The sequence below is a fragment of the Umezawaea sp. genome (assembly GCF_036375055.1).
Taxonomy (GTDB): Bacteria; Actinomycetota; Actinomycetes; order Mycobacteriales; family Pseudonocardiaceae; genus Umezawaea.
This window is the reverse complement of the sequence record NZ_DASUSQ010000017.1, coordinates 1-57251: the sequence shown is the minus strand read 5'-3', so window position 1 is coordinate 57251 and position 57251 is coordinate 1. Positions and strand designations below refer to the sequence as shown.

Annotated in this window: 53 protein-coding genes, 1 tRNA gene and 1 pseudogene (1 of these 55 running past the window's edge); 35 read left to right on the top strand and 20 right to left on the bottom strand. The window is 71.5% G+C overall.

The features are described 5' to 3' along the window. The 3 genes from VFZ92_RS05985 to VFZ92_RS05975 all read left to right on the top strand — a co-directional run. Positions 1-1065: the 3' portion of a beta-1,3-glucanase family protein gene (locus VFZ92_RS05985; RefSeq protein WP_330874771.1), read on the top strand. Its footprint begins 525 nt before the window's first position; only the last 1065 of its 1590 coding nucleotides appear in the window; its start codon lies beyond the left edge, outside the window; its stop codon occupies positions 1063-1065. 134 nt (positions 1066-1199) lie between these two features. Further along, positions 1200-1703, top strand: coding sequence for a SigE family RNA polymerase sigma factor (locus tag VFZ92_RS05980; protein WP_330874770.1), 504 nt, complete (start codon positions 1200-1202; stop codon positions 1701-1703). Then, positions 1700-2698, top strand: a complete 999-nt coding sequence (locus VFZ92_RS05975; RefSeq protein WP_330874769.1) for an LCP family protein — start codon at positions 1700-1702, stop codon at positions 2696-2698. The genes VFZ92_RS05980 and VFZ92_RS05975 overlap by 4 nt, the downstream gene beginning before the upstream one ends. 41 nt (positions 2699-2739) lie before the next feature. Here VFZ92_RS05975 and VFZ92_RS05970 read toward each other — a convergent pair whose 3' ends face one another. After that, positions 2740-3318, bottom strand: coding sequence for a helix-turn-helix domain-containing protein (locus VFZ92_RS05970; RefSeq protein WP_330874768.1), 579 nt, complete (start codon positions 3316-3318; stop codon positions 2740-2742). Positions 3319-3433: 115 nt separating this feature from the next. Between VFZ92_RS05970 and VFZ92_RS05965 the strand changes: the two genes are divergently transcribed. Further along, a complete protein-coding gene (locus tag VFZ92_RS05965; RefSeq protein WP_330874767.1) occupies positions 3434-4327 on the top strand; it encodes an alpha/beta hydrolase in 894 nt (297 codons plus the stop codon). Between the two features lies 1 nt (position 4328). Here the strand turns inward: VFZ92_RS05965 and VFZ92_RS05960 are convergent, their stop codons facing one another. After that, positions 4329-4700 carry an STAS domain-containing protein gene (locus VFZ92_RS05960; RefSeq protein ID WP_330874766.1) on the bottom strand — a complete coding sequence of 124 codons (372 nt, stop codon included), beginning with the start codon at positions 4698-4700 and terminating at the stop codon, positions 4329-4331. Between the two features lie 170 nt (positions 4701-4870). Here VFZ92_RS05960 and VFZ92_RS05955 point away from each other — a divergent pair, with 170 nt between their 5' ends. Then, positions 4871-6697 carry a SpoIIE family protein phosphatase gene (locus tag VFZ92_RS05955; RefSeq protein ID WP_330874765.1) on the top strand — a complete coding sequence of 609 codons (1827 nt, stop codon included), beginning with the start codon at positions 4871-4873 and terminating at the stop codon, positions 6695-6697. A gap of 25 nt (positions 6698-6722) precedes the next feature. Here VFZ92_RS05955 and VFZ92_RS05950 read toward each other — a convergent pair whose 3' ends face one another. Further along, complete coding sequence (locus tag VFZ92_RS05950) at positions 6723-7718, bottom strand: LacI family DNA-binding transcriptional regulator (RefSeq protein WP_330874764.1); 996 nt, start codon at positions 7716-7718, stop codon at positions 6723-6725. A 432-nt stretch (positions 7719-8150) separates the two neighbouring features. On the opposite strand from VFZ92_RS05950, the gene VFZ92_RS05945 reads away from it, so the two are divergent. From VFZ92_RS05945 to VFZ92_RS05935, 3 genes are read left to right on the top strand one after another with little or no spacing between them, the layout of a single operon-like run. Next, positions 8151-10328, top strand: coding sequence for a pectinesterase family protein (locus VFZ92_RS05945; protein ID WP_330874763.1), 2178 nt, complete (start codon positions 8151-8153; stop codon positions 10326-10328). Continuing rightward, positions 10325-11245 carry a sugar ABC transporter permease gene (locus VFZ92_RS05940; RefSeq protein WP_330874762.1) on the top strand — a complete coding sequence of 307 codons (921 nt, stop codon included), beginning with the start codon at positions 10325-10327 and terminating at the stop codon, positions 11243-11245. The genes VFZ92_RS05945 and VFZ92_RS05940 overlap by 4 nt, the downstream gene beginning before the upstream one ends. Further along, positions 11242-12126, top strand: coding sequence for a carbohydrate ABC transporter permease (locus VFZ92_RS05935; protein WP_330874761.1), 885 nt, complete (start codon positions 11242-11244; stop codon positions 12124-12126). The genes VFZ92_RS05940 and VFZ92_RS05935 overlap by 4 nt, the downstream gene beginning before the upstream one ends. A 35-nt stretch (positions 12127-12161) precedes the next feature. On the opposite strand, the gene VFZ92_RS05930 is transcribed toward VFZ92_RS05935, so the two are convergent. Beyond that, positions 12162-13178 carry an RNA-guided endonuclease TnpB family protein gene (locus VFZ92_RS05930; RefSeq protein WP_330874760.1) on the bottom strand — a complete coding sequence of 339 codons (1017 nt, stop codon included), beginning with the start codon at positions 13176-13178 and terminating at the stop codon, positions 12162-12164. 134 nt (positions 13179-13312) lie between these two features. Between VFZ92_RS05930 and VFZ92_RS05925 the strand changes: the two genes are divergently transcribed. The 6 genes from VFZ92_RS05925 (at position 13313) to VFZ92_RS05900 (ending at position 21211) form a co-directional block, all read left to right on the top strand. Further along, positions 13313-14608, top strand: a complete 1296-nt coding sequence (locus tag VFZ92_RS05925) for a sugar ABC transporter substrate-binding protein (RefSeq protein ID WP_330874759.1) — start codon at positions 13313-13315, stop codon at positions 14606-14608. Then, a complete protein-coding gene (locus tag VFZ92_RS05920; protein ID WP_330874758.1) occupies positions 14605-15756 on the top strand; it encodes an enolase C-terminal domain-like protein in 1152 nt (383 codons plus the stop codon). The genes VFZ92_RS05925 and VFZ92_RS05920 overlap by 4 nt, the downstream gene beginning before the upstream one ends. A gap of 145 nt (positions 15757-15901) precedes the next feature. Beyond that, complete coding sequence (locus tag VFZ92_RS05915) at positions 15902-16852, top strand: pectate lyase family protein (protein WP_330874757.1); 951 nt, start codon at positions 15902-15904, stop codon at positions 16850-16852. Between the two features lie 303 nt (positions 16853-17155). Next, positions 17156-18283 (top strand): hypothetical protein, encoded by a 1128-nt coding sequence (locus VFZ92_RS05910; protein ID WP_330874756.1) that lies wholly within the window; start codon positions 17156-17158, stop codon positions 18281-18283. A gap of 151 nt (positions 18284-18434) precedes the next feature. Beyond that, positions 18435-19880 (top strand): family 43 glycosylhydrolase, encoded by a 1446-nt coding sequence (locus tag VFZ92_RS05905; RefSeq protein WP_330874755.1) that lies wholly within the window; start codon positions 18435-18437, stop codon positions 19878-19880. A 5-nt stretch (positions 19881-19885) separates the two neighbouring features. After that, on the top strand, positions 19886-21211 hold the full coding sequence (locus VFZ92_RS05900) for a glycoside hydrolase family 43 protein (RefSeq protein ID WP_330874754.1): 1326 nt from the start codon (positions 19886-19888) through the stop codon (positions 21209-21211). A 1-nt stretch (position 21212) separates the two neighbouring features. Here the strand turns inward: VFZ92_RS05900 and VFZ92_RS42405 are convergent, their stop codons facing one another. Both VFZ92_RS42405 and VFZ92_RS05895 read right to left on the bottom strand, forming a co-directional pair. Next, positions 21213-21377 carry a jacalin-like lectin gene (locus VFZ92_RS42405; RefSeq protein WP_414719825.1) on the bottom strand — a complete coding sequence of 55 codons (165 nt, stop codon included), beginning with the start codon at positions 21375-21377 and terminating at the stop codon, positions 21213-21215. Continuing rightward, positions 21313-21876, bottom strand: a complete 564-nt coding sequence (locus tag VFZ92_RS05895) for a hypothetical protein (protein ID WP_330874753.1) — start codon at positions 21874-21876, stop codon at positions 21313-21315. The genes VFZ92_RS42405 and VFZ92_RS05895 overlap by 65 nt, the downstream gene beginning before the upstream one ends. 14 nt (positions 21877-21890) lie before the next feature. Between VFZ92_RS05895 and VFZ92_RS05890 the strand changes: the two genes are divergently transcribed. Further along, a complete protein-coding gene (locus VFZ92_RS05890) occupies positions 21891-22352 on the top strand; it encodes a hypothetical protein (protein WP_330874752.1) in 462 nt (153 codons plus the stop codon). Between the two features lie 146 nt (positions 22353-22498). Here VFZ92_RS05890 and yjfF read toward each other — a convergent pair whose 3' ends face one another. The 5 genes from yjfF to VFZ92_RS05865 all read right to left on the bottom strand — a co-directional run bounded on the left by yjfF (position 22499) and on the right by VFZ92_RS05865 (position 27798). Beyond that, entirely contained in the window at positions 22499-23476 is a 978-nt protein-coding gene (gene yjfF, locus VFZ92_RS05885; RefSeq protein WP_330874751.1) for a galactofuranose ABC transporter, permease protein YjfF, read from the bottom strand. Continuing rightward, positions 23473-24507, bottom strand: a complete 1035-nt coding sequence (locus VFZ92_RS05880) for an ABC transporter permease (RefSeq protein ID WP_330874750.1) — start codon at positions 24505-24507, stop codon at positions 23473-23475. The genes yjfF and VFZ92_RS05880 overlap by 4 nt, the downstream gene beginning before the upstream one ends. Then, the gene (locus VFZ92_RS05875; RefSeq protein WP_330874749.1) at positions 24504-26015 is read right to left on the bottom strand and encodes a sugar ABC transporter ATP-binding protein; all 1512 of its coding nucleotides are present in this window, start codon (positions 26013-26015) and stop codon (positions 24504-24506) included. The genes VFZ92_RS05880 and VFZ92_RS05875 overlap by 4 nt, the downstream gene beginning before the upstream one ends. A gap of 24 nt (positions 26016-26039) precedes the next feature. Continuing rightward, positions 26040-27038: an ABC transporter substrate-binding protein gene (locus tag VFZ92_RS05870; protein ID WP_414719823.1), complete on the bottom strand. Its 999-nt coding sequence runs from the start codon at positions 27036-27038 to the stop codon at positions 26040-26042. 607 nt (positions 27039-27645) lie between these two features. Continuing rightward, positions 27646-27798 carry a hypothetical protein gene (locus tag VFZ92_RS05865; RefSeq protein ID WP_330874747.1) on the bottom strand — a complete coding sequence of 51 codons (153 nt, stop codon included), beginning with the start codon at positions 27796-27798 and terminating at the stop codon, positions 27646-27648. 264 nt (positions 27799-28062) lie between these two features. Between VFZ92_RS05865 and VFZ92_RS05860 the strand changes: the two genes are divergently transcribed. Continuing rightward, positions 28063-29055, top strand: a complete 993-nt coding sequence (locus tag VFZ92_RS05860) for a zinc-binding metallopeptidase family protein (RefSeq protein WP_330874746.1) — start codon at positions 28063-28065, stop codon at positions 29053-29055. 30 nt (positions 29056-29085) lie between these two features. Next, entirely contained in the window at positions 29086-30042 is a 957-nt protein-coding gene (locus tag VFZ92_RS05855) for a cysteine synthase family protein (RefSeq protein ID WP_330874745.1), read from the top strand. Here VFZ92_RS05855 and VFZ92_RS05850 read toward each other — a convergent pair. Further along, a pseudogene (locus VFZ92_RS05850) lies at positions 30017-30793 on the bottom strand (AMP-binding protein); the annotation flags it as partial. The gene VFZ92_RS05855 and the pseudogene VFZ92_RS05850 overlap by 26 nt on opposite strands. 11 nt (positions 30794-30804) lie before the next feature. Continuing rightward, positions 30805-31626, bottom strand: a complete 822-nt coding sequence (locus VFZ92_RS05845; protein WP_330874744.1) for an alpha/beta hydrolase — start codon at positions 31624-31626, stop codon at positions 30805-30807. Between the two features lie 75 nt (positions 31627-31701). On the opposite strand from VFZ92_RS05845, the gene VFZ92_RS05840 reads away from it, so the two are divergent. The 7 genes from VFZ92_RS05840 to VFZ92_RS05810 all read left to right on the top strand — a co-directional run bounded on the left by VFZ92_RS05840 (position 31702) and on the right by VFZ92_RS05810 (position 38359). After that, entirely contained in the window at positions 31702-32754 is a 1053-nt protein-coding gene (locus VFZ92_RS05840) for a sigma-70 family RNA polymerase sigma factor (RefSeq protein WP_330874743.1), read from the top strand. Positions 32755-33036: 282 nt separating this feature from the next. Further along, complete coding sequence (urtA, locus tag VFZ92_RS05835) at positions 33037-34296, top strand: urea ABC transporter substrate-binding protein (RefSeq protein WP_330874742.1); 1260 nt, start codon at positions 33037-33039, stop codon at positions 34294-34296. Positions 34297-34323: 27 nt separating this feature from the next. Further along, positions 34324-35208, top strand: a complete 885-nt coding sequence (urtB, locus tag VFZ92_RS05830; protein WP_330874741.1) for an urea ABC transporter permease subunit UrtB — start codon at positions 34324-34326, stop codon at positions 35206-35208. Further along, entirely contained in the window at positions 35205-36239 is a 1035-nt protein-coding gene (gene urtC, locus VFZ92_RS05825) for an urea ABC transporter permease subunit UrtC (protein ID WP_330874740.1), read from the top strand. Before urtB ends, urtC begins: the two co-directional genes overlap by 4 nt. Next, positions 36236-36979, top strand: a complete 744-nt coding sequence (gene urtD, locus VFZ92_RS05820) for an urea ABC transporter ATP-binding protein UrtD (RefSeq protein WP_330874739.1) — start codon at positions 36236-36238, stop codon at positions 36977-36979. The genes urtC and urtD overlap by 4 nt, the downstream gene beginning before the upstream one ends. After that, complete coding sequence (gene urtE / locus VFZ92_RS05815; RefSeq protein ID WP_330874738.1) at positions 36976-37671, top strand: urea ABC transporter ATP-binding subunit UrtE; 696 nt, start codon at positions 36976-36978, stop codon at positions 37669-37671. Before urtD ends, urtE begins: the two co-directional genes overlap by 4 nt. A gap of 10 nt (positions 37672-37681) precedes the next feature. Continuing rightward, positions 37682-38359 carry a GntR family transcriptional regulator gene (locus VFZ92_RS05810; RefSeq protein WP_330874737.1) on the top strand — a complete coding sequence of 226 codons (678 nt, stop codon included), beginning with the start codon at positions 37682-37684 and terminating at the stop codon, positions 38357-38359. 359 nt (positions 38360-38718) lie between these two features. Here VFZ92_RS05810 and ppk2 read toward each other — a convergent pair whose 3' ends face one another. Beyond that, positions 38719-39669, bottom strand: a complete 951-nt coding sequence (gene ppk2, locus VFZ92_RS05805) for a polyphosphate kinase 2 (protein WP_330874736.1) — start codon at positions 39667-39669, stop codon at positions 38719-38721. Positions 39670-39758: 89 nt separating this feature from the next. On the opposite strand from ppk2, the gene VFZ92_RS05800 reads away from it, so the two are divergent. Together VFZ92_RS05800 and VFZ92_RS05795 are read left to right on the top strand one after the other, a co-directional pair. After that, positions 39759-40046 carry a hypothetical protein gene (locus VFZ92_RS05800; RefSeq protein ID WP_330874735.1) on the top strand — a complete coding sequence of 96 codons (288 nt, stop codon included), beginning with the start codon at positions 39759-39761 and terminating at the stop codon, positions 40044-40046. Positions 40047-40123: 77 nt separating this feature from the next. Beyond that, positions 40124-41644, top strand: a complete 1521-nt coding sequence (locus tag VFZ92_RS05795; RefSeq protein ID WP_330874734.1) for an alpha/beta hydrolase — start codon at positions 40124-40126, stop codon at positions 41642-41644. Between the two features lie 100 nt (positions 41645-41744). Here VFZ92_RS05795 and VFZ92_RS05790 read toward each other — a convergent pair whose 3' ends face one another. Beyond that, on the bottom strand, positions 41745-41906 hold the full coding sequence (locus VFZ92_RS05790) for a hypothetical protein (RefSeq protein WP_330874733.1): 162 nt from the start codon (positions 41904-41906) through the stop codon (positions 41745-41747). A gap of 343 nt (positions 41907-42249) precedes the next feature. Between VFZ92_RS05790 and VFZ92_RS05785 the strand changes: the two genes are divergently transcribed. Both VFZ92_RS05785 and VFZ92_RS05780 read left to right on the top strand, forming a co-directional pair. Next, positions 42250-42663: a cysteine/serine endopeptidase inhibitor gene (locus VFZ92_RS05785; RefSeq protein WP_330874732.1), complete on the top strand. Its 414-nt coding sequence runs from the start codon at positions 42250-42252 to the stop codon at positions 42661-42663. Between the two features lie 35 nt (positions 42664-42698). Further along, positions 42699-43445, top strand: a complete 747-nt coding sequence (locus VFZ92_RS05780) for a thaumatin family protein (protein WP_330874731.1) — start codon at positions 42699-42701, stop codon at positions 43443-43445. Between the two features lie 58 nt (positions 43446-43503). Here VFZ92_RS05780 and VFZ92_RS05775 read toward each other — a convergent pair whose 3' ends face one another. Continuing rightward, positions 43504-46716: a LamG-like jellyroll fold domain-containing protein gene (locus tag VFZ92_RS05775; protein ID WP_330874730.1), complete on the bottom strand. Its 3213-nt coding sequence runs from the start codon at positions 46714-46716 to the stop codon at positions 43504-43506. A gap of 203 nt (positions 46717-46919) precedes the next feature. On the opposite strand from VFZ92_RS05775, the gene VFZ92_RS05770 reads away from it, so the two are divergent. Next, positions 46920-46991 (top strand) — tRNA-Cys (locus tag VFZ92_RS05770). A 46-nt stretch (positions 46992-47037) separates the two neighbouring features. Here VFZ92_RS05770 and VFZ92_RS05765 read toward each other — a convergent pair. Together VFZ92_RS05765 and VFZ92_RS05760 are read right to left on the bottom strand one after the other, a co-directional pair. Then, positions 47038-49101, bottom strand: coding sequence for a putative bifunctional diguanylate cyclase/phosphodiesterase (locus VFZ92_RS05765; protein ID WP_330874729.1), 2064 nt, complete (start codon positions 49099-49101; stop codon positions 47038-47040). A gap of 128 nt (positions 49102-49229) precedes the next feature. Beyond that, positions 49230-50000 carry an SAM-dependent methyltransferase gene (locus VFZ92_RS05760; protein ID WP_414719822.1) on the bottom strand — a complete coding sequence of 257 codons (771 nt, stop codon included), beginning with the start codon at positions 49998-50000 and terminating at the stop codon, positions 49230-49232. Between the two features lie 220 nt (positions 50001-50220). On the opposite strand from VFZ92_RS05760, the gene VFZ92_RS05755 reads away from it, so the two are divergent. Beyond that, positions 50221-51540 (top strand): cytochrome P450, encoded by a 1320-nt coding sequence (locus tag VFZ92_RS05755; RefSeq protein WP_330874727.1) that lies wholly within the window; start codon positions 50221-50223, stop codon positions 51538-51540. Between the two features lie 16 nt (positions 51541-51556). Next, the gene (locus VFZ92_RS05750; RefSeq protein WP_330874726.1) at positions 51557-52573 is read left to right on the top strand and encodes an alpha/beta hydrolase; all 1017 of its coding nucleotides are present in this window, start codon (positions 51557-51559) and stop codon (positions 52571-52573) included. Positions 52574-52613: 40 nt separating this feature from the next. Here VFZ92_RS05750 and VFZ92_RS05745 read toward each other — a convergent pair whose 3' ends face one another. After that, positions 52614-53402 (bottom strand): DUF1684 domain-containing protein, encoded by a 789-nt coding sequence (locus tag VFZ92_RS05745; RefSeq protein ID WP_330874817.1) that lies wholly within the window; start codon positions 53400-53402, stop codon positions 52614-52616. Between the two features lie 228 nt (positions 53403-53630). Here VFZ92_RS05745 and VFZ92_RS05740 point away from each other — a divergent pair, with 228 nt between their 5' ends. The 4 genes from VFZ92_RS05740 (at position 53631) to VFZ92_RS05725 (ending at position 56448) form a co-directional block, all read left to right on the top strand. Next, a complete protein-coding gene (locus VFZ92_RS05740) occupies positions 53631-53774 on the top strand; it encodes a hypothetical protein (RefSeq protein WP_330874725.1) in 144 nt (47 codons plus the stop codon). Then, the gene (locus VFZ92_RS05735) at positions 53774-54877 is read left to right on the top strand and encodes a YeiH family protein (protein ID WP_330874724.1); all 1104 of its coding nucleotides are present in this window, start codon (positions 53774-53776) and stop codon (positions 54875-54877) included. Before VFZ92_RS05740 ends, VFZ92_RS05735 begins: the two co-directional genes overlap by 1 nt. A 105-nt stretch (positions 54878-54982) precedes the next feature. Next, entirely contained in the window at positions 54983-55432 is a 450-nt protein-coding gene (locus VFZ92_RS05730) for a hypothetical protein (protein WP_330874723.1), read from the top strand. Beyond that, positions 55429-56448, top strand: coding sequence for an FUSC family protein (locus VFZ92_RS05725; RefSeq protein WP_330874722.1), 1020 nt, complete (start codon positions 55429-55431; stop codon positions 56446-56448). Before VFZ92_RS05730 ends, VFZ92_RS05725 begins: the two co-directional genes overlap by 4 nt. A 6-nt stretch (positions 56449-56454) precedes the next feature. Here VFZ92_RS05725 and VFZ92_RS05720 read toward each other — a convergent pair whose 3' ends face one another. Next, positions 56455-56868, bottom strand: coding sequence for an ATP-binding protein (locus VFZ92_RS05720; protein ID WP_330874721.1), 414 nt, complete (start codon positions 56866-56868; stop codon positions 56455-56457). Positions 56869-57251 lie beyond the last annotated feature (383 nt).

The following is a 57251-nucleotide window of genomic DNA, read 5'->3' as shown; positions in this document are numbered from 1 at the left end:
GGTGCCAACGGTGCCACCAAGCGGACCGGCGACCTGGTCGGCAACGGCCGCGACACCGTGATCAACGCCGTCCGCAACCAGGCGGGCTTCGGCAACTCGGTCGTGACGAGGTCCGACGGGACCGTGCTGCGCGTGCTCGCCCCGAGCAAGGCGGCGGGCGCCGGGCTGATGGACGCCAACTACCTCCAGCCCTACATCGACCAGGCCTGGGGCGCGTACTCGGGCAAGACGCTCACCGTCGTGCCGTTCGGCGACCAGCCGAACATCAAGTTCTTCGGCCGCACGTCCGGCACCACGATGAACTTCACCAACACCTCGGGCCAGCAGGTGGCGTCGTTCCAGAAGCCCACCACGGCCCACGTGTGGGGCTGCGACGGCAACCTGCACGCGCCCAACGACCAGGTGGTCGGCCCGATCGCCCGCACCCTGTGCGCGGCGCTGCACCGCTCCACCCTGGGCCGGATCGACACCCAGCCCGGCGGCGGCCCCGGCGACTTCTACCAGGGTTCGCTGACCGACCACTACTCGCGGATCATCCACCAGAACATGGTGGACGGCAAGGCCTACGGGTTCGCGTTCGACGACGTGCAGGCCCAGGAGTCCCTGGTCCACGACGGCGACCCGCGCGCGGCGGGCATCGTGCTCACCCCGTTCGGCGCGGGCGGCGGGGGTCCGCAGCCGACCGGCAACAGCATCGTCAGCAACTGGCACGGCAAGTGCGTCGACGTGCCGAACTGGAACTTCAACGACGGCCAGCGCCTCATCGTGTGGGACTGCACGGGTGGCACGAACCAGAGGTGGCAGTTCGTCGACGGCACCGTGCGCACGGAGAACAACAAGTGCATGGACGTGGCGTGGGGCGCGGTCACCAACGGCGCCGCCGTGCAGATCGCCACGTGCAGCGGCAACGCCGCCCAGCAGTGGGTGCTCAGCGGAGCGGGCGACCTGGTGAACCCGCAGTCGAACAAGTGCCTCGACATCGCCGAGTGGAACCCGAACAACGACGCCGTCCTGCACATCTGGGACTGCGTCGGCGGCGCCAACCAGAAGTGGCACCGCGGCTGACAGGATGAGGGGGTCGGGCCACCGGCCCCCTCACCCAGCCTGGTGACGCACGTCACCGCGAGGTGGTTCAACGTTGCGACCCGGTCGAGGAGTTTCCCGACCGCAACGCAACCACCTCGACAGAAGGGGACGACGTGCGGGACGGCTACGACCAGTTCGTCGCCGATCGTCTAGATCGGCTCTTGCGCTACGCCACCGCCCTCACCTGCGACAAGCACCTCGCGCAGGACATCGTGCAGGACGTGCTGGTGCGCGCCCGGTCCCGGTGGGGCCGCATCGGCGTGCTGGACGCGCCGTACCTCTACGTGCGGCGGATGGTGACCAACGAGTACCTGTCCTGGCGCCGCCGCCGCGCGCGCCGCGACGTGTCCACCACGCACGCCACCCTCGACGAGCTGTCGCCCGCCGTGCCCGATCCGGCTGTGCGGCACGCCGAGCGGGACGCCATGCGCGCGCGGATCGCCGTCCTCCCGCACAAGCAGCGGGCGGCGCTCGTCCTGCGCTACTACGAGGACGCCACGACCACCGAGATCGGCCAGGTCCTCGGCTGCACCGAGGGCACCGTGCGCAGCCACCTCTCCCGCGCCCTGCACACGCTGCGCGTCAACGAGACCAGCCCGTCGGAGGTGCTGCGATGACCGAGCAGGAAGCCCTCATCCGCGAGGCCATCGCCGCCGAGGCCGCCGAGGCGGTCGATTCGCGGGCCGTGCGGGCCGCGCTGAGCGCCAGGCAGTCCCGCCGCCGCCCGCTGGCCCTGCTGTCCGCGACCGTGCTCACGGCCGCCGCCGTCGCCACGGCGGTGGTCCTGGCGCCGTCCTCCCCCACCCGCACCGAGAAGCTGGAGGCCGCGGCGCCCATCGAGCCCAGGACCGTGCTGCTGGCGGGCCTGGACGACACCGGCCGCACCGACTCGGTGGTGCTCGCCCGCGTCGGCCTGGACGGGTCGGTCGACGCGGTCTCGCTCCCCCGCGACTCGTGGGTCGACATCCCCGGCCGGGGCGCGGGCAAGCTGAACTCCGCCTACGTCGCGGGTGAGGTGGGCGAGCCCCAGGACCTCGTGCGGACGGTCGAGGCCGTGACGGGCGCGCACGTGGACCACTACGCGACCGTCGACCTGGCGGCCGTGGCCGCGGTCAGCACGGTCGTGGGTGGCGTCGAGGTCTGCCTCACGGCCGCCGCGTCGGACGACCTCTCCGGGGCGAACCTGCCCGCGGGCCGGTCGACCGTGTCCGGTGACCAGGCGCTCGCGTTCCTGCGCCAGCGCCACGGCCTGCCGAACGGCGACCTGGACCGGGTGGTCCGGCAGCAGGTGTTCCTGCGGTCGCTGACCGCCAAGCTCCTCGACCCGGCCGTCCTGCGCGACCCGGACAGGGTCGCCGCGGTGCTCGACGCGCTCGGGACCGGCGTCCGCACCGACCCGGCCTGGAACCTGCTCGCGTTCGTGTCGACCCTGACCCCGAACGCGGGCATCACCACGGCCACCGTGCCGCACGGGCCCGCTACCGACGTCGGGAACGTTGTCGCGCTCCCCCTGGACCCGGCAGCGGTGCGCGCGTTCGTCGCCGGGTTCCTGTCCGACGCACCCCACGCGCCGGACCAGCCCGGCCCGCCGTCCGACGGCTGCGTGAACTAGCCGGGTGGCCGCGGGGTGGCCCGACCACCCCGCGGCCCCGGTCAGCCGGTCCGGATCCCCGCGCACACCACCCGCAGGTACAGCTCCGCCGACGTGGACGGGTCATCGTCGCCGATGGTCGCCGCGTACCCGACCCCGCACATCAGCCTGCGCAGGTCGCAGGCGTCGAGGTCGGCGCGCACCACGCCCGCCGCGCGCGCCGCCACCAGCAGGGCCGTGGTGATCGACTCCAGCTCGGCCTTGGCCGCCGCGATCTCCGGGTGGGTGTCGAAGGTGGCCGCGAGGACCTCTCGGACCTCGGCGTGCTCGACCTCCAGCCGCACCTGCTCGCGCAGCACCGATTCGATGGCGGTCCACGGGTCGGGCTCGGTGGTGGCGAGCCGAGCCGCGTCGAGCAGGCCCTGGAACCGCAGGACCGCCAGGGCCTCGACGAGGGCCTGGCTGGTGGCGAAGTGGCGGTACACGGTGCCCACGCCGACGCCCGCCCGGCGGGCGAGGTCGTTGAGCTGCAACGGGACCCCGTTCTCGACGAGCATCAGCCTGGCCTCGTCGAGCAGGCGGGCGCGGATGCGCAGCGAGTCCGCCCTGCGCGGCGGTTCGGACACTCGACCGGACGTCACGCGCCCACGCTACCGGGAGCGGATACCTCAACCTAAAGGATGAACTATCCGTTTCCGTGCTACGGTTCGGCCCAGCAGCGGATGAAGTATCCGCTCGAACCGGACAGGAGACCCCGTGCCCCACGACGTGACCGGCGTGCCCCACCTCCCCGAGGGCTTCACCGAGCGGTTCCGCAGCGAGTTCGTCGCGGTCGACGGCACCACCCTGCACGCGGTCGTCGGCGGCGACGGCCCGCCGCTGCTCCTGCTGCCGGGCTGGCCCCAGTTCTGGTACGGCTTCCGGCTGGTCATGCCCGCGCTGGCCGACCGCTTCACGGTGATCGCCGCCGACCCGCGCGGCACCGGCGCCTCGGACAAGCCCGCGACCGGGTACGACGCCGCCACGCTGGCCTCGGACGCGGCGGCGCTGATGACCGCGCTGGGGCACGAGCGGTTCGCGGTCGTCGGGTACGACGTGGGCATGATGATCGGCTACGTGCTGGCCGCCGACCACCCCGAGCGGGTCACGTCGCTGGCCGTCGCCGAGGCGATCCTGCCCGGCGTCACTCCGTCACCGCCGCTGCTGATGGACCCGGCGACCAACGAGCACCTCTGGCACTTCGCGTTCAACCGGCTCGCGGAGGTCAACGAGCGGATGGTCGCGGGCCGCGAGGAGGTCTACTTCGGACACCAGTTCGCGTCCAAGGCGGCCTCACCGGAGGCGATCCCCCAGGAGGCCGTGGACGTCTACGTGGACGTGCTGCGCGACCCGGCCGCGCTGCGCGCGAGCTTCGAGTTCTACCGCAGCGAGCGGAGCGGCCCCCAGGTCGTCGAGAGGACCCGGCGGGCGAGGCTCGCGGTGCCGGTGCTCGCGATCGGCGGTGAACACGCGTCCGCGGAGGAGGTCGAGCGGACCATGCGGGCCGTGGCCGACGACGTGACCGGGGTGGTGCTGCCCGGCGCGGGGCACTACGTGCCGGAGGAGGCTCCCGACGCGCTGCTCGACGCGCTCCTGGAGTTCCTGCGGTGACTCAGCTCGCGGTGAGCGCCCCAGCGGTGTCGGGGTAGAGCTTGAGCACCTTGTCCAGCGTCGTGAGGTAGAGCGGACCCGCCACGGCGCGGGCGGGAGCCACCGTGCGCAGCTCGACGCCCTCCAGCTCACCGCGGCCGTGGAACTCGACCAGGATGGCGAGCCCGACGGAGCCGAAGAACTCCACCCCGGTGAGGTCGAGCACGACCGAGGCCTTCTTCGCGGCGAACGCCTGCTCCAGCCAGCCGCGCAGCCTGGGCGCGGTGGCGACGTCCACCTCACCCTTCACGGTCACCAGCACGGCCTCGTCGCGGACCTCCTGGCTGCCGGTGATCGTCTCGTTCTCGGCCGTTCCAGCCTGTTCGGTCCCCATTCCCCGAACCTAGTACCGGTCTGGCCCGCTCGCACGCCGTGCGCCACCGCGCGTGGCGGGACTCACCGCCGGTCCGGGCCAGCGATGGGCACCGGGAGTGCGGGCTCCCCCACCGAACTATCGTGGAACCCGCACCGGGCGCGCCGGCGCCGGGTGAGCAGGAGGGTCACGTGGGGGATCGGTCCGGCCAGCCGCCACCGGACGCCGCGACGGCCGCGCTGCGGGACCCGGAGCGCCTCAGGGCGTTGCACGACACCGGTCTGTCGACGACCTCGGACTCGGTGATGGAGCGGTTCGCCGCCATGGTCCGGGTGCAGCTCCGGGTGCCGGTGGCGCTCGTGTCGCTGGTCGAGCGGGACCGGCAGGTCCTCCCCGGCCTCGCGGGTCTGGCCGAGCCGTGGGCCACGGCGCGCGAGACCCCGCTGTCGCACTCGTTCTGCAGGCACGTCGTCGCCGACGGACAACCGCTCGTGATAGCCGACGCGCGCGCGTCGGAGCGGGTGCGCGACAACCCCGCCGTGCAGGACCTGGGAGTCGTCGCCTACGCGGGGATGCCGCTGACCTCGCTCGACGGCGACGTGCTCGGCTCGCTGTGCGCGATCGACACCGAGCCCAGGGAGTGGACCGACGACGAGCTGGCCACGCTCGCGGACCTCGCCGCGATGTGCACGACCGAGCTGCGGCTGCGGCTCGCGACCCGCCACCACACGCGGGAGCGCGACCGCACCCTCGAACTGTCGGCCATGCTCGACGTCGCGCACGACCGCAACCAGATCCTGCTCACCGCCGCGCAGTCGCTGGCCAGCGCGCGGACGCTGGAGCAGATCCGGCACCAGGTCAGCGACCTCGTGTCCGGTGACAGCGCCCCGACCTACGTCGGCCTGGTGATCACCGAGCGGCACGGCGGGCTGCGGCGGGTCGCCGACCCCCGGCTGCCCCTCGACCTCGCCGTCGGCGAGTACGAGAGCTACGGGCTGGACGCCCCGCTGGTCACGGCCAAGGCGGTGCGGGAGCGCAGGCTCGTCTGCTACTCCGACCCGGACGCGCTCGCGGAGGACTTCCCGCCCGAGACCGTCGACCTCTACCGCAGGATGGGCCTGCACGCCACGGCCTGCGCCCCGCTGGTGGGGATGCGCGAGGTGGTGGGCGCGCTGGTGTTCGGCTGGGACGGACCGCACCCGCTCGACGCGGGCGAGCGCGAGGTGATCACGACGATCGCCGCCTACACGGGCCAGGCGCTCGAACGCGTGCGCCTCATCGAGCGCCGCGTCGGCGTGGCCCGCGAACTCCAGGAGGCGATGCTCTCGCCGCTGCCCGAGGTGCCGGGGCTGACGACGGCCGCGGCCTACCTGCCGTCCGATGTGGACGAAGCCGTCGGCGGCGACTGGTACGACGCGATCCCGCTGCCCGGCGGCAGGACGGTCGCGGTCACGGTCGGCGACATCACCGGCCACGACGTGCACGCGTCGACGTTGATGGGCCAGGTGCGCAGCATGCTCCGCCAGGCGGCGTGGTGCCTGCCCGTCGCCGGTCCCGCCAAGGCGGTGGAGGCGCTGGAGTCGGCGCTCGCGGGCATCCCGGTGCCCGCCCACGGCACCCTGGTGCACGTCCACCTCACCCCGCACGCCGACGGCTCCGGCCGGTGGACGATGGACTACAGCAACGCGGGCCACCCGGAGCCGGTCCTGGTCCGCCCGGACGGCACCGTGGACCTGCTGCGCGGCCACGACATGCTGTTCGGCTTCCCCGACTTCCGGTCGGGGCCGCGCGCGGACCACCGGGTGGTGCTGGAGCCGGGCAGCACCGTCCTGCTGCACACCGACGGGCTCGTGGAACGGCGCGACCTCGACTACGACGACTCGGTCGCGGACCTGTGCGCCCTGCTCGCGACCCTCGCGGGCAAACCTCCGCGCGCCGTCGTGGACACCGTCATCGCCGAACTCGTGCCGCCCGGCCAGGCCGACGACGACGTGGCGGTGCTCGCGATCGGCGTGTGACGTCGGACCGATCGGTCCGAGGGCGCTACGGGGCGAGCGGTCCGCGTTCGGCGCTGGCCCGGTCGGTCAGCCTCGGCGGCAGCAGGGTGAGCGCGGGCACCGGTTCCCCGTCGAGCTTGCGGCGCAGCAGCGCCACCGCCTCGTGCCCGAGTTCGTCCGCCGGGATGTTGACCGACGTCAGCGGAGGGCTGGTCCGCTCGGCGACGTCGTCCGGGCACAGCGCGACCACGGCGACGTCCTCGGGGATGCGGCGGCCGAGCGAGCGCAGGGACTCGACCACCAGAGGCAGCGCGGTCTCGTTGTGCACCACCAGACCCGTGACCGACGGGTGGTCGCGGAGCAGCTCGGTGACGAACCGCCGCACGGACGGGGCGTCGTGCTCGACCGGTGACGTGGTGATCGCGATGCCGCGCCGCATGGCCGCCGCGCTGAAGCCCGCCGTCGTGCGGTGGGCGAACCCGGTGTCCCTGCGGTAGACCGATCTGGGCGCGCCCAGCAGCGCGAGGTTGCGGTGGCCGAGGTCAGCGAGGTGGTCGACGCCCAGCGCGCCCGCCGCCGCGAAGTCCAGGTCCACGCAGGTGAGTCCGGTGGCGTCGGCGGGCACGCCGATGAGGACGGTGGGCCTGGCGAGTTCGAGCAGCACCGGCACGCGGTCGTCGTGCATCTCGACGTCCATCACGATCAGCCCGTCGACCCGGCCGCTGTCGGCGATCCGCCGCACCCCGTCGGCGCCCTCGTCGGCCGTCAGCAGCAGCACGTCCTGCCCGTGCCGCCGCGCGGCGCTGGCGACCGCGATGACGAACTGCGTCACCACGGGCATGTTCATGCCGTCCCGCAGCGGGAGGACCATCGCCAGCACGCCCGCCGCCGCACCGGTCGGGGTGCGGGTGGGCGTCGAGGAGCGGTACCCGAGCAGCCGGACGCTGGCGCGCACCCGTTCCTTGGTCGCGGCCGAGATCGACCGCCTGCCCGTGAGGACGTAGGACACGGTGCTCGGCGCGACGCCGGCATGTCGCGCCACATCGGCGATCGTGACCACGCGCGCCCCTCGCTACCGGTGAGTACCCAGTGATTGGTCTACCGAAGGCTACGGCTCGACCCGGCACGACCGTAAGCCCCCATTGGGAAGCGGCGGCACGCCCACGAGACGGTTTCACCCTGACGGACGCCCGGCCCCGCGGGCGGAACCGACCCGCTGAACGCGTTCGACGGACTTCGATTCGAATGGCGTCGAATGAATTGTCGAAAAATCGAATACCTCTGAATCGAGACTCAATTCATTGACGCAAAGCACACGCATTCGTAATATTCGTTTCACCAGTCTGGACGGCGTTCATATCCATGAATCAACCCCGGTCCGAACAACTCAGGAATGAGTTGTCCAGACCTCTGTCACGACCAGGAAAGGCACACCGCCATGCGGTTGAGGAGATGTGCGCTCGTGTTGTCCACGATGAGCGCGTTAGCGGTGGCCGTGCCCGCCGCGAACGCGTCGGGACCCGACCTCGGCAGGCAGGTGCTGCCCGCCGGGGACGGCTGGGCGTCCAGCGGGACGGGCACCACCGGCGGCTCGGCGGCGACGGCGGAGCACGTGCACACCGTCCGGAACCGGGCCGAACTCGTCGCCGCGCTGGCCGACACCGAGCCGAAGATCGTCTACGTCGCCGGGGTGGTCGACGCCGACACCGCCGCCGACGGCACTCCCCTGACCTGCGAGGACCACGCGGTCGACGGCTACACGCGGGAGGCCTACCTGGCGGCGTACGACCCGGCCGTCTGGGGTCGCGACCAGGACCCGTCCGGGCCGCTGGAGGACGCCCGCGCCGCGTCGGCGGCCAAGCAGGGCGCCACGATCGGCCTGACCGTCACCTCGAACACCACGATCGTCGGACTGGGCGGGGGCGCCGGGATCACCGGCGGCAGCCTGCGCGTCCACGGCGCGGACAACGTGATCATCCGCAACCTGACCTTCCGCGACACCGCCGACTGCTTCCCCCGGTGGGACCCGAACGACAACTCCCCCGGCGAGGCCCCCGGCAACTGGAACTCGCTGTACGACTCGGTGTCGCTGCAACGGGCCACGCACGTGTGGGTCGACGGCAACACCTTCACCGACCAGCCGAACCCGGACAGCGCGGCACCGGTCCACTTCGGACGCCCCTACCAGGTCCACGACGGCCAGCTCGACATCACCACCGGCTCCGACCTGGTCACCGCGTCGCGCAACCTCTTCACCGACCACGCCAAGACGATGCTCATCGGGTCCTCGAACACCTCGACCACCGACCCCGGCAAGCTGCGCGTGTCGGTGCACCACAACGTCTTCCGCGACGTCGGCGAACGCGCGCCCAGGGTGCGGTTCGGCCAGGTCCACGTCTACAACAACCTCTACGAGCCGCGCGAGCACCACGTCTACAGCTGGGGCGTCGGCGTGAACTCCGCGCTGTACGCGCAGAACAACCACTTCCGGTTCCGCGGCGGGGCGAGGCCCGAGCGGGCCGTGCACAACTGGGGCGGCACCGCGATGACCGAGCGCGGGACGCTCGTCGACGGCAGGCCGACCAGCCTCCTGGCCGCGTTCAACGCCGCGAACCCGACCGCCGCGCTGGGCACCGACGCGGGCTGGACGCCCGCGCTGGACCGGGGGCTGGAACCCGCGCACCGGATCGCCCACCTCCGGGCGGGTGCCCGGCCCCCCGGTGTCTCGGTCGAGGGCGTCGGCTCCTTCGCGACCGTGCAGTCGGCGATCGACGCCGCCCCCGCCGGGGCGGTGATCACCCTCCAGCCGGGCGTCTACCGCGAGGTGATCACCGTGCCCGCGAGCAAGAAGGGCCTCGTGCTGCGCGGCTCCACCGGCCGGGCGTCCGACGTGGTCATCGACTACGACAACGCGAGCGGCACCAGGAAGCCGGACGGCAGCACCTACGGCACGACCGGCAGCGCCACGGCGACGCTGGCGGCCACCGACTTCACCGCCCGCGACCTGACGTTCCGCAACTCGTTCGACCGCGCGAAGCACCCGGAGATCACCGCCACGCAGGCCGTCGCGGTGAAGGCCACCGGCGACCGGATGCTGTTCGACCGCGTGACCTTCCTCGGCCACCAGGACACCCTCTACGCCGACACCCCGGCCGTCGGCACGCGGGCGCGGCAGTACTACCGGAACTGCTCGATCAGCGGCGACGTGGACTTCCTGTTCGGCCGCGCGACCGCCGTCTTCGACCGCGCCACCATCACCGCGCTGGACCGGGGCGGCGACCCGAACGGCTACCTCACCGCCGCCAGCACCCGCCGCGACAACCCGTTCGGCTTCCTCATCGTCGACAGCACGGTGGTGAGCACCGCGAAGTCCCGCACCTACTACCTGGGCAGGCCGTGGCACCCCGGCGGCGACGTCGACGCCGTCGCCCAGGTCGTCGTCCGCGACACCGTGCTGCCCGCCGCGGTCAAGACCGCGCCGTGGACCGACATGTCCGGCTTCTCCTGGCGCGACGCCCGCTTCGCCGAGTTCCGCAACACCGGACCCGGCGCGGGCACCGGCACCGACCGGCCGCAGCTCTCCGAGGCCGACGCCGCCCGCCACACCGTGCGGACCTACCTCGCGGGCACCGACGGGTGGAACCCCTCGTGACGGCACTGGCGACCCGGCCGCTGCCGACACCGCCGCGCCGCCGCAAGCGGCGCGAGTGGGCGCCGTACGCGCTGATCCTGCCGACGGTGGCCGTGCTCGCGGCGTTCCTGGTCTACCCGATCGGCAGCGTCGTCTACTACAGCCTCCAGCGCTACAACGTGACGCAGCCGTGGAAGAACGGCTTCGCCGGGCTGGACAACTTCCACCGGATGCTCACCGACGACCCGCTGTTCTGGCAGAGCCTGCTGTTCAGCGCCAAGTGGGTCGTCGTGCAGGTCGGGCTGCAACTCCTGCTGGGCCTCGCGCTCGCGCTGATCGTCAACGAGACCTTCATCGGCCGGGCCGTGGCGCGGTCGCTGGTGTTCTCCCCGTGGGCGGTGTCCGGCGTGCTGACCACCGGCATCTGGATCCTGCTGTACAACCCGTCCACCGGGGTGTTCCAGGAGCTGGCGAACCTCGGGATCGGCGACCACGGCACGTCGGTGCTGGGCAACCCGGACACGGTCTTCGCCGCCACGGTGGTCGCCGAGCTGTGGCGCGGTGTGCCGTTCTTCGCCATCCTGCTGCTCGCCGACCTCCAGACGATCCCGAAGGACCTCTACGAGGCGGCGTCCGTGGACGGCGCGAACCGGTGGCAGCGGTTCCTCAGCGTCACGCTCCCCCACCTGCGCGACGCGATCGTGCTGTCCACGCTGCTGCGCGCGGTGTGGGAGTTCAACAACGTCGACCTGATCTACACCCTCACCGGCGGCGGTCCCGCCAACCAGACGACCACGCTGCCGCTGTACGTCGCGCGCAAGGCCGTGGACTCCCACGACTTCGGCTACGGCTCGGCGCTGACGGTCGTGGGCTTCGTGATCCTGCTGTTCTTCTCGATCCTCTACCTGCGGGTGTCCAAGTTCGGGAGCCGACGATGACCGAGACCCTCATCAGGCGGGTCGAGGTCGACCCGCCCAGCCGGAACACCCCGCCGCGCCCGAAGCGCCGCGGCGAGCCGGGCCGGAGCTGGCGGCTGTACCTGCCGCTGGGCCTGTACCTGCTGTTCACGCTGGTGCCGTTCTACTGGATGCTCGTCTTCGCCTTCCGCCCCACCGGGTCGACGGCGCTGGTGCCGTGGCCGATCACGTTCGAGCACTTCGACACGGTGTGGAACGGCCTCGGGTTCGGGGTGTTCTTCGCCAACAGCCTCGTCGTGGCCGTCGGCACGCTCGGCGTGGTGAGCGTGCTGGCGCTGATGGGCGGCTACGCGCTGGCGCGCTTCCGGTTCCGCGGCCAGCGGGTGTTCCTGCTCGCGCTGCTGTGCACCCAGTTCGTCCCCGGCGCGATGATGCTCATCCCGCTGTTCGTGATCTTCAAGAACGCGGGTCTGCTCAACAGCCTCACCGGCCTGATCATCGCCGACACCGCCTTCCAGCTCCCGCTGGCGCTGATCCTGATGAGCGGGTTCGTGCGCAACATCCCGGTGGAGCTGGAGGAGGCCGCGATGGTCGACGGCTGCTCCAGGCCGCGCGCGTTCTTCGCGATCACCCTGCCCCTGCTGCGGCCCGCGCTGGTCGCCGTCGGGTCGTTCGCGTTCATCGGGGCGTGGAACAACTTCCTGTTCGCGCTGATGTTCGCGAGCAGGCAGGACAAGTTCACCCTGCCGGTCGGGCTCAGCTACGCGCTCGGCGAGTTCAACACCGACTTCGGGGCGCTGGCGGCGGGCGGCGTGGTCGCCGCGGTGCCGGTCGTGCTCGTGTTCGCCGTCGTCCAGCGGTTCCTGGTGCAGGGACTGAGCGCAGGGGCGGTCAAGGGTTGACGTCCTCCCCCGGAAAGGCGGGGATTCCCATCCCCTCACAGCGAACGGTTCCTGTTTCCTCTCCCCCGGAAGGGAGGTTCCGACAGATGCCCCACCGACCACTGGCACCGGTTCGGTCCGACTCCGTCCCCGCGGGCAGCGACCGCCCGTCCGGCGGCCGGGATGTCCCGTGCGGCGGTGACGTCCCGGTCGTGGACCTCACCGCGACCGGGACAGGTCCACTCCCGCACGCCCGAAGGCGGCGTGTCGAGCACGCGCCGGCATCGCGAGCAGGTCTTGCCGGAGGGGTGCCACCGGTCCACCGCGATCACCGTGCGGCCGCACCAGGCGGCTTCGCGGGTCAGCACGGACCGGACCCCCGACCAGGACGCGTCGCTGATGGCGCGGGCCGAGGAGCGGTTGCGGACCGTGTTGCGGACCGCGAGGTCCTCGACCACGATCGCCGGGTTCCCACGAACGAGTCGAGCGGTCGGCCTGCGCGGCGGATCCCGCCGCCTGCCGGCGATCCGGGCGTGCACGCGGGCCACCGCGGTGCGAGCCTCGTCCCGGTTGTCGGAGCCCTTGGCCTCGCGAGCCGGGTCCCGTCGCGCACGGGCCGACGCCACCCGCTCGCGGCGCTCCTGCCTCGGGTTGGCGATCGCCTCCCCGGTGGACGGGGTCAGCAGGGGCGTGAGCCCGGCGTCGACGCCGATCGCGGTCGTCAGCGGTGCGAGGTGGCCGATGCTGGTCTCGACCAGCATCGACGCGTGCCACCGACCGGCCGGGTCCCGCGACACGGCCACCTGCTGGTGCCGCGGGCACTGCTGCGACGGCAGCGGGGACACCTCGTTCGGAACACCGAGTTCGTCGGTCCGCTTCCCCGCGGTGATCGACGCCGACGTGTCGCCGCAACCGACCCGCCGCCGCTCCTGGCTCCACGCGGTGGTGCGGACCTCCAACGCCCGGTTGCAGACCAGCCGGACGCAGCCGAACGTCCGCGACGACCCCACCGCTCGCTCCTGGTCGGGGTAGAGGCGGTCGCGGTGCGCACGCTCCACCACCGCCCCCGACACGCCCCGCGGACCACCCGGCCCATCGGCGGCGACCGGTGTCGCCCGTCCACTCCGGACCCGGGACCCAGCTGCACCATCCGCAGATCGACTCCTCCTCGGCTTGAAGACCGGGGTATCCACCGATTGGGGTTTCGATGAGAATCCGTCGCGCGGCAGCGGTCGTCCTGTCCCTCGGCCTCGCGCTCGCGGGCTGTTCGGACGCGGGCGGGGGCAGCGGTGGTGGCAACGCCACGATCACGTTCTGGGACAACAACGGCGGACCCGGACGGACGCCGATCTACGAGGAGCTCATCAAGCGGTTCGAGGCGAAGAACCCGACCATCGAGGTCGAGTACGTCGGCATCCCCAGCGCGTCCGTGCAGCAGAAGTACGACACCGCCATAGCGGGCGGGTCGGTGCCGGACGTCGGTGGTGTGACCACGTCGTACCTGGCGAACCTGGTCGGGCAGGACGCGCTCGAACCGCTCGACGAGCGCGTCGACTCCGGTCCGCTGAAGGGGAAGCTGCTGCCGAGCCTGGTCGAGACCGTGCGGCAGACCGCGCCGGACGGCAAGCTGTACTCGGCCCCCTCGTCGGGCAACCTGGACGTGATCTGGTTCCGCAAGGACTGGTTCGAGGCCGCGGGGCTGGCGCCGCCGACCACGTGGGACGAGCTGGTCGACCGGGCGACGAAGCTGACCGACCTCGGCGCCAACCGCTACGGGTACACGATCCGCGGCGGCGCGGGCTCGGTGTTCCAGCTCCTCACCGAGACCTACGCCTACTCCGGCGTGGAGTCGTTCTTCGAGGGCACGACCAGCACGGTCGACGACCCCGCGAACGCCGAACTGCTGGGCAAGGTCGCCTCGCTGTACAAGAAGGCCACGCCCGAGGCGGACGTGAACAACAACTACACGCAGATGGTCGCCCAGTTCACCGGTGGCTCGGTCGCGATGATGCACCACAACCTCGGCTCGTACTCCGACGTCACCAAGGCGCTGGGCACCGACAAGGTCGGCGCGATCAGCCTGCCGGTGGGGCCGTCGGGCAAGAAGACCGTCGTGCCGAACCCCACCGACGGGTTCGCGGTCTTCAAGGGGAGCAAGAACACCGACGCGGCCTGGAAGTTCGTCGAGTTCCTGGTGTCGCAGGAGTCGAACAGCTACTGGAACGAGAAGGTGGGGCAGATCCCGGCCAACACCGACGTGCGGTCGGAGAAGTGGATCGAGGCCAACCAGCCGGTGCGGATGGCGCTGGGCGTGCTGGAGGACCCGGCCACCAAGCTGGTCCCCGCCCCGGTCTACCTGCCCGAGTACTCCTCGATCACCAAGACCGACAGCGAGCCCGCCTACCAGAAGGTGCTGCTCGGGGAGCTGTCCGCGCAGGACTTCCTCAAGGGGCTCGCGGAGAAGCTGACCAACGCCCAGAAGGAATGGGAGCAGCGGAAGTGATCAGGTCGATCCGGGTCCGGGTGTTCACGACCACCGCGCACACCGCCGTCGACGAGGCGGGCCACCGCCACCCCAGCGAGCCGCACGAGGTGCGCGAGGCGCTGCTGGAGATCACCGACGCCGACGGGGTGACCGGGTACTGCCAGGTGCAGCCCGACCAGGTGCGGCCCGCCGTGCTGGACAAGCACGTCCGCCCGGTGCTGCTCGACCAGGACCCGTGGGACCGGGAGCGGCTCTGGCGCGAGATGGCGCACCGCCAGCGGGGCGCGCACGGCGGGTTCACCGACCGGGCGCTCGGCTACGTGGACCAGGCGCTCTGGGACCTCGTCGGACGCCGGGTCGACCTGCCGGTGTGGAAGCTGCTGGGCGGTGCCCGCGACCGGGTTCCGGCCTACGCCAGCACGATGTGCGGCGACACCACGCCGGGCGGGCTCGCCACGCCGCAGGACTACGCGGCGTTCGCGAAGCGCCTGGTGGGGCTGGGGTACCGGGCGATCAAGCTGCACACCTGGATGCCGCCGGTGCCGGGCGCGCCCAGCGTGCGGATGGACGTCGAGGCGTGCGAGGCGGTGCGCGACGCCGTCGGCCCCGACGTCGAGCTGATGCTGGACGCGAACCACTGGTACCGCAGGACCGAGGCGCTGGAGCTGGGCCGGGCCGTGCAGCGGCTGGGCTTCTCCTGGTTCGAGGAGCCCATGGAGGAGGCGTCGGTCGGGTCGTACCGCTGGCTGGCCGAGCAGCTCGACATCCCGGTGATCGGCCCGGAGGTGGCGTGGGGCAAGCACATGACCCGCGCGGAGTGGGTCTCCTCCGGGGCCTGCGACATCCTCCGGGCGGGCGCCAACGGGTGCGGGGGGATCACGCCCGTGCTCAAGGTCCTGCACCTGGCCGAGTCGTTCGGGGTGGACTGCGAGGTCCACGGCAACGGCTCGGCGAGCCTGGCGCTGCTCGGCGCCTCCGACGCGAGCCGGTGGTACGAGCGGGGCCTGCTGCACCCGCACGTCGACTTCGACCTGGTCCCACCGCACCTGCACTCGATCGTGGACGAGTTGGACGAGGACGGTCTCGTCGCCCTGCCCACCCTGCCGGGGCTGGGCGACGACTGGAACCTCGACCACATCGCCACCCACGTCGTCGATTCGTGGTGATCGCGGATCGTCCCTGCCGGGAACGATTTCCATCCTGAGGAAAGAAATACCAGTACTGGACCGCCGACAACTGCCGCCAGCACTTGTCCGAAAGCGGGATCGACCGTCGACGACGACGGTCACCGAAATCCAGGAGAGGTACCGAATGTTCCCCAACATCACCAGGAAGCCGTGGCGCGCGGCGCTGCTCGCCGCGGCCGTCCTCGTGGGCACGGCGACCGCGGCCCTGCCCGCGAACGCCGCACCGTTCGATCTAGCGGGCTGGGCGACCCAGGGCGGCGGCACGACCGGCGGCGGCAGCACTCCGCCGGTCACCGTGAGCGACGCGACGGCGTTCACCAACGCGGCCAAGTCGACGAGCCCCGCCGTCATCCGCGTCTCGGGGACGATCACCCTGTCGTCCATGACGAAGGTGGCGTCCAACAAGACGATCATCGGTGTCGGCTCCGGCGCGACGATCACGGGCAGCGGTCTGAACATCGCCAACGCCTCGAACGTCATCGTCCGCAACGTGAACTTCCGGAACTGGAACGACGACGCGATCAACGTGCAGTACTCGACGCGCGTGTGGCTGGACCACAACTCCTTCTCCAACGGCTACGACGGCGCTCTCGACATCAAGCGCGCCTCGGACTACGTCACGGTGTCGTGGAACAAGTTCTCCAGCCACGACAAGACGATGCTGCTGGGCCACAGCGACGACAACGCGTCCGAGGACTCGGGCAAGCTGCGCGTCACCTACCACCACAACTGGTTCGACGGCACCAACCAGCGCCACCCGCGGGTGCGCTTCGGCAACCCCGTGCACGTGTACAACAACTTCTACGGCGGCGTGACGTCCTACGGCGTGGCCTCCACGAAGGAAGCGGGTGTCCTGGTCGAGGGCAACTTCTTCGAGAACACCGACGACCCGTTCCACCGCGGCGAGGGCAGCTCTCCCGCGGCGAACCTGGTCGCCAGGAACAACCACTTCGTCAACTCGGGTTCGGGTGACGCCGGTGGCAGCGTGAAGTCCATCCCGTACTCCTACACGCTGGACGCGGCGAGCAGCGTCAAGTCGAGCGTCACCAGCGGTGCGGGCACCGGGAAGATCTGATCGGAGGAGGGTGTGGGGGCCACTGCGCGGCGGCGGTCCCCACACCCGCCCCCAGTTGTAGCACGCTCACAATGTCCGGTACCAGCAGGTCGCCCGCATGCTCTGAGCTGGGACCTTCGACGATTCACGGCCGCTGTTCGACGGCATTCGACGGCGGTGGGAGACGGGATTCCCCGGATACGTTTCGGCAACGGTGAACCGGTCGCATTTTCGGTCCGTACTCCACAACGAACCGAGAACGATCTGCGCCACCCCCGGAAGTTTCGCACCGGCGCGGCCCCCCGATCCCTGTGAGGTGTTGCGATGTCCCACGTCTTCCCCGAGCACAAGAAACGTCGTGTCGCGCTGGTAGGACTCGTCGGCATCGCCGCGCTCACGACGGCGCTCACCGCCGCCGCGCTCGCCAGCGGCGGCGACGGGACCGGGTCGGCGCAGGTCATCTCCTGCCCGAGTCCGGTCGACGCCATCCCGGCGGTGCCCGCGGCCGCTCAGGCGGAGGTCACGCGGGAGCTGGGAAACCTCGACAAGCAGATCGCCGAGGCCAACCAGCGGTTGATCGACACCGCCGGACAGGGCGGCGCGAACTTCGTCGACAACGCCATCCTCGGACCGCTGGAGGACAAGCGCGTCGCCGCCCTCAACCGCATCGAGACCGCCATCGGCCGCCAGGCCGCCAAGCCCGAGGGCCTGGAGCGGTTCGCCCCGTGCGCGCTGGGCGCTCCGGGCCAGGCCGCACCGCCGCCGAACACGACCACGACCAGCGCGGCGGACGCGCCCGAGGCCGGTGACCAGGCCATCGCCTGCCCCAGCCCGGTCGACGCCATCCCGGACGTCCCCGCGGGCGCCCAGGCCGAGGTCACCAAGGAGTTGGAGAACCTCGACAAGCAGATCGCCGAGGCCAACCAGCGACTGGTCGACACCGCCGGACAGGGCGGCGCGAACTTCGTCGACAACGCCATCCTCGGACCGCTGGAGGACAAGCGCGTCGCCGCGCTGAACCGCATCGAAACGGCCATCGGCCGCCTCGCCGCGAAGCCGGAGGGCCTGGAGCGGTTCGCCCGCTGCGAGCTGGGCGACGCGGGCGGGGAGGCCCCCGAGACGAGCGCGGGCGCCCAGCCGACGTCGAGCGCGCCCGCCGCGGGTGGGGCCATCGCCTGCCCGAGCCCGGTGGACGCCATCCCGGCGGTGCCCGCGGGTGCCCAGGCCGAGGTGACCAGGGAGCTGGAGAACCTCGACAAGCAGATCGCCGAGGCCAACCAGCGGTTGATCGACACCGCCGGACAGGGCGGCGCGAACTTCGTCGACAACGCCATCCTCGGACCGCTGGAGGACAAGCGCGTCGCAGCCCTCAACCGCATCGAAACGGCCATCGGCCGCCTCGCCGCGAAGCCCGAGGGCCTGGAACGATTCGCGCCCTGCGCGCTGAGGTAGGAATTCCGTGTCGGGACCCGCGGCGCACGCGGGTCCCGACCGATCGGTCCCGCGGAGGAATCGGCGATACGGCGAGATGACGTATTGACGGCGAACATGTTAACGCTAACACTGACGTGGTCGCCCTGCGGACTCCTCGGGAAGGGGCACCTTGCTCCCCACACCACGAAGGCCGATCCTGCGACGGCTGGCCACCACGCTCGCCGTCGCCGCACTCACCCTGTCGCTGACCCCGTCCGCCGCCACCGCGTCGCCCGCGCGCTACACGAACCCGCTCGTCGAGAAGCGGGCCGACGCGCACATCTCGCGGCACACCGACGGCTACTACTACTTCACCGCGTCCGTCCCGGAGTACGACCGGGTCGTCCTGCGCCGGGCGACCACCCTCCAGGGGCTCACGACCGCGCCGGAGACGGTGATCTGGCGCAAGAACTCCAGCGGTGAGCTGAGCGCCAACGTCTGGGCGCCGGAACTCCACTCCATCGGCGGCAAGTGGTACGCCTACTTCGCCGCCGGACGCGCCGACGAGCCGTTCCGCATCCGCATGTACGTCATGGAGTCGTCGTCGGCCAACCCGCTGACCGGCACCTGGTCGGCCCCGACGCGGATCACCACGGCGTGGGACACCTTCGCCCTGGACGCCACGACGTTCGAGGCGGGCGGCGTCCGCTACCTGGCCTGGGCCCAGTCGGAGCCGGGCATCGCCACCAACTCGAACCTCTACATCGCGAGGATGGCCGGTCCCAAGGCCATCAGCGGGACGCCGGTGCGGATCGCCGTGCCGACGCGGGACTGGGAGACGCGCGGGTTCAAGGTCAACGAGGGCCCGGCCGTGATCCAGCGCAACGGGCGGATCTTCCTGACGTTCTCCGCCAGCGCCACCGACGCGAACTACTGCCTCGGCCTGCTCACGGCCTCGGCGTCGAGCAACCTGCTCGACCCCGCGTCCTGGGTGAAGAGCCCCGACCCCGTGTTCACCAGCAACGCGGCCACCAGCCAGTACGGGCCGGGCCACAACTCGTTCACCACGTCGGAGGACGGCCGCAACGACGTCCTGGTCTACCACGACCGGTCCTACCGGGACATCGTCGGAGACCCGCTGTACGACCCGAACCGCCGCACCCGCGTGCAGAAGCTGTACTGGAACGCCGACGGCACGCCGAACTTCGGCATCCCGGTCGCCGACGGCCCGACCCCGGTCCGGCTCCAGTCCTACAACTACCCCGACCGGTACGTACGGCACTGGGAGTTCAAGGCCCGCGTCGAGGCCAACGTGACCAACCTGGCCGACTCGCAGTTCCGCGTCGTCACCGGCCTCGCGGGCGGCGGCTCGGTGTCGCTGGAGTCGACCAACTTCCCCGGCTACTACCTGCGGCACCGGAACCACGTGCTGCACGTGGAGAAGAACGACGGCACGGCCACCTTCCGCGGTGACGCGAGCTTCCAGCAGCGGGCGGGACTGGCGGACGGGTCGGCGGTGTCGTTCGAGTCGACCAACGCCCCCGGCCGGTACGTCCGGCACACCGGCGTCGACGTGCTGCTGCAACCGGTGTCCGACGCCGTGGGCCGGGCCGACGCCACCTGGGTCCTCCAGTGAGGGCCGTGGCGGCGGCGCTCGCACTGGTCCTGGTGGGCGGCGCGCCCGCCGTGGCGGAACCGGTCGCCCCGCTCGCGACCGAGGCGTCGCGGTACACGATGACCGCGTTCACCAACAGCAGCGAGTCCAACATGTACGTCTACCGCTCCTCGGACGCGGTGAACTTCGAGCTGGCCAAGGGCCCGGCCTACACGCCGCCGACGGGCCTCATCCGCGACCCCAGCGTCATGCGGCACACCGACGGCCGCTACTACCTGACCTACACCACCGGCTGGACCGGCAACACCATCGGCTTCGCCCGCAGCGACAACCTGGTGGACTGGACGTTCCTGCGCACCGTCACCCTGCCGACCGCGAACCTCACCCGCACCTGGGCGCCGGAGTGGTTCACCGACTCCGACGGCAGCGTCCACGTGGTCGTGTCGCTGTCCGTCGACGGCGGCGCGTCGTTCCGCCCGCACGAGCTGCGCGCGCTGGACCCCGCGCTGTCGACGTGGAGCACCCCGGTCCCGCTGAGCGGACTCGGCCCCAACCACATCGACACGTTCGTGGTGAAGATCGGCTCGACCTACCACGCGATGGTGAAGAACGAGACGACCAAGTACATCGAGTACGCCACGGCGGGCAGCCTCACCGGCCCGTACACCTTCCGGGGCACCGGGAACTGGGCGGGCTGGGGCTCCTCGCTGGAGGGTCCGGCCCTGGTGCGGCTGGACAACGGCGGCTGGCGCCTCTACTTCGACGCCTACACCTCGGGCCACTACTACTACACCGACAGCCACGACGGCTTCGGCACCTGGACGCCGAAGGCCGACCTGCCCGGTGGCCTCTCGGGCTTCGTCCGGCACCTCACGGTGCTGCGCGAACCGGCGGGCTCGGCCCCCGCCCCCACCGTCGGCGCGAAGGTCTCCCTGCGCTCGACCAACTTCCCCGACCGGCACGTCCGGCACCGGGACCTGCTCGGCCACCTCGACCAGGTCGGCGCCTCCAGCCCGCTCGCGACCAGGCAGGACGCCACGTTCACCGTCCGCGCCGGTCTGGCCAACCCGTCCTGCTACTCGTTCGAGTCGATCAACCCGACCGGCCGCTACCTGCGGCACTGGGACTTCCGGGTCCGGCTCGACGCGAACGACGGCACGGCGGTCTTCCGCGGCGACGCCACGTTCTGCGCCAGACCGGGGCTGACCGGGACGGGCGCGTCGTTCGAGTCGTTCAACCTCCCCGGCCGCTACCTGCGCCACCAGGACTACGCGATCCGCGTCGACCCGTACCAGTCCTCCGGCACGACGAAGGCCGACGCCACGTTCGTCCTGGCGGCGCCGCTGGCCTGACTCAGGGGGCGAACACGACCCCGAGCCGGTCGACCTCGTCACCGGCCCGGCCGGTGAACCCGACGACCCGCCAGCCGGGTGGCGCGGTGTACGTCACCGCGTCACCCGTCGGCGTGCCCGCGCTGATGACCGTGCCCCGGTCGGTGACCAGCCGGGCCGAGAACACCCGCGTGCGGTTCCGGTGCTCGCCCCTGGTCAGCGTGACCCACCAGGCGTTCCCCGTCGGCGAGGCGCACCACCGACCCGGTGCCGCCGGTCCCGCCGTGGCGCACCGGGCGTCCGTCGGCGAAGTCGAGGCCGACGGCGTCGAGCCTGCTGCCGCCGCGCAGGACCACCGTGCGGGGTTCGGCGCCGCCCGCCACCGCGGGCAGGTCGGTGAACGGCGTGCCGTGGGGCCCGCCGAACTCCTCGCTCACCCGGAGCCCGTCCGCGAGCCGCCACCGGAGGTCGACGGTGTGCGGGTGGTGGTCGGACAGCGGGACGCCCTTCGCGTCGAGGAACACCGCGTTGTCGTTGTGGTAGCGCACGGCGTCGAGCTGGACGAGCGCGTTGCCGCGGTAGAGGACCTCGTCGACGACCTCGCAGTCGTCCGTGACGGCGTCCGGGTCGCACAGCAGGGCGGGAGCGCCCGCCGCGGGTGGCGTGCCGCCGCGGACGTTCCGCACCCAGGCGGGTGCTGGTGTCGCCCGCGACCACCACGGCGTTGCCCGCCGAGTTCGCCGCGACGAACCGGGAGAGCTGGGTGGTGTTGGCCCGCCGCGCCGCGAGGTCGGCCGGTGCGGTGCCCGCGTTGGGGTGGGCGTTGCAGAGGTCGACGGTCACGCCCTCGGCGAGGCGGACCCGCGCGGACGTGAACCCCTCGGGGGTCAGGCAGTCCGTGCCGTCGCAGGTGTCCCAGCGGTGGCGCGCGGCGTCGCCGACGGGGAAGTTCGAGAGCGTGTTGAGCCCGTCGCCGAAGCCCGCTCCCCCGCTGGTCGCCGTGCGGTGCGGGTGCCGGTCACCCGCGTACAGGGCCGCGTGGTGGTTGAAGTCCTCCTGCACGTCGACCACGTCGTACGCGCCGAGCCTCGGGCTGATCAGCGGGGTGTTGACCGCCGGGTGGCCGGAGGACAGGCCCTCCGGCAGGCCGGCGACGTTGTAGGTCAGCAGTGAGGACCAGCCCGACGTCGGTGGTTCCGCGACGGCGGCGGGCCCCGGCAGCAGCGCCGGGGCGGTGGCCGCGACGAGGAGCGGGACGCCGGTCCTCCGGTGCGGGCGCGTGGCCCCGTCCTCCTCTTCCGTCCGGGATCACCGTCGTGCGATCACGCGCTGGAGGACGATGAACGCGAACAGCAGGCCGCCGATCACGATCTTCGTCCACCACGAGCTGAGGGTGCCGTCGAAGTCGATGAGCGTCTGGATCATGCCGAGCACCAGCACGCCCAGCACGGTCCCGAGCACGTACCCGGAGCCGCCGGACAGGATCGTCCCGCCGATGACGACGGCCGCGATGGCGTCCAGCTCGGTCCCGATGGCGCTCAGCGGGTCGCCGGACAGCTTGTAGAACACCAGCAGCAGCCCGCCGAGCGCCGAGCAGAACCCGCTCAGGGCGTACACGGACACCTTCGTCCGCGCCACCTTCAGCCCCATGAGCACGGCCGAGGACTCGCTCCCGCCGACCGCGTACACGGTCCGCCCGAACCGGGTGTGGTGCAGCAGGTAGGCGGCCAGGCCCACGACCGCCAGCGCGATCAGCACGCTGATCGACACGTGCGAGTCGCCCGGCAGCGGGACCTGGGTCTGCGCCACCGTCGTGAAGAACGCGTTGTCGATGGACGGGGCCTCGGTGCTGATCGTCAGGCACAGGCCGCGGGCGAAGAACAGCCCCACGAGCGTGGCGATGAACGGCTGGATCTCGAAGTAGTGGATCAGCGCGCCCATGCCGGTGCCCAGCAGCAGACCGACCGCGAGCACCACCACGATCACGACGGGCGCGGGCCAGCCGCGTTCGCCCAGCAGTTCCGCCGAGAGCACCGTGGACAGCGCCACGACGGACCCCACGGACAGGTCGATCCCGCCGGTCAGGATCACGAACGTCATCCCGACGGCGACCACCAGCAGCCACGAGTAGTTGATGAACAGGTTGAACACGACCTGCCCCGACCCGAACGCCGTGTACTGCGACGCGCCGTACACGTAGGCGCCCACGAGCAGCGACAGGGTCGCCAGCATGGGCAGGTGCCGCTGCTGCGGTCGGTAACCGGTCACACGGTCGAGCGCGGTCATGCGGACACCTCCACGGCGCGGGCGGGTTCGGCGGGCGACACCGGAGGACGACGGCGCCTGCGCACCCTCGCCCGGAAGACGGGCGACTGCACCAGGCACACCAGGAGCACGACCAGCGCCTTGACCAGCAGCGTCGCCGTGTCGGGGATGCCGAGGGTGTACACGGTCGTGGTCAGCGTCTGGATCAGCAGCGCACCGATCACCGTGCCGCCCAGCGAGAACCGGCCACCGGTCAGCTTCGTCCCGCCGATCGTGAGCGCGAGGATCGCGTCCAGCTCGATCCACAGCCCCGCGTGGTTGGCGTCGGCACCGGGGGTGTTGGCGGCGATCATCAGCCCGGCGACCCCCGCGCACAGGCCTGCGAACACGTAGACCAGCCAGGTCAGCCGCCCGGACCGGAGGCCGGACAGCCTGCCGGCCTCGGGGTTGCCGCCCACCGCCTCCAGCAGCAGCCCCAGCGCGGACTTGCGCACCAGCAGCGTGCTGAGCACGAACACCGCCATGGCGATGAGGATCGAGACGGGCAGCAGGAACAGGTAGCCGCTCCCGAGCGCCCGGAACGGGGCCGACGTGATCGTGATGATCTGCCCGTCCGTGATGAGCTGCGCGATCCCGCGCCCCGCGACCATCAGGATCAGCGTGGCGATGATCGGCTGGATGCCCAGCACCGACACCAGGAACCCGTTCCACGCCCCCAGCGCCAGGCACAGGCCGAGCGCCATCCCGATGGCGGCGACGGTCCCGCCGACGGCGTCCTGGTCGGGCAGCCCGCTCAGGTGCAGGCAGGCCAGCGCGCCGCTGATCGCGACCACCGACCCCACCGACAGGTCGATGCCGCGGGTGGCGACCACCAGGGTCATGCCGATCCCGACCAGGATCAGCGGGGCCCCGAGCCGCAGGATGTCTATCAGGCTCCCGTACAGGTGCCCGTCGCGCAGCTCGATCTTGAAGAACGACGGCTTCGCGACGAGGTCGACCAGCAGCAGCGCGAGCAGCGCGGCCACGGGCCAGAACAACCGGTGCTTGGTCACGCCGGGCTCCCCTCGGCGATGACCGCCATGATCTCGTCGGCGGTGAGCGCCTCGTTGTCCCGCTGCGCCACCACCTCCCGGTCCCTCAGCACGACCACGCGGTGGCTCAGGCGGAGCACCTCCTCCAGTTCGGCGGAGATGAACAGCACGGCCACGCCGTCGTCGGACAGCGTCGCGACGAGCCGCTGGATCTCCGTCTTGGCGCCGATGTCGATGCCGCGGGTCGGCTCGTCCAGGATCAGCAGCCTCGGCTCGGTGATGAGCCACCTGGCGAGCAGCACCTTCTGCTGGTTGCCGCCGCTGAGGTCGCGCACCAGCGCCTCCGGGGCGGCGGGCCGGATGTCCAGCGCGTCGATGTAGCGGGCGGCCAGCTCGTCCTGCCTGCGGCGCGACAGCGGCCGGGTCCAGCCGCGGGCGGCCTGGAGGGCCAGCACGATGTTCTCGCGCACGGTCAGCTCCTCCACCAGGCCCTCGGTCTTGCGGTCCTCCGAGCAGTACGCGACCCGGTGCTCCATGCCGTTGCGAGGCGTCCGCATCGACACCGGCTTCCCGTCGACGCGCAGCGTGCCGCCGTCCGCGTGGTCGGCGCCGAACAGCAGCCGGGCCAGCTCCGTGCGGCCGGAGCCGAGCAGCCCGGCCAGGCCGACGACCTCGCCCGACCGGATCTCCAGCGAGAACGGCGCGATGGCGCCCTTGCGGGTCAGCCCGTCGGCCTGGAGGAACACCTCGCCGCCGGAGTGGCGGTGGGTGGCCTCCTCGATGTCCTCCAGCGCCTCCAGCTCCTTGCCGATCATCTTCGTGACGAGGTCGACCGGGGTGATGTCCTCGGTGCGGTACTCGCCGACCAGCTTCCCGTTGCGCAGCACGGTCATCCGGTCGGCCACCGCGAACACCTGGTCGATGAAGTGCGAGACGAACAGGACGGCCATCCCCTCGTCGCGCAGGGTCCGCACGACCTTGAGCAGCCGCTCGACCTCGCCCGCGTCGAGGCTGGACGTCGGCTCGTCGAGCACGAGCACCCGCGCGGACACGTCGAGCGCCCGCGCTATCGCCACCATCTGCCGCACGGCGATCGACTGCGTGCCCAGTTCCGCCGAGACGTCGAGGTGGAGGTCCAGCCCTTCCAGCAGGACCTCCGCCCGACGTCTCGTGGCCTTCCAGTCGATGCGGCCGAAGCGGCGCGGCTCGCGGCCGATGAAGATGTTCTCCGCCACCGAGAGGTTCGGCAGCAGGTTCACCTCCTGGTAGACCGTGCTGACGCCCGCCCGCTGCGCCTGCGACGGCCCGGCGAACGCCACCGGCTCGCCGCCCAGCACGATCGTGCCCGCGTCGATCCCGTGCACACCGGTCAACGTCTTGATGAGCGTGGACTTCCCGGCGCCGTTCTCGCCCATCAGGGCGTGCACCTCGCCGGGGAACATCCGGAAGTCCACGCCGTCGAGGGCGACGACGCCGGGGAACTCCTTCCGGATGCCGGTCATCTCCAGGATCGCTCGGGGGTCCGTCATCACACTGGCCGTCCTCGACTCGGATCAGTACTGGCGCTGCGGCAGGGCTTCCTTGGCCTTCGCCTGGTCGAACTCGGTCTCCTGCGTCTCGATGCGCGCCGGGACCTCCTCGCCCGCGGCGACCTTCTTGACCAGGTCCATGAGCTGCGGTCCGAGCAGCGGGTTGCACTCGACGATGTAGTTGATCTTGCCGTCGGCGAGGGCCTGCATGCCGTCCCTGACCGCGTCGACCGACACGATCTTGATGTCGGTGCCCGGCTTCTTGCCCGCGGCCTCGATGGCCTCGATCGCGCCGAGCGCCATGTCGTCGTTGTGCGCGTAGAGCACGTCGATCTTGCCCTGGGACTTCAGGAAGGCCTCCATGACCTCCTTGCCCTTGGCGCGGGTGAACTCACCGGTCTGCGAGGCGACGACCTTGATCTTCGCCGTGCCCGCGATGGCGTCGGCGAAGCCCTTCTTGCGGTCGTTGGCGGGCGCCGACCCCGTGCTGCCCTGGAGTTCCACCACGTTCACGTCACCGGTGGCCGAGGCGGACTCCTTGACGAGCCACTCCCCCGCCTTCTTGCCCTCCACCACGAAGTCCGAGCCGAGGAACGTCTTGTAGAGCGTCTTGTCCGCGGAGTCCACCGAGCGGTCGGTGAGGATCACCGGGATGTTCGCGGCCTTCGCCTCCTTCAGCACCGTGTCCCAGCCGGACTGGACCACCGGCGAGAACGCGATGACCTTCACCTTCTGCTGGATGAACGACCGGATCGCGGTGATCTGGTTCTCCTGCTTCTGCTGCGCGTCGGAGAACTTCAGCTCGATCCCGGCCGACTTGGCCGACTCCTGGATGGACTTGGTGTTCGCGGTCCGCCACCCGCTCTCCGCGCCCACCTGCGAGAAGCCGAGGGTGATCGCCCCGCCTCCCCCGCTGTCCGCCGCGCCGCCGCATCCGGTCAGCAGCGTCACGCCCAGGACACCGACCGCCAGTGCGGCCCACTTCTTTCCGAACACGGTCACTCCTCGATCGACGTTGATCATTTGTTAGCGTTAACATCATCGGTCGCCCGCGTCGGGGCAGGGTGTTCGAGATCTATCCCGCTCCCCGGCCGCACACCCCGGACGGCCAACCGGAACCGACTCTCACGGGGTCACGCGGTCCCGCCCCGGTCACGCCCGCCCCGCCCGCTACGGCCCAACGCCGGAAAAGTCCGGATCGCCCACTGCCGACCACTGCTGACTCCCCCCTCGCCGACCACGGCGTCAGGCCGTCACCCCAGCGTGACGAGTGGGAGCAAGTGTTAGCGATAACACACTAGGGGTCAAGCCTCAGGGCGATAACGATCCACGGTGACTTCGGTACGGCGTTGAGCTGCGACGACGGTCGACGCGACACGGGCGGGTGGTCGCGACGGGGAGGGAACGTCGTGGGGCAGCGGCCTGTCCCAGGAGGGTTGCCGTGCCGGCGGCGGAGGACGAGCGGTGCCTCCACCTGGAGAGCGTGGGGCGGGACGGGCCGGGTGGAGCGGGCAGGACACAGGGAGGCCGGGGCACCTCGGGCGCGCCCCTCCCGGCCCGCGCGTCCCTCCCGGCCCGCGCGTCCCTGCTGCCGTCGCGTACCCCTCCCGTGGAGGCGGGGCGCGCACCGTCACGAGTCCGAGCGCCCCACCGGGTACCGGGTGGAGATCGCCTCGACCGACGCCCGGACCACCCGACCGTCCGCCGGGTGGACGTCGGCGCGGTCGGCCGCCCGCCGCACCAGCCCCTCGGCCCGCCGGTCGGGGGCGATGGCGGACCTCATACCGTCCACATCGGACACGGGGTCGACGTGCACCGTCGTGCCTGCGCCGTCGACCTTCTCGCTCGCCCCAGCCCCGCACCCGACTTCCCGTCCATCCCCACGCGACCACGCGGAGCCGCGCGAGCGGGACGTGGACGGCGGAGTCGAGCCAGTGCCCGCCAGGCGGCCGTCGGCGACGCGCGGCAGTTCGCCGTCGGCGGGGGTTGACCGGACGCGCCCACGGGTATCCGGTCGGGACTCCCGAAGACCACGAGGGGCACCACCATGCGTTCGTTCACCTGCCCGGCCTGCGGGAACCTGCTGTTCTTCGAGAACTCGTCGTGCCTGGCCTGCGGCACGGCCGTCGGCTACTCGCGTCCGGACCGGGCGCTCGTCGCGCTCGACGGGCGGCGGCGCTGCGCCAACGCCGCCATCGCGGGCTGCAACTGGATCGCGGGCGACGCGGGCCCGCTGTGCGACTGCTGCGCGCTGACCAGGACCCGCCCCGCCGACGGTGACGCGGAGGAGGCGTTCGCGCGGGCCGAGGCGGCGAAGCGCCGCCTGGTGCACCAGCTCGACGACCTCGGCCTGCCGACCGACGGGGTCGTGTTCGACCTGCTGTCCAGCGAGGCCGAGCACGTGGTCACCGGCCACGCGAGCGGGGTGATCACGATCGACCTGGCCGAGGGCGTGGACAGCCACCGCGAGGCGGTGCGGGCGCGGCTCGCCGAGCCGTACCGGACGCTGCTCGGGCACTTCCGCCACGAGGTCGGCCACTGGTACTGGGAGGTGCTGGTGGAGCGGGCCGGTCGGCACGACGGGTTCCGCGCGGTGTTCGGCGACGAGCGCGCCGACTACCAGGAGGCGTTGCGGGAGCACTACGCGGGCGATCCCGACCCGGACTGGAACAGGTCGTACGTCAGCACCTACGCGGCGGCGCACCCGTGGGAGGACTGGGCCGAGACGTTCGCGCACCTGCTGCACGTCCGCGACACGGTGCAGACCGCGGGCGCCTACGGCGTGCTGGTCGCGGGCCGCGCCATCGCGCCGCACCCGGACGCCCCGGTCGACGCCGAGCCCGCCGAGGACGGTGCCGGGTTCGACGAGCTGGTCGACACGTGGGTGCCGCTGTCGCGGGCGGTGAACCAGCTCAACCGCAGCATGGGCAAGGACGACCTGTACCCGTTCGTGCTGGCCCCGGACGTGCTCGCGAAGCTGCGGTTCGTCGACTCGCTCGTCGCCGGTGCCGGGCGCGCCGAACCCGGTACGGTCCGCTGACAGGCGCTGTCCCGGACCGACAGGAGACCCATGAACTTCCCCGGCGTCCTCCCCTCACCCCTGGCCGCCATCGGCGGCACCCCCCTGGTCGAACTGCGGCACGTCGTGCCGGACGGCGCGGCGCGCGTGCTGGTCAAGCTGGAGGGCGGCAACCCGACCGGCAGCTACAAGGACCGGATGGCGCTGGCGATCGTCGAGGCCGCCGAACGGCGGGGGGAGCTGCGGCGGCGCGGTCGGCGGCTGGTGGAGTTCACCGGGGGCAGCACGGGCTCGTCGCTGGCGTTCGTGTGCGCGGTGAAGGGCTACCCGCTGTCGCTCGTGTCGTCGGACGCGTTCTCGGCGGAGAAGCTGAGCACGATGCGGGCGTTCGGCGCCGAGCTGACCGTGGTGCCCAGCGAGGGCGGCCGGATCACGCCGGACCTGTTCGTGCGGATGCGCGCGGAGGTGGACCGGATCGTCGAGCGCGAGGGAGCGCTGTGGACGGACCAGTTCCGCAACACCGACGCGCTGGCCGGGTACGCGGTGCTGGGCCGCGAGATCCTGGAGCAGGCGGGGACCGTGGACGCGTTCTGCGCCGCCGTCGGCACCGGCGGGATGCTCCACGGGGTCGCGTCGGTGTTGCGCGAGGCCGCGAGCGGGGTGCGGGTCGTGGCGCTGGAACCGGCGTCGTCGCCCGCGCTGACCGAGGGCAGGGGCGGACCGCACACGGTCGAGGGCACCGCGACCGGCGTGGTCCCGCCCCTGCTGACGCCGGGTGTCCACGACGAGGCGCTGGCCCTGGACGAACCCGAGGCGCGCGGGCTCGCCCTCCGGCTGGCCAGGGAGGAGGGCATCTTCGCGGGCACGTCCAGCGCGCTCAACGTGCTCGGCGCGCTCCGGGTGGCCCGCGACCTCGGGCCGGGCCGCACCGTCGTGACGGTCGCGTGCGACACCGGCCTGAAGTACCTCGCGGGCCCGCTGTTCAGCCCGCCAGCAGACGCGCCCTGATGTCGGTCTTGAGCACCTTGCCCACCGTCGAGCGGAGCAGGTCGGCCCACACGTGCACCTGCTTCGGCGCCTTCACGCTCCCGATCCGCGCCTTGACGAACGCCACCAGCTCGGCCGGGTCGGCCGTCGCGTCCGGCTGGGCCTGCACGACGGCCACGACCCGCTCGCCCCACTTCTCGTCGGGCAGACCGACGACCCCGCGGTCCCGCACGGCCGGGTGGGCCATGAGCGCCTGCTCGACCTCGGCCGAGTACACGTTGTACCCGCCCGTGATGATCATGTCCTCGGCCCGGTCGACGATGAACAGGTAGCCCTCCTCGTCGAGGTAGCCGATGTCGCCGGTGTGGTGCCAGCCGAACCGCGACGCCTCCGCCGTGGCCTCGGGGTTCCGGTAGTAGCCGCGCATCACGAGCGACCCGCGCACGACGATCTCGCCCCGCTCACCGGTCCCCAGCGGCCGACCCCCGTCATCCATGATCCCGACGGTGACCAGCGGCCCCGGCCGCCCGGCCGACGCGAGCCGCTCGCGCGCCACCGTTCCGTCGGCGTGGAAGTGCTCGGCGGGCGGCAGCGACGAGACCATCATCGGCGCCTCGGACTGGCCGAAGAGCTGCGCCATCACCGGCCCGATCGCGGTCAGCGCCCGCTCCAGCCGCTCCGGCGACATCGGCGCGGCGCCGTACCAGAAGCACCGCAGCGACGTGAGGTCCGCCGTGGCCAGCCGCTCGTGGGCGAGCAGCGCGTAGATCAGCGGCTGGAGCACTAGTACGAACCCAGAACCTCCCGCAACCGGACCACGAACCCGGCCGGGTCCTCGACGAACCCGATGTGATCGCCGGGGAACATCGTCGGAACCACCCCCAGCACCTCCCCCAACGCCCGAGAAGTCCGATCGCAGATCTGCCCACCGGACTCCTCCCCGATCCCCACCACGACCCGCCCGGCCACTCCCCGCAGCCGCTCCGCATCCGGCACCCACCGCACCGTGGGAAGCATCATGCGCTCGTGCTGGAACAGGTCATCGGCGATCTGCTGAGCATCCCTCTCCCCACCGAACACCACCTGGAAGACCTCCTCGGGCATCTCGATGTTCGCCTGCGCCAGGAACTTCCGCATCGCCCCCACCGCATCCCCGCCCACGTGCATCGCGATGATCTCCCGAGTACCTGCCACCAACTCCTCCCGGTCCTCCAGCAACTCCACCAACGGCGGCTCGTGCGCGACGACGACCCGCACCAGATCCGGCCGAGCGGCGGCCAGCGCCAGCGCGCTCACCGCCCCACCACTGGACCCGAACACCACCGCGGGCCCGACGTCGACGTGCTCGATCAACCGGGCCAGGTCGTCGGCCCGCATCTCCGGCGTCGAATCCGCGGACGGGTCGTCCACCCGGCTCCGGTTGATCCCGCGCGGATCCGTGGTCAGCACCGTGTGATCCCCGGCGAGCAGGTCCGCGAGCCCCTCGAACGCCCGGGCGTCCATCGGCGCACCCACGAGCACGACCAGCGGCCCGCTCCCCCGCAGCTCGTGGTGCAGCAGCGCGTCGGGGACGCGCAGGGTGTCGACGGTCAGCGGCTTGGTCATCGTTCCTCCTGGTACCGAGCGTGCACAGCGTGTTCGGAGACAAGTGACCGACACCGTGGGGCAGAATCATCGGTCGTGAGCGAACTTTCGCCGGGACCAGTGGAACCGGCCGCGGACGTGGCCGAGGACCCCGACCTGGCCAGGGCCAGGACGGGCGACAACGCCGCCTTCACCAGGCTCCTGGAGCCGCTGCGCCGCGAACTGCACGCCCACTGCTACCGGATGCTCGGCTCCACCCACGACGCCGACGACGCCCTCCAGGACGCCCTCCTCCGGGCGTGGAAGGCCCTGGCCCGCTTCGAGGGCCGCAGCTCGCTCCGCTCCTGGCTGTACACCGTCGCGACCCGCACCTGCCTGGACGCCGTCGCGAGCCGCCGCAGGCGCGCGCTCCCCGTCGACCTGGGACCATCCAGCGATCGTGCCGTGGTCGGCCAGACCCCGCTCACCGACGTGGCCTGGCTCGGCCCGTACCCCGACACCGGTCTCACCACCGGCCCAGCGGCTCCCGAGGCGCGCTACGAGCAGCGCGAAGCGGTCGAGCTGGCCTTCGTCGCCGCGCTGCACCACCTGCCCGGCAACCAGCGCGCCGCCCTGCTGCTGTTCGAGGTCCTCGGCTTCTCCCCCGCCGAGATCGCCGCGACCATGGACACCACCGTCGCCTCGGTCAACAGCGCCCTGCAACGGGCCCGCGCCACGGTGTCCGGCAAGATCCCGGCCCGCAGCCAGCAGCTGACGCTGCGCATGATGGACGACGCCCGCGTCCAGGGCATCGTCGCCGAGTACTCGTCCGCGCTGGAGCGCGGCGACGCGGACGCCCTCGTCGCACTCCTCACCGAGGACGTCACCTGGTCCATGCCCCCGATGCCGCACTGGTACCGCGGCATCGACGCCGTCATGGACTTCGCCACCACCGTCCCGCTGACGTCGTGCGGCTCGTGGCAGCACCTCCCGGCCACCGCCAACGGTCAACCCGCCGTCGGCTGCTACCTGTGGAACGAGGCGGCTGGCGCGCACCGGGCGTGGGCGGTCAACGTGCTGACCCTGCGCGACGACCGGATCGCCGACGTGACCTCGTTCATCGGCCTGGAGCACTTCACCGCCCTGGGCCTGCCCGCGTCGGTGACCTGACCCGGCCCAGCCGCCCGGCGGCCCGTCACCCGTCCGATCCGCCGCTCACCCGACCACCGGGTGAGCGGCGGATCGTTGTTACACGCACCGCGACCACTCGGTAACGCGGGGAAACCTCACGTTCACCGCACGACGCGGTCCCGGAAACACCCGGTTCCTAGGTTCCGCAGTGAATACAGCCGTGTCGACAGCGCTGTACACAGCCCCACCCCGCACGTCGCCCCCTGGCGAGCCCGGCCCCGTCCACACCCCACCGGAAGCCCTCCCCCGAAAGGCGCAACCGTGAACACTGGACTCCGACGCGCGACGCGCGTCACCGCCCTCCTCTCCGCAGGCGTGCTGCTCGTCAGCGCGTGCGGCAGCCGCACGTCCGACACGAGCACCGGCGGTGGTTCCGGCCCGGCGTCCTGCGTGGACACCTCCGGCGACTCGGTCAAGATCGGCCTGCTCAACTCCCTGTCCGGCACGATGGCCATCAGCGAGAAGACCGTCAACGACTCCCTGAACCTGGCCGTGGAGCAGATCAACGCCAAGGGCGGCGTGCTGGGCAAGAAGCTCTCGGTGGTGACCGAGGACGGCGCGTCCGAGCCCACCGTGTTCGCCGAGAAGGCGACGAAGCTGATCAGCTCCGACTGCGTGGCCGCGGTGTTCGGCGGCTGGACGTCGTCCTCCCGCAAGGCGATGCTGCCGGTGTTCGAGGGCGCGAACGGCCTGCTGTTCTACCCGGTGCAGTACGAGGGCCTGGAGTCCTCGCCGAACATCTTCTACACCGGCGCGACCACGAACCAGCAGATCGTGCCCGCGCTCGACTACCTCAAGGAGAAGGGCGTCACCACGCTCTTCCTGGTCGGCTCGGACTACGTGTTCCCGCGCACCGCCAACAAGATCATCCAGGCCTACGCCAAGGCGAACGGCATCGAGGTCAGGGGTGAGGAGTACGCGCCGCTCGGCCACACCGACTTCGCCACGATCGTCAACAAGCTCAAGGGTTCCGGCTCGGCGGCGGTGTTCAACACGCTCAACGGCGACTCGAACGTGGCGTTCTTCAAGGAGTACAAGAACGCGGGCCTCACGGCGGCGACCACGCCGGTCGTGTCGGTGTCGATCGCCGAGGAGGAGGTCGGCGGCGTCGGCGTCGACAACCTGGTCGGCCAGCTCACGGCGTGGAACTACTACCAGACCGTGGATTCCCCGGCGAACAGGACGTTCGTCGAGGCGTTCAAGGCGAAGTACGGCGCGTCCCGCGTGACGTCCGACCCGATGGAGGCCGCCTACACCTCGCTGTTCCTCTGGCAGGCCATGGTCGAGAAGGCGAGGTCGTTCGCGCCGGACGACGTGAAGAAGGCCGCGGGCGGCGTGAGCTTCGACGCGCCGGAGGGCGCGGTCACCGTCGACGGCGAGAACCACCACATCGCCAAGACCGCGCTCATCGGCAAGGTCGGCGCGGACGGGCTGATCCACACCGAGTGGAGCTCCGAGAAGCCGATCGAGCCGGACCCGTTCCTCAAGAGCTACGCCTGGGCCACCGGTCTGTCGGGCTGAGCCGCCCCGCCCCGGAAGGAGAACCACGTGGAAGCGTTGTTCGGCCAGCTCTTCGCGGGCCTGTCCCTGGGGTCGGTGCTGCTGCTCGCCGCGCTCGGCCTGTCCCTGACGTTCGGCCAGATGGGCGTCATCAACATGGCGCACGGCGAGTTCATGATGGCGGGCGCCTACACGGTGTTCGTCGTGCAGGGCTTCATCGCCGACGCGGGTCTGGCGCTGGTCGTGTCGATCCCGCTCGGGTTCCTGGTCGGCGGCCTGCTCGGGCTGCTGCTGGAGGTGCTGCTCATCCACCGGATGTACCACCGCCCGCTCGACACGCTGCTCGTCACGTGGGGCGTGGCCCTGATCCTGCAACAGGTCGCGCGCGACGTGTTCGGCGCGCCCAACGTGGACGTCAAGGCCCCGACCTGGCTGTCCGGCGGGGTCGACCTCGGCTTCACCCAGGTCCCCGCGGCCCGGCTGTTCATCCTGGCGCTGTCGGTCGCGGCCGTCGGCGTGCTCGCGCTCGTCCTCACCAGGACCTCGCTCGGCAGGCGCGTCCGGGGCGTCGTGCAGAACCGCGACCTCGCCGAGACGGTGGGCATCTCCACCAGGGCCACCGACCGGCTGACGTTCTTCATCGGCTCGGGCCTGGCGGGCATCGCCGGTGTCGCGCTGACGCTGCTCGGCTCCACCGGCCCGACGCTGGGCACCAACTACATCGTCGACGCCTTCCTGGTCGTGGTGGCGGGCGGCATCGGGCAGATCAAGGGCACGGTGATCGCCGCTTTCGGCCTCGGCCTGATGCAGGCGACCTTCGAGTACTCCACCACCGCGAGCCTCGCGAAGGTGGCGGTGTTCGTGGTGGTCGTCGTGTTCCTCCAGGTCCGGCCGCAGGGGATCTTCAGCATCCGGACGAGGAGCCTGGCATGAGGGGTGAGCACGGCAAGGTCGCGGGGTTCATCGTCCTCGCGCTGGCGCTGCTGGTGCTCGCACCGGCCGTGCTGTCGGACTTCCGGCTCTCGCTGCTGGGCCGGTTCGTCTGCTACGGCATCGTGGCCGTGGGGATCGGTCTCGCCTGGGGTCGCGGCGGGATGCTGACGCTGGGCCAGGGCGTGTTCTTCGGCCTCGGCGCGTACGTCATGGCGATGCACCTGAAGCTGGCCGACGCGGGCCCGAACGGCGTGCCGGACTTCATGAAGCTCTACGGGTCCGGTGTGGTGCCGGTCTGGTGGGAACCGTTCCGCGACCCCGTGGTGACGGTGGTGGCGATCGTGCTGGTCCCGGCTCTGGTGGCGTACGGGCTCGGCATGGCGGTCTTCCGGAGGCGGGTGCGCGGCGCGTACTTCGCGATCCTGTCGCAGGCGCTCGCGGCGGCGTTCGCGATCCTGCTGGTCGGCCAGCAGGCCACGATCGGCGGCACCAACGGGCTCAACGGGTTCCGGTCGTTCTTCGGCTTCAACCTGTTCGACCCCGTCAACAAGCGGATGCTGTTCTACATCGCCGCGGGCACGCTGCTGGCGGTGCTGCTCGTCGTCTGGCAGCTCTACCGCTCCCGCTACGGCGAACTCCTGATCGCCGTGCGCGACCAGGAGGAGCGCGTCCGGTTCCTCGGCTACGACCCGGCGAACGTCAAGGTCGTCGCCTACGTGGTCGCCGCGGTGGTGGCCGGTGTCGCGGGCGCGCTGTTCGTGCCGATCGTCGGCATCATCTCCCCCGCCAGCGTCGGCGTGGTGCCGTCGATCGCGTTCCTGATCGGCGTCGCGATCGGCGGCCGGTCGACGCTGTTCGGCCCGGCGCTGGGCGCCATCGCCGTGGCGTGGGCGCAGACGTCGCTGTCGGAGAGCTTCCCGTCGTTCTGGATCTACTTCCAGGGCGCGCTGTTCGTGCTCGTCGTGGCGTTCCTGCCGCGCGGGCTGTCCACCGTGGGCTCGATCCTCACCCGGCGCAGGGAGACAGCGTGAAGTCCGACTACCTCGAACTGACCGACGTCCGGGTCTCCTTCGACGGGTTCGTCGCCGTCGACGGCGTGACCACGACCGTGCTCCAGGGCGACCTGCGGTTCCTCATCGGCCCGAACGGCGCGGGCAAGACCACGCTGGTCGACGCGATCACCGGCCTGGTCCCGGCGACCGGGTCGGCCGCGTTCGGACGCACCGAGCTGCTCAACCGCAAGGTGCACCGGATCGCCAGGCTCGGCGTCGGCCGGACGTTCCAGACGGCCAGCGTGTTCGAGGAGCTGACGGTCCTCCAGAACCTCGACATCGCCGCGGGCGCCGGACGCGGACCGCTCACCATGCTGCGCCGCCGGTCGTCCACACCGCCGGAGGTCGAGGCGGCGCTGGAGGTCGTCGGGCTCACCGACCTGCGCGACCGGCAGGCGGGCGTGCTCGCGCACGGGCAGAAGCAGTGGCTGGAGATCGGGATGCTGCTCGTGCGGGACTCGAAGGTGCTGCTGCTGGACGAGCCCGTGGCGGGCATGAGCGCCGAGGAGCGCCAGCAGACCGGCGAGCTGCTCCAGCGCGTCGGTGAGAACTGCGTGGTCGTCGTGGTCGAGCACGACATGGACTTCATGCGCTCGTTCGCCACGTCGGTGACCGTGCTGCACGCGGGCCGGGTGCTCAGCGAGGGCACCGTCGCCCACGTGCAGGCCGACCCGCTGGTCCAGGAGGTCTACCTGGGCCGCGCGGAGGTGGGGGCGTGAAGCTGGACCTGGTGGACGTCACCGTCGGGTACGGGCGCTCGACCGTCGTGCACGGCGCGACGGTCGAGGTCCCGTCGGACTCGGTGGTCGCGGTCATGGGCCACAACGGCGCGGGCAAGACCACGCTGCTGCGCGCGGCGGCGGGACTCCTGCGGCCCACGAGCGGTCGGGTGCTGATGGACGGCGAGGACGTGACGCGTCTTCGCCCGAACGAGCGGGTGAAGCGCGGGCTCGCCTACGTGCCGCAGGGCCAGCAGTCGTTCCCGCAGCTCACGGCGGAGGACAACCTCAGGCTGGTCGCCGACGCCCGCAAGGACGGCAAGCGGCTGCTCGCCGGGGCGCTGGAGGTGTTCCCGGCGCTGGTCCCGGTGCTGGGCAGGCGCGCGGGCCTGCTCTCGGGCGGGCAGCGCCAGCAGCTCGCCATCGCGCGGGCGCTGATCACCCGGCCGGAGCTGCTGGTCCTGGACGAGCCGACCGAGGGCATCCAGCCGTCCGTGGTCGCGGAGATCGAGGAGACGATCAGGACCCTGTCCACGAGCGGCGGCCTGTCCGTGCTGCTGGTCGAACAGCACATCGGCTTCGCCCTGAGCACCGCCGACCGCTACTACGTGCTGGAGGCGGGCCGGATCACCGCCACGGGCGCGGGCGGTACCGCGGCGCTCGACGGCGTCCGCGCCGCGATGGCCATCTGAGGGACCGACCATGACCGGTTCCCTCCGCGACCAGGTGTACCTGCGGCTGCACGACGCGGTCCTCGGCGGGGGGTGGGGGGCGGCCGAGCGCTTCACCGAGCCGAAGCTCGCCAAGAAGCTCGGCGTCTCCCGCACCCCCGTGCGGGAGGCGCTGACCCGGCTGGAGGCGGACGGACTGGTGCGCAGGGAGGACTACGGCTACTCGATCGTCGTGCCGGACCTGACCACGATCAGGGACCTCCACGAGGTGCGGATCGCCGTGGAGCTGCGGGGCATCGCGCGGTCGATCGAGAACCCCTCCGTCCGGCACTCGGTGCGGGCGCTGGAGGCGGAGCTGGAGCACTGGTACGGCCTGCGCACCGACCCCCCGGCCCCTCGGCCGGAGTTCGTGCTGGAGGACGAGCGGTTCCACGCGGCGCTGCTCGGCGCGTCCGGCAACCCCGAGCTGGTGGCCGCGCTGGTCGCGGTGAACCACCGCACCCGCACGGCGCGGATGTACGACTTCACCGTCGAGGGGCACGTCGAGACGGCCATCGCCGAGCACATCGAGATCATGGAACGCGTGCGCGAGGGGCGGTTGGAGGAGGCGCTGGTCCTGCTGCACGAGCACCTCGGCGCGTCGCTGGAGGTCGTGGTCGAGCGCGCGGGCCGCGCGCTCGCCGCACGGCACAGCACGCGGGTCGAGTGAGTCCCGCCGGGGCGGGCGCCCCGACGGGCTCGGCTCACGGGTGCGGCCCCGGCCCGTCCACGGCCGGGAGCAAGGACGCCGGCGGGAGACCCGCGTCGCCCCCGCCCCCAGCCCGGTGCACGGGTGCAACCCCGGCCCCATCCGCAGCCCGGTGCAGGGGTGTCAGCGCCGGACCCGCGTCGCCAACACCCGCCCAGCTCACCGGTCCGACCCCCAGCCCGCCCACAGCCGGGAGCAAGGCAGCCGGCGGGAGACCCTCGTCATCCCCGCCGGCCCGGCTCACGGACGCGGCCCGGTCCCATCCGCAGCCCGGTGCAAGAGCGTCGGCGGGAGACCCGCGCCGCCCCCGCCGGCCCGGCTCACGGGTGCAACCCCGGCCCTTCCACAGCCGGGTGCAGCGGCGTCGGCGTGAGGTCCGTGTCGTCCTCGCCCGACTCCAGCAGCGTCGCCGCGGCGCCCACGATCCGCGGATCGGGCTTCCCGACGACCTCGTCGTCGCGGTCCGGGTAGTCGAACCGGACCAGGAGGCTGCGCATCGCCTCCAGCCGGGCGCGCTTCTTGTCGTTGCTCTTCACCACCGTCCAGGGCGCCTTCTCCGTGTCGGTCTCGCGGAACATCGCCACCTTCGCGGTCGTGTACTCGTCCCACTTGTCGAGCGACTCCAGGTCCATCGGGCTGAGCTTCCACTGCCGCACCGGGTCGACCTGGCGGATGGCGAACCGCGTGCGCTGCTCCTCCTGCGACACCGAGAACCAGAACTTCACCAGGTGCACGCCGTCGTCCACCAGCATGTTCTCGAACACCGGCGCCTGCTGGAGGAACCGCTGGTACTCCTCGTCGGTGCAGAAGCCCATCACCCGCTCGACGCCCGCGCGGTTGTACCAGGACCGGTCGAACAGCAGCATCTCCCCCGCCGACGGCAGGTGAGCGATGTACCGCTGGAAGTACCACTGGCTCCGCTCGCGCTCCGACGGCTTCTCCAGCGCCACCACGTGCGCGCCGCGCGGGTTCAGGTGCTCGGTGAACCGCTTGATCGTGCCGCCCTTGCCCGCCGCGTCGCGCCCCTCGAACAGCATCACCAGCCGCTGCCCGGTCTCCTTGATCCAGTACTGGAGCTTCAGCAGCTCGATCTGGAGCAGCCGCTTGTCCTGGTCGTACTCGGCCCTCGTCATCCGCTCGTCGTAGGGGTAGTTCTGCCGCCAGGTGTCCACCGGCGTGCCGTCGTGGCGCAGCAGCACGGGATCGTCCTCGTCGGTGTGGTCGACGCGGAACTCGGCGAGCAGGCTGGGGACATCGGACAACTGGTGCATAACTCGGACATACCCCCTCGGTCCCGCGGTTACGCGCGTCGCGGTGAACAATGGCGGTCGTCACGGGAACCGACGGACGGAGCACGGCGATGGGCGAGCACCAGCGGAACGAGCTGCCTGCGATCGAGGCGGAGCTCGTCGACGAGCCCGAGTCCGCCCCGCCGGTCGTCCCGGCCTTCGACTACACCGAGTCGGGGGTGCCGAACTTCGACTACGTGCGCGACAGGATCGAGACCAGGGTCGGCACGGCCGCCGCGGCGACGGAGCTGTCCGGCGACGTGCCCGAGGCGAAGTCCGTCGAGGAGCGGATGGCCGAGCGCGACCAGGCGGGCCGCGACCGGCTGGAGGAGATCCGCCGGTCGATGCGCGGCGAGTAGAACCGGTGCGGCGCTGAGGTTGTCGGCGGTTTCGCCGATCGGGGCAACCGACTCGCGCGGTCCGGCGTGTTCGCGCCGTGAAGCGAACCAGATGGATCACCCTGACCGCCGTCGCGGGAGTGCTGTGCGGCCTGCTCACCACCGCACCGCAGTCGTTCGCCGCGACGGACACCGACCGGGCCGCCACGCCGGCCGTGACGTGGAGCGACTGCGCGGACGGCTTCCTGTGCGGCACGGCGGCCGTGCCGCTGGACTACGACCAGCCAGGCGGCGCCGCGATCGACCTGTCCCTGATCAAGCTGCCCGCGACCGGCCCCGGCACGCGCATCGGCACGCTGTTCGTGAACTTCGGCGGCCCCGGCGCCTCCGGCGTGGAACGGCTGCGCGCCCGCGGCCAGTGGCCGTGGCTGTTCTCGCCCGAGCTGCGCGCCCGGTTCGACGTCGTGTCCTGGGACCCCAGGGGGATCGGCCGCAGCGCCACCGTGCGCTGCTTCGACACCGAGGCCGAGCAGCAGCGGTTCCTCGGCGGCCTGCGCGACTTCCCCGCGACCCCCGCCGACGAGCCCGCCTTCTACGCGGGCTACGACGAGCTGGCCCAGCGCTGCTCCGAGCACGCGGGCAGCCTGCTGGAGCACGTCTCGACCGCCAACACCGCCCGTGACCTCGACCTGCTGCGCCGCGCGGTCGGCGACGCCAAGCTGACCTACCACGGCATCTCCTACGGCACCCACCTCGGCGCGATCTACGCGAACCTGTACCCGAACCGCGTGCGCGCCATGGCGTTCGACGGGTCGATGGACTTCGTGGGCAACGCCACCGGCCACGGGAACCAGGGCACGACCGTCCCGCTGGACACCCGGCAGGACGTGCCGCGCGGCGCGGCCGAGACGTTCGACTCGTTCCTCCGCCAGTGCGCCGCGCCCGGCGCGGACTGCGCGTTCGCGGGCGGCGACCTGAAGGCCAAGTGGGCCGCGCTGGTCGCTCGCGTGCGCCAGTCGCCGATCACGGTCGACGGCGAGACGTTCGACCACACCGCCCTCATCGCGCGGGTCAACGGCGACCTGGCCCAGCCGGAGCTGTGGAAGGACACGGCCCGCACGCTGCAAGCGCTGCACACCGCTCCCGCGCGGCGAACGCTCGCGGAGCCCTACATCACCAACCGCACCGAGGCGTTCAACGCGATCCAGTGCTCCGACAGCGCGTTCCCGCGCGGCACGGCCGCCTACACCGCCTACGGCGCCTCGGAGGAGCTGCGGGTGCCGTACTGGGGCCGCATCGCGGTGTTCGACATGATGGCCTGCGCGACCTGGCGCCACCAGGACGCCGACCGCTACACCGGCCCGTGGAACCGCTGGACGGCGGCGCCGATCCTGGTGATCAACAGCCGCTTCGACCCGTCCACCCCGCTGCACGGGGCGCTGGACGGCGCGGCGGAACTCGCCAGGACCCGCGTCCTCACCGTCGAGGGCTCCGGCCACAGCACCATGTTCGTGCGCAGCGCGTGCGCGGAAACGGCCAAGCGGAACTACCTGATCTCGGGCACGCTGCCCGCTGTCGGGGCGACCTGCGGAATCGACCGAGCACCGTTCTCCGCCTGAGTCGACAATGGTGCCGCGGGGAGCGTTCGAACTCCCCGCGGCACCACTCCTAGCCCATTCGACAAAAGAACGCACGCCATTTTCCCGCCGAGCGTCGACCTCAGTCGCGCGGACGGCGAAAAACCCTGGTCAGCGCCCGGTGAACGCGCCGAAAGGGCTGCGCCAACGCGGCGGCCAAGCGCCCCGCCGACTCCTCCTCGGCCCGGATCTGCGATTCGCTCTTGTGCGTGAGAATCCAGTGCGACGACACGGGATCGGACACCCATCCCTCCTTCCCCCACAGAAAACGGGTGGTCCGGGCAGTGTGGCGCACCGGAGCGCGCGAACGCACCCGATTAATCCCCGCGCGAATCGCACTCGTCCGGAACTCCGGTCCCGCACGGCCGCGACGGGCCGCCCAGTCGCACCCCTGCGCACCACCGAATGGACCAGAACGCGCCGGAAGCAGTGGGGGCGGAGCGCTGTCAATAGCGTAGACACATCCTGTCCGGACAATTCGGGTCCGCCGCCCGCGCCGCGCTTCTTTACGGGTGAACCACAGGGTTCTCCACCCGGAAGAGCTGCGATGATGACTTCTTCCGGATCGTGCGGGAAAAGGAGTCGGAATGCGGAGAACCACCAAGTCGTTCGGCCTGCTCGCCGCGGGCGTCGCGCTTTCCCTGGCCACCGTCGGCACCGCCTGGGCCGACATCCCGTTCGACCAGCCGATCAACGGCAGGAGCACCTACTACGACGCCGTGGGCTTCGGCGCCTGCGGCACGCCGATCGACGCCAGGACCGAGCTGCTGGTCGCCGTGCCCGCCGCGTACTGGACCTCGGCGAACCCCAACGACGACCCGCTGTGCCGCGGCGTGTCCGTCCAGGTCACCCACAACGGCCGCACCGTCACCGCGCCGGTCAGGGACAAGTGCGCGGGCTGCGGCAGCACGCACGTCGACCTCAGCGCGCCCGCGTTCTCCTCGCTGGCCGACACCGGTCTGGGCACCATCCCGGTGACGTGGTCGTTCGTGCGCCGATGACACCCCGATCCCCTGGAGAACGGAGAGGAACCACGATGTCCACTAGGGTCGCGCGGGTCCTGCTCGCACTGCTGGTGACGGCGTCGGCGCTGACCACGGGCACGGCGGGCGCCGCGGCCGACCACACCGTCACCTTCGTCAACCGGTCGGGGCGGACCGTGTGGGTGGGCAGCACGGTCAACGCCGACGGGTCCGTGAACCTCACCTCCCTGCCGGTGCTGGCGAACGGGCGGTCGGCGACGGTCACGGTCCCGGAGTCGGCGGCTCCGGGGCACTGGCGCGGGAAGTTCTTCGCCAGGCAGGGGTGCACCGGCACGTCCGGGCGCGACTTCCGCTGCACCGTCGGCGACTGCGGCGTCCAGGCCGACCGCTGCACCACCGGCGAACAGCCCGCGAGCCTCGCCGAGTTCAACTTCGACACCCGCGACGGCCTCGCCCCCTGGTACAACGTCAGCCACGTCAACGCGTTCTCCCTGCCGATCACCATCGAGGCCGTGGGAGCGACCGTGCCACCGGGCTCGAACTCCTGCGCCTCGGCGGGCTGCACGACCGACGTCCTGCCCTTCTGCCCGCCCGAGCACGTCCGCTACGCGCCCGACGGCTCCCGGATCAACTGCGTCAGCCCGAACCGGGACGCGCCGACGAACTACAGCGACGCGGTCAAGGCCCGGTGCCCCAGGGCCTACGCGTGGTCCGGGCACGACACCGAGCCCGGCAACCAGACCGTGTTCCAGTGCGCCTCCTGCCGGGGGTTCACGGTCACCTTCCACGGCGGCTCCTGACCACCGGCACGGCTCGGCCGGGCGGTGGAGGACCACCGCCCGGCCGGGTTCTCGTCGATCAGCCGCGTTCGGCCGTGTAGAGGGCGGTCACCTCCTGGTCGGTGAGCACGCGGTCGTAGGCGTGCACGGCGTCGATCGAGCCGGACCAGTAGTCGCCCTTGGTGCCCGCGAACTTCGCGCGGCCGACGGCGAGCGGGCCGGTGCTGGTGACGTCCGGACCCGCCGGGTTGGTGGCGACCTTCTGGCCGTCCACGTAGAGCCGGACCTCACCGGTGGCGTGGTCGCGGACGCCGACCAGGTGGTACCAGCGGTTGAGCTCCGGCGTCGTGACGAGCCGGGCGCGGTTGCCGCCCGGCGTGCTGAACGCGAAGGCCCCCTGGCCGTACTGGAGGTAGAAGGGGCTCTCCTGGCGCCTGCCGTCCTGGCTCACGGCGGTGGCGTAGTTGCCGGGTAGCTCGTCCAGCGTCACCCACGCCGCGACGGTGTAGTCCTTCGCGGTGTCCAGGACGGGCGCGGCGGTCTCGGCGGAGTCGTCGACGCCGTCGAACTTGAGCGCCGACCCCTTGACGCCGGGCGCCCAGGTGGTGCCGCCCTGGAGCGTGAGCGGGCTGCGGCCTCCGCTGAGGTCGACCGACGTGGTGCCCTTGTTCTCGTCCAGCGGCCAGTCGCCCTTGCCGGGGAACGTGGCGTCCTTGCCCGCCTCCGCCCCCGCCTTGATGACCTTGCGGTTGATGTCGCGGACCGGGCCGGGGTCGACCTTGATCTCGCGGCGGTCGTAGGTCCACAGGCCGTTCAGCTCGGTCTCCAGGTCGGTCACCTGGGTGTAGACCGAGCCGGACAGCTCCGCGCCCGCCGCTTCGAGGTAGAAGGTGGCGGTGTTGTCGACGTACTTCGCCGTCAGCGCCGCCTTGTCCTTGACCCCGCTGTAGATCGCGGCGGGCGGTCCGGGCCACATGTGGCCGGGGGTGCGGAGGGTGAAGCCGCCGTGCTCGCCGTCCATCGCGACGCGGGTCGCGTCCGGGAACGCCGGGTCGGTGTTGTTGTAGTCGTGGTGGTCGATGACCTCGCCCTTGCCGGAGTCACCCTTGGAGTTGCAGCAGTTCACGCCGCTGTGGGCGTTGACGATCCGCGACGGGTCGGTCGCCTTCACGCGCTCGGCGATCCGGCCGGTCTCCTCGCGGTTCCACTCGCCCCAGCCCTCGTTGAACACGATCCAGCCGATGATCGACGGGAAGTTGTGCAGCTGCTCCATCGCCCGGTCGCCCTCGGTGAGGAACGCCTGCTGGCCCTCGGGGGTGGTGTAGTCGCCGGACACGAAGTCCTGCCACACCAGCAGACCCAGCTCGTCGGCGTGCTTGTACCAGCGGGCGGGCTCGATCTTGATGTGCTTGCGGACCGCGTTGAAACCGAGGTCCTTCTGGGCCTTGAGGTCCCAGCGCAGCGCCTCGTCGCTCGGCGCCGTGTACAGGCCGTCGGGGAAGAAGCCCTGGTCCAGCATGGAGAGCGAGAACACCGGGTTGCCGTTGAGGACGAGCTTCGGGAAGCCGCCCACGTTCTGCACGGCGATGGAGCGCATCCCGAAGTAGCTCTCGACCTCGTCCTTGCTGCGGCCCTGGCTCAGCTCGACGTCCAGGTCGTAGAGGTACGGGTCGTCCGGGCTCCACAGGCGGGGCTTGTCGATCTTCAGCGTGAGCTGCTGGTTGGCCGTGCCGCTGACGGTGCCGACCTTGCGGCCCTTGGCGTCACGGGCGGTCGCGGTGACCTTCGCGGTGGAGGACGCCGACGTCACCCGCACCTGGAGCGCGCTCTTCGCCAGGTCGGGCGTGGTGACGACCGAGTCGATCGCCACGTCCGGGACGGGCTCCAGCCACACGGTCTGCCAGATGCCGGAGTTCTGCGTGTAGACGATGCCGCCGGGGTTGCGCGACTGCTTGCCGATCGGCTGGTTGGGGCCGGTGGTGTCGGTGACCGCGACGACGATCTCCTGCTTGCCGGAACCCTTGAGCGCGTCGGTGATGTCGGCGGTGAACGCGCTGTAGCCGCCGAAGTGCTCGGCGACCTGCTTGCCGTTCACGAAGACCCGCGCGTGGTGGTCCACCGCGCCGAAGTTCAGCTTCAGCCGCTGCCCCGACCCGATCTTCCAGTCGCGCGGCACGCTGACGAGCTTGCGGTAGAACATGTGGTCCTCGTGGCGTTCCAGCCCGGAGAGCTGGGACTCCACCGGGAACGGCACGGTGATCCTCTCGGCGAGGGTCTTGCCGAAGACCGGCAGCTCCCCCTCCTTCGCGCCCGCGAACTCCCACTGGCCGTTGAGGTTCAGCCAGTCGTCGCGGACCTGCTGCGGCCGCGGGTACTCGGGCAGCGGGTTGTTCTTGTCGAGCTTGTCGCCCCACTCGGTGGTCAGCCGGTGCTTCGAGGCGTTGGCCGCCGACCGGATGATCTGCGGCACGGTCTCGCCGCCGACCACGAGGCCGCCGGTGCCGTCGTAGGAGAACTTGACCCGCTGCCCCTTCTGCACCGGCTGGGACAGGGTGATCACGAGCTTGGACCTGTCGCGCCGGTCCACGGCGACCTTCGACACCGGGAACGGGGTCGTGTCGACCTCGACGCCCAGGTGCGCGGCGGCCTGGCCCAGGTCGGTGATCGGCTGCTCGAAGTCCGCGACGACCTTCAGGCCGTCCTCGGCGACGCTGGGCTCGACCGGGAACACCTGGAAGCCGTCCGGCGGCGTGAACGCCGACTCGGGCACGATCTCCTTCGCCAGCTGCGGCGTGGACCAGCGGAGGAACGCGTTCGCGCCGCCGATGTCCTGGAACAGTTCCAGCTTGAAGTCGTGGGCCTCACCGGCGACGAGGCGCACCGGCCCGCTGTGCTGCTCGACGTCCCAGTCGCCGACCCAGTGGTCGATGACCGGCTGCCCGTCCAGGAAGAACCGGAAGCCGTTGTCGCCGATGAGGTGGAACGTGTAGTCGCCGGTGGTCGGCGCGGTGAGCTTGCCGGTCCAGCGGGCGGTGGTGTGCTCGGACTGACCGGTCAGGGACGCGAAGGTGCCCGCGAGACCCGGCAGGTCGATGTTGGGGTCGAGCATCACGCCGCCGAGCTGGGCGAAGTCGCGAGCTCCTGGAGCGGACATCCGGTAGTACTCGCCCTTCAACCCGTGCACGACGGCAGCGGGTTCGGGGGCGCCCGCCGCGGCCACGCCTGTCGGCGTGACCACGGAGAGGACCAGCAGCAGCGCCAACGTGAGCGCCCGCAGGTGTGGTCGAGGCATCGAGCTTCCCTTCCTGGCGGCCAGGCCGTGAGTCACCTCACAGAAAACAGCTCGATTACTAACATGTTTCAACAGAGAACAACAGCACCGCACACAAATTTGTCTGATCGGACGAAGCGGACAGGGCAAGCCGAATCCCGTCCAGTGGACGTCGTGGCCACCGCCGGACCGGGGGGCTACGGTCGCGGGGCGTGATCGGGTCCGGCGGAGTGGCCGAGTGGTTGAGGCACAGGCCTGCAAAGCCTGCTACACGGGTTCAATTCCCGTCTCCGCCTCGTGGGGGACCGGCGTGGAGGGTGGCTCCACGCCGGTTCGCACAGGTCAGAAGCTCAGGTCGCCGGGCGGTCGAGCAGCGCCGAACAGGTCGCCCGACGCCAGGTCGGCGCCCGCGGAGCGCCACGACTCCGCCTGCTCCTCGCCGTTGACACCACCGACGAGGACCGACGCGCCCACACCGTGCACCAACGCCGCCAACTCGGTCGCGAACGGTGACGACGCGAGCCGCACCGACCGCACCGGCAACTCCCCCAACAGCGCCAGGTCGTCCGCACCACCGCCGAAGCCGTCGAGCATCGTCGCCACGCCCATGTCGGCGAGCACGCCGAAGTTGTCCGCCGCCTCGGGCACGCGCAGCGCCCGCACGGGCATCCCGATGGTCAACTGCCCCGGCCGCAGCCCGGTCTCCCTGAGCACGCGGACCACGCGGGTCGACAGGTCGGCGTCGGCGGACTGGTACCCGGTGAGGCCGACGACGAGCGGCACGTTCTTCCACCACACGGCCTGGCCGCTCGACACGCGCAGCAGCCACTCCCCCAGCGGCAGGATCAGGCCGGTCTGCTCGGCCAGGTCCGCGCAGCGCTCGTGGTCCAGCGGGCCGAGGTCGGGGTGGAACCAGCGCAGCAGCGCCTCGACGCCCGCGGTCGCGCCGTCCGCGAGCCGCGCCACGGGCCGGTAGACCGCGACGACCTCGCCCTGCTCCCACGCGCCCGGCATCGACACCGCGAGCGCCTGCTCCTCGCGGTCCCGCGCGTCCTGGTCTGGGTGGTAGAGCTCCCACTGGCCGCGCCTGGTCTTGGCGCGGCGCAGCGCGAGGTCGGCCGCGCGCAGCAGATCCGTGGGGTCGAGGTCCGGCGACGGGCGGTGCACCACGCCGACGCTCACCGACACCGCGAGCCCGCGACCGTCCACGAAGGTCGGTTCGGCGAGTTCGGCGTTGATGCCCGCCACGATGGTGGCGACGTCCGGGGTCGTGGCCGAGTTCTCCAGCAGGACGCCGAACTCGTCGCCGTCGAACCGGGCGATCATGGCCTTCTCCCCCGCCAGCACCACCTTCAGGCACTGGGCGACGTGGACCAGCAGCCGGTCACCGGTCTGCCTGCCGAGGCTGTTGCACACCATGCCGAACGCGTCGAGGTCGAGGTGCAGCAGGGTGACGCCGAACTCCGGGTCGGCCCGCCGCAGCGCGGCCTCCAGGTTGCTGCCGAAGTACTGCCGGTTCGGCAGGCCGGTCAGCACGTCGTGCAGCACCTGCCGCTTCAGCTCGCCCTGGAGCAGCATCAGCTCGGTGCCGTCCTCGACCACGATCACGAGGTGGTTCGGCTCGTCGTCCGGGCCGCGCAGCAGCGAGGTGGTCAGCGAGATCCTGGCCGTGTCGCCGTTCTTGCGGAGCAGGCGCTGCGACTGGCGGATCCGCGTCTCGGTGCCGTCGAGCAGCTGCCGCATCGCGTCGCGCAGGACGTCCGCGGAATCGGGGTGCACGAGGTCGAAGAGCGTGGTGCCGGTCAGCTCGGCCGGGAGGTACCCGAGGATCTCGCCGATGGCGGCGTTCGCGCGCACGAGCTGGCCGTCCAGGCTGATGATCATGATGCCGCTCGTCGAGGACGTGGCCACCTCGTCGAAGCGCGCCTCGCTCTCGCGCAGGTTCGTCTTCGCGTCCCGGACCGCCTTGAACAGCGAGAGCTGCATGCTCTCCTGCTGCTCGATCACGGCCCGCTGGTTGGCGGCGAGGAAGCCGACCGCCAGCGCGCCGAGCCCGAGCACGATCCGCTCGGCGTTCGCCTCGACGGGGTGGAACTCCGACAGCGACAGCAGGCCCTTGCCGAGGACGTCCAGCGTGCAGCGCAGACCCGGTTCGCCGACGTAGCCCAGGTCGGCGAGCCGTTCGCCGACGCGTTCGAGCACCGCGGGGTCGAACGGCCCCGGCCCGAGCCCGTCGCACACCGCGTCCAACTGCTCGCTCAGCTCGCGGTCCAGCTCCTCCGCGGTCAGCGGTACGACGACGACGCCGCTGAGGAGGTAGGTCCACTTGCGGGCGAGCGCCCGGCGCCTGCGCGGCGGATCGGGCTGCGGCTGCGGGGAGTCCGGATTCCGGCCTGGGTTGGACATGGTCGTTGGCCTACTCGGATGTCGGGGTGCGCGGGGAGTTTACCCACTGGCCGTCTTCCACCATTCGACCGAGAGCGTGAAGCCCGACCACACGATCGTGAGAAAAATACCGATTCGGTGACCCTGCGCTAGGGAGCGGACTTCACCCCAACGGCCGCGTAGACCAGCATGTTCATGTCCGGCGAGTCGGAGATGTCCGCGGGGCCCTCCGGACGCCACTCGCCGCAGCCGACCAGACCCGGCTCCAGCAGGTCGAACCCGGTGAGCAGCTCGCCGATCTCGGCGCGCGTGCGCAGGTTCATCTGGTCCTGGCTCCTGCTGCGCCTGATCACCTCGGTCGCGTCGGTCACCTCGTCCCCCTGGTGGTCGCCGGAAGCGTGCGTGACGGCCAGGTGGCTGCCGGGCGCGAGCGCGGCGCGGTAGCGGGCCAGCAGGCCGGGCGGGTCGGACTCGTCGTCGACCCAGTGCAGCATCAGCAGCATGAGCAGGCCGACCGGCTGGTCGAGGTCCAGCAGGCGCCGGACCTCGGGGCTGTCCAGGATGCCCTCCGGGTCGCGCATGTCGGCGTGCACGACCGCGGCGCGGTCGTTGCCGGAGAGCATCAGCTCGCTGTGCGCCACCGCGACGGGGTCGCGGTCCACGTAGACGACCCGGCACTCCGGGTCCCGCGACTGCGCGACCTCGTGCACGTTGTTCACCGTCGGGATGCCGGACCCGATGTCCAGGAACTGCCGGACACCCCTGTCCACCATGAAGCGCACCGCCCGCCCGAGGAACGCCCGGTTCACCCTGGCCGCCTGCCTCAGTCCCGGCATGATCCGCTCGATCTGGACACCGACCGCGCGGTCGACCGCGAAGTTGTGCCCACCCCCGAGGATGTAGTCGTAGGTCCTCGCCATGCTCGGAACGGAAATGTCGATGTCCTGGGGAACCCAGTCCCTTTGCCGTGCCACGGTCGCACCTCATTCGGCTGCTGGAGCGACGATCCTAGCCCCCGAACACCCGATGTGGAGCCCCGGCAACGGTGTGAAGGAAAGCCACCCGATCGGGTGCTGTGCGTTTCCGCCGAATAGCCCCTAGGGTGAGCGACTCCATTCGCCTTCCCTTCGAGGAGCGATGATGTCCGTCCCGGTGGCTCACGGCCGCTGGCCTTTCGTCGGACACACACCGTCGATGCTCAGGCAGCGGTTCCGCTTCACCTCGTCGCTGCGCGCCGAGGGCGAGGTCGTTCGATTATTCCTCGGTCCGATGGAAACGTATTTCGTGACCAGCCCGGAACTGGTTCACGAGGTGCTGGTGACCCGTGGTGCCAATTTTCGCAAGGGCGCGATGTTCGACAAGTTCCGCCCCTACCTCGGCAACGGGCTCGTGCTGTCGAACGGCCCGTTCCACCGCAGGCAGCGCAAGCTCGTCCTGCCCGCGTTCCACCGCGAGCGGATCGCGGGCTACGCGGCGACCATGGTCGCCGCGGCCTCGGACCTGATCGGGTCGTGGACGCCGGGCGAGGTGCGCCTGGTCGAGGAGGACATGCAGGCCCTGGCGGTCACGGTAGTCGGCGAGGCGCTGTTCTCCACCGAGGTGGGCCTGCGCGCGGTCGACGAGATCCGCCGCTCCATCTTCGTGGTGATCAAGCAGGGCATGGTCCGCGCGCTGTCCCCCGGTTTCCTGGAGCGGCTGCCCATCCCGGCCAACCGGGAGTTCGACCGGGCGGTCGCGCGGATGCGCGCGATCGTGCTCGACCTGGTCGCGAGCAGGCGCGCCGACGGCCGGGACCACGGCGACGTGCTGTCGATGCTGCTCCTCGCCCAGGACGACGCGGGCTCCGGCATGACCGACCAGCAGACCTACGACGAGGTCCTGACGCTGCTCACCGCCGGGATCGAGACGACGGCGCTGGCCCTGTCGTGGGTCTTCCACGAGATCGCCCGCCACCCCGAGGTCGAGCGGCGACTGCTCGCCGAGGTCGACGAGGTGCTGGGGGGCCGCCCGGTGTCCGCCGACGACGTCGCGCACCTGGTGCACACCCGCCGGGTGGTCGACGAGGTCCTGCGGATGTACCCGATCTGGTTCCTGATGCGCCGCGCCACCGCGGCCGTCGACATCGGCGGTGTGCGCATTCCCGAGGGCGCCGAGGTGATCGTGAGTCCGCACGCGCTGCACTTCGACCCCGATTCCCATCCCGACCCCGAGCGGTTCGATCCGGACCGGTGGTCACCCGAGCGTTCCCGCGACGTGCCGAAAGGCGCTTTTATTCCATTCGGCGCGGGCACGCGCCAGTGCGTCGGGAACGTGTTCGCGCAAACCGAGATCGTCATCACCGTGGCCACCGTGCTCGCGAAATGGCGATTGGTGCCGGTACCGGGACAGCCGGTTCGCGTGAAGTTCACCTCCGCCGCCTATCCCGTCGGGCTGGCGATGAAAGCAGTTCCCCGTCACTAGTTGGAGGTTGTTCTCCGTGCGTTCGCTGTTCTTCCGCCGGTTGTGCGTCGGCGTGCTGCTCACCGCCGGGACGTGCCTCGCCGCGCCCGCCCTCCCGGCGGGCGCGGCGCCCGTCACGTGCGAGGAGGTGCGTGTTCCGGTCACGGTCGCGGGCACGGCGCAGAGCGTGTTCGGCAAGCTGTGCACGCCGCTCGGCGCGACCGCGGTGCAGGTGCTCATCCCCGGCGGCACCTACAACGGGTCGTACTGGGACGTCGAGTACGCACCCCAGACCCGGTCGTACCGCCGGAGCATGAACGACGCCGGGTACGCGACGCTGGCCGTGGACCGGCTCGGCACCGGGCGCAGCTCCAAGCCCCTCAGCGCGCTCGTCACCGCGAGCGCCCAGGCCTCCGCCGTGCACCAGGTGGTGCGGACGCTCCGGCCGCGGTTCACGACGGTGTTCATCGGCGGCCACTCCATCGGCGCGGCGATGGCGATGATCGAGGCCGGCACCTACCAGGACGTCGACGGCGTGATCGTCACCGGCATGACGCACCGGATGAACCTGGTGACCGTGGTCCCGGTGCTGGCGAACATGATCCCGGCGGCGCTGGACCTGAAGTTCCTCGGGACGACGCTCGACCTCGGCTACCTGACGACCGCCCCCGGCACGCGCTACCGGGCGTTCCACAGCCCCGGCCCGGAGGTCTCGGACGCGATGGCCCACGACGAGGCCACCAAGGACGTCTTCGCGGCCACCGAGGCCGTGGACACGCTCCTGCTGACCAACGTGCTGATCCCGTTCACCCAGCGGATCAGCGTGCCGGTGCTGGTCGTCGTCGGCGACGGCGACACGCACTTCTGCGGTCGGCCGCTGGGCAGCGACTGCTCGTCGGCCGCCGCGCTGCGCGCCTCGGAGGCCCCGTTCTTCGCCGAGGCGGCCCGGTTGCAGGCCTACGTGCTCGACGGCTACGGGCACTCGATCAACTACGCGCCGAACGCCCCGACCTACCACCGGGTGGTCGCGGACTGGGCCCGCACCGTCGGCTGACCGCTCGCCGGGTGGCGCGGTCCGCGCCACCCGGCGGCCGTCAGGAGCGCTCGTGGGGCAGCTTCTCGCCCGCCTCCACGGCGAACGGGAGCCGGTTGCCCTCGGGCGGCAGCGGGCACGTGGCGAAGTCGGTGAACGCGCACGGCAGGTTGACCGCCCGGTTGAAGTCGAGCACCACCCCGCCGTCCTCGTCCGGCGCCCCCACGCCGATCGACCGGTTCGCCGCGTACGTCGTGACCCCGCTGGTGGCGTCGGTGAACAGGATGCTGAGCCCGCCCGCCTTGCCGTTGAACGCGGTCAGCGCGTGCTCGACGCCGCCGTGGGTGAACCGCACCACGCCGGGCGCGGTGTACACGTGGCTCAGGCCCGCGACGACCGCGCCCACCGTGGTGGGGCGGGGCTCGTCGAACGGCTCGAACCGCCCCCGCAGCACCCAGTCCGGGTCCGGCTCGTACGACGGCACGCCGCGGAAGTCCCGCAGCACCGGCGCCTTCGGGTCGTGCACCCGCACCAGGTAGCCGGACCGGTTGGCCACCTCGACCTCCACGTCGCCCGCCGACACCCGCGTTCCCGCGCCGCTGTTGACGAGCGCGAAGCGGCGCACGCCGACGACGGGTTCGCCCTCGTGGACCAGGTCGGCCCCCTGGGGGGCGAGGTAGGCGGCCTCCGCGTCCTGCCACCACAGGCCGGGCACGTCCCCGTAGCGCCTCGGGGTGTCGTCCAGCCAGTCCAGCGACACCAGGGCCAACCAGCCGTGCGGGTCGGCCAGGTCCCTCTCCCGCTCGGCCTTCCAGTCCCTCCACTCGTCCGCGAACAGCCGCGCGCCCATCACCGTCTCCGTCCGTCGTCGTGCCACACCGTCCACCCATGCCAACGACGGGCCGTCGCTCCTGTTCCGCGTTCCACCCAGTGGACCCCGTACCGGAAACCGACCGGGTCCACAGTGGATTCTTCGGGCGGGATTTCACCTGGTGGGACAGTCGATCTTACTCTCCACCGCACGGCCCTCCGTCGCTAGGTTCGCCGCTGCACCGACCACCCGCACGGGGAGAACCCGATGGCACAGCAGAACTCCGGGGACCCGACCGCGTCCCCTCCACCCACCCGGAGGCTCGACGAGGACTGGCTGGCGGTCGTCGTCGGCCTGGTACTGGTCGCGCTCGCCCTGCTCGGCGTGATCCCGACCGGGCTGGTGCCGTGATGACGGCGTCGACGGGCACGACCCGCAGATCCCCGCTGCTGTGGGCGCTGCTCGGCGTCGTCGCGGTGCTCGGGCTGTCCGCCGTCGTGCGCCTGCTGTCCAAGGCGGTGCCGACGTGGACGGAGGGCACCGGCCTGGAGGGCGTCGGCGCGGCGGTGGAGTACCCGGTCTACGCGATCCTGCTGGGGCTGCTGGGCAACGCGGTCCTGGGCGCGACCGGCCTCCGCGACCGGCTCTCCGGCGGTTTCCGCACCGAGTTCTTCATCAAGACCGGCCTGGTGCTGCTGGGCGCGTCGATCAACCTGTCCGTCATCGCCCAGGCCGCCGGTCCGGCGCTGGCCCAGTCGGTGCTGCTGATCTCCATCGTGTTCGGCTTCGCCTGGTGGCTCGGCGGGCGCGCGGGCCTGGACGACAAGCTGCGGGCACTGCTCGCGTCGGCCGTGGCGATCTGCGGTGTGAGCGCGGCCATCGCCGCGGCCGGTGCGGTGCAGGCGAAGAAGGAGCAGCTCGCCTACAGCGCGAGCCTGGTCATCGTGTTCGCGCTGCCGTCGATCTTCCTGGTGCCGTGGCTGGCCGGGCTCATCGGCCTGCCCGCCGCGGTCGCGGGCGCGTGGATCGGCGGCAACATCGACACCACCGCCGCCGTCACGGCCGCGGGCGCGCTGGCGGGCGAGCAGCAGCTCCAGATCGCGACGATCGTGAAGGTCACGCAGAACGCGCTGCTCGGCGTCGTCGCCGTCGCCCTCACCGCGTACTTCGCCCTGCGCGTCGAGCGCACCACCGCGTCGACCGAGCCGGTCGCGCGCCAGCTGTGGCGGCGCTTCCCCAAGTTCGTGCTGGGTTTCCTCGCCACGTCGGTCATCGCGACGGTCTACCTGGCCGCCGTTCCCGCCGCGGAGGGCAAGGCCGCCATCGGTGTCGTGAACGACCTGCGGACGTGGTTCCTCATCCTCGCGTTCGTCTCGATCGGACTGGAGTTCCGCGTGTCCGCGTTGCGCCGGGCGGGGTGGCGGCCCGTCGGCGTCTTCGCCGCGGCGACGGTGGTGAACCTGCTGGCAGCACTGGGTTTGGCGGCCCTGCTGTTCTGGAACTTCAGCGCCTGAAACGACTTCCCCGATGTCCGGCGACCGCGAGGTTCGCCGGACATCGGCGTTTCAGCGGTGATCGACACGGGTATGCCCACCCTCCCGGGAGACAAGGAGTGAACCGTGCACCTCGCGACGTACGTGGGTCTGCTCGACACCGCCGAACGCTCGCTCGCCGACGCCTTCCGGCTCGTCGCGACGAACGACGCGGTCGAGCCGGACGTCGCGCGCACGTGCGAGAGCCTCGCCGCCGCCAGCGACCGCCACGTCGAGAGGCTGGCGCCGGTCGTGGCCCGCTACGGCCACCGCGACGGCGTCGACGCGCGTCCTCCCGGCCTGGCGACCACCCACCACGGCGGACCCGGTCTGCTGCGCGACCTGCTGGACGTCTACGTGCTCGCCTCCTTCGTGGACCTGACGTGGACGATCGTGGCCCACGCCGCCCGCGGTCTGCGCGACAGCGCGCTGCTGGACGTGGCGGAGTCGTGCGAGCAGGACACGGACCGGCAGCTCGTGTGGCTGCGCGCGCGGGTGAAGCACTCCGCGCCCCGAGTGCTCATCCCCGCGAGGTGACGCGCCACGCGGTGGTGCAGGCGGGCAAGTGCGCGCTGGTGGCGGTGCTCGCCTGGCTGCTCGCGGACCGCGTGCTCGGCCTGCCCCAGCCGTTCCTCGCGCCGTACGCCGCCGTGCTGATGATCGACTCGACCGTGTACCGGTCGGTGAAGGGGTCCGCGCAGCACCTCGCCGCCACGGCGTCGGCGGTGCTGGTGGCGTTCCTGGCGTCCCGGATCATCCCGGAGGCGTCCGCGGCGCTGGGTGTCGCGGTGCTGGTGGGCACGCTGCTCGGCCGCTGGTCGGTCTACGGCTCCGGCGGCCGGTGGCTCGGCGTCACGGCGGTGCTGGTCCTCACCACCGGCGGCGCCCTGGAGGGCGTGCTGCTGCTCGACCGGCTGGTGGAGACCGCGCTCGGTGCCGTGATCGGGACGGTGGTCAACGCGCTCGTCCTCCCCCCGACCTACTCGCGGTGGGCCGGGTCGGCGACGTCCGACCTCGTCCACGAGCTGCGGGAGGTGCTGACCGCGTTGGCGAAGGCGCTGCGCGACACCGAGGAACCGCTCGACCCGCAGGCCTGGGTGCGGCGGATGCGGCGGTCGGAACGGCTGGTCCGCGGTGCCGAGGAGGCCGTGGGCTGGAGCGACGAGGCCGACCGCCTGAACCTGCGCCGCCGTCGCCGCGACCGCCGCACCTCCGACACGGCCGAGGCCCGGCTCCGCGAAGCCTGGCCGCGCCTGGTGCAGATCACCGAGGCCGTGCGCTCCAGCGCCGACTCCGGACAGGTCGCCCACTACCCCGGCCACGAGTCGCGCGCGGAGTACGCCGACCTGCTCGACGCGCTGGCGGACGTGCTGGGCGGGGTGCAGGAGCCGGACGAGCGGTTCCACGACGCGGTCACCCGCGCCCAGCACCTGTTCACGGTCCTGGACCAGCGCGTCACCGACGGCCCGGCGGAGTCGCCGGGAACCGCGCGGGGGCTCAGCGGGATGCTCCTGCCGACGCGGGAGGCGCTGGCCGCCCTGACGCGGGACTAGCGCGACCTACGCGATCGACGGCCCGCAGGCCACCTCCGCCCAGATCGTCTTCCCCCACGACCGCACCGCGCTCCCCCACCGCTGCGCCAGCTGGTCCACCAGCACCAGCCCACGACCGCGTTCCGCCCCGAACCGGGACAGCCCGAGCACCGGGAGGTTGACCGGGTCCGAGTCGGCCACCTCCAAGCGCACCAGCTTGCCCGCGTCCGGCGTCCACAGCCGCGCGTAGAGCGGCCGGAAACCGTGGTCGTAGGCGTTGGTGACCAGCTCGGTGGCCAGCAGCTCGACGTCCTCCGCGCACTCCACGGCCTCGTCGGCCAGCATCGCGCGGATGTCCGCGCGCAGAGCGGCCAGCGGCGGCGTCGCGTGGCGCTGGAGGTCCACGTCGATCCGCGCCACGTGAGCCCTAGATCCCGTCATCGCACTTCGACCTCACGCCCGTCGTCCCCCAGTGGTTCCCGCACCGAACCGCTCTCCCCAGAGCGGCAGGCCGGTTCGTCGTGCTCATCGGACGGTCGGGACGGCCGCCCCGTTCCGGGCGGGCGGCAGCACCGAAAGAAACGGGGTTCCCCGCCGTGCGCCGGTCAAACCTGCCGGGGCCGTCGACCTCACCGAAGGGTGCGGATCCACACCGATCGGAGTACCCGTTCGCCGTCGCCCGGTGTGGAACGCCGCGGAACCGGGTAACCCCTGTCCGAAGGCGGGTCGAGGCGACCACGACGTCCCCAGGACGGTCCGGTGATCTCCGGCACGTGTGGGAACTGCCCCGTCGGGTATGCCCCCGCCAAGCACCACAACGGAAA

Excerpts from the sequence above, each read along its gene's own strand:
- VFZ92_RS05975 (WP_330874769.1), top strand. The coding sequence starts at position 1,700 with ATGACCGAGCAGGAAGCCCTCATCCGCGAGGCCATCGCCGCCGAGGCC.
- VFZ92_RS05960 (WP_330874766.1), bottom strand. The coding sequence starts at position 4,700 with ATGGGGACCGAACAGGCTGGAACGGCCGAGAACGAGACGATCACCGGC.
- VFZ92_RS05945 (WP_330874763.1), top strand. The coding sequence starts at position 8,151 with ATGAGCGCGTTAGCGGTGGCCGTGCCCGCCGCGAACGCGTCGGGACCC.
- VFZ92_RS05935 (WP_330874761.1), top strand. The coding sequence starts at position 11,242 with ATGACCGAGACCCTCATCAGGCGGGTCGAGGTCGACCCGCCCAGCCGG.
- VFZ92_RS05925 (WP_330874759.1), top strand. The coding sequence starts at position 13,313 with ATGAGAATCCGTCGCGCGGCAGCGGTCGTCCTGTCCCTCGGCCTCGCG.
- VFZ92_RS05915 (WP_330874757.1), top strand. The coding sequence starts at position 15,902 with ATGTTCCCCAACATCACCAGGAAGCCGTGGCGCGCGGCGCTGCTCGCC.
- VFZ92_RS05910 (WP_330874756.1), top strand. The coding sequence starts at position 17,156 with ATGTCCCACGTCTTCCCCGAGCACAAGAAACGTCGTGTCGCGCTGGTA.
- yjfF (WP_330874751.1), bottom strand. The coding sequence starts at position 23,476 with ATGACCGCGCTCGACCGTGTGACCGGTTACCGACCGCAGCAGCGGCAC.
- VFZ92_RS05875 (WP_330874749.1), bottom strand. The coding sequence starts at position 26,015 with ATGACGGACCCCCGAGCGATCCTGGAGATGACCGGCATCCGGAAGGAG.
- VFZ92_RS05870 (WP_414719823.1), bottom strand. The coding sequence starts at position 27,038 with ATGATCAACGTCGATCGAGGAGTGACCGTGTTCGGAAAGAAGTGGGCC.
- VFZ92_RS05865 (WP_330874747.1), bottom strand. The coding sequence starts at position 27,798 with ATGAGGTCCGCCATCGCCCCCGACCGGCGGGCCGAGGGGCTGGTGCGG.
- VFZ92_RS05860 (WP_330874746.1), top strand. The coding sequence starts at position 28,063 with ATGCGTTCGTTCACCTGCCCGGCCTGCGGGAACCTGCTGTTCTTCGAG.
- VFZ92_RS05855 (WP_330874745.1), top strand. The coding sequence starts at position 29,086 with ATGAACTTCCCCGGCGTCCTCCCCTCACCCCTGGCCGCCATCGGCGGC.
- VFZ92_RS05845 (WP_330874744.1), bottom strand. The coding sequence starts at position 31,626 with ATGACCAAGCCGCTGACCGTCGACACCCTGCGCGTCCCCGACGCGCTG.
- urtC (WP_330874740.1), top strand. The coding sequence starts at position 35,205 with ATGAGGGGTGAGCACGGCAAGGTCGCGGGGTTCATCGTCCTCGCGCTG.
- VFZ92_RS05810 (WP_330874737.1), top strand. The coding sequence starts at position 37,682 with ATGACCGGTTCCCTCCGCGACCAGGTGTACCTGCGGCTGCACGACGCG.
- ppk2 (WP_330874736.1), bottom strand. The coding sequence starts at position 39,669 with ATGCACCAGTTGTCCGATGTCCCCAGCCTGCTCGCCGAGTTCCGCGTC.
- VFZ92_RS05800 (WP_330874735.1), top strand. The coding sequence starts at position 39,759 with ATGGGCGAGCACCAGCGGAACGAGCTGCCTGCGATCGAGGCGGAGCTC.
- VFZ92_RS05785 (WP_330874732.1), top strand. The coding sequence starts at position 42,250 with ATGCGGAGAACCACCAAGTCGTTCGGCCTGCTCGCCGCGGGCGTCGCG.
- VFZ92_RS05780 (WP_330874731.1), top strand. The coding sequence starts at position 42,699 with ATGTCCACTAGGGTCGCGCGGGTCCTGCTCGCACTGCTGGTGACGGCG.
- VFZ92_RS05775 (WP_330874730.1), bottom strand. The coding sequence starts at position 46,716 with ATGCCTCGACCACACCTGCGGGCGCTCACGTTGGCGCTGCTGCTGGTC.
- VFZ92_RS05765 (WP_330874729.1), bottom strand. The coding sequence starts at position 49,101 with ATGTCCAACCCAGGCCGGAATCCGGACTCCCCGCAGCCGCAGCCCGAT.
- VFZ92_RS05760 (WP_414719822.1), bottom strand. The coding sequence starts at position 50,000 with ATGGCGAGGACCTACGACTACATCCTCGGGGGTGGGCACAACTTCGCG.
- VFZ92_RS05755 (WP_330874727.1), top strand. The coding sequence starts at position 50,221 with ATGTCCGTCCCGGTGGCTCACGGCCGCTGGCCTTTCGTCGGACACACA.
- VFZ92_RS05745 (WP_330874817.1), bottom strand. The coding sequence starts at position 53,402 with ATGGGCGCGCGGCTGTTCGCGGACGAGTGGAGGGACTGGAAGGCCGAG.
- VFZ92_RS05740 (WP_330874725.1), top strand. The coding sequence starts at position 53,631 with ATGGCACAGCAGAACTCCGGGGACCCGACCGCGTCCCCTCCACCCACC.
- VFZ92_RS05735 (WP_330874724.1), top strand. The coding sequence starts at position 53,774 with ATGACGGCGTCGACGGGCACGACCCGCAGATCCCCGCTGCTGTGGGCG.
- VFZ92_RS05720 (WP_330874721.1), bottom strand. The coding sequence starts at position 56,868 with ATGACGGGATCTAGGGCTCACGTGGCGCGGATCGACGTGGACCTCCAG.